This is a genomic window from Microbacterium sp. Au-Mic1, from assembly GCF_021341785.1.
GTDB lineage: Bacteria > Actinomycetota > Actinomycetes > Actinomycetales > Microbacteriaceae > Microbacterium.
In genome coordinates, this window is the sequence record NZ_JAJTTF010000016.1 from 1 (window position 1) to 57,671 (window position 57,671).

At 70.3% G+C, this 57,671-nt stretch carries 47 protein-coding genes, 1 tRNA gene and 1 other RNA gene (1 of these 49 running past the window's edge); 11 read left to right on the forward strand and 38 right to left on the reverse strand.

The features are described 5' to 3' along the window. On the reverse strand, positions 1 to 1,100 hold a 1,100-nt coding region (locus tag LXM50_RS17335), incomplete at its 3' end, for a DNA polymerase III subunit gamma and tau (protein WP_233312732.1). Positions 1,101 to 1,244: 144 nt separating this feature from the next. Between LXM50_RS17335 and LXM50_RS17340 the strand changes: the two genes are divergently transcribed. Beyond that, the gene (locus LXM50_RS17340) at positions 1,245 to 1,421 is read left to right on the forward strand and encodes a DUF1918 domain-containing protein (protein ID WP_233312733.1); all 177 of its coding nucleotides are present in this window, start codon (positions 1,245 to 1,247) and stop codon (positions 1,419 to 1,421) included. A 72-nt stretch (positions 1,422 to 1,493) separates the two neighbouring features. On the opposite strand, the gene LXM50_RS17345 is transcribed toward LXM50_RS17340, so the two are convergent. From LXM50_RS17345 to ffs, 4 genes are all read right to left on the reverse strand, one after another. After that, the gene (locus tag LXM50_RS17345; RefSeq protein WP_233312734.1) at positions 1,494 to 3,998 is read right to left on the reverse strand and encodes a glycoside hydrolase family 65 protein; all 2,505 of its coding nucleotides are present in this window, start codon (positions 3,996 to 3,998) and stop codon (positions 1,494 to 1,496) included. Positions 3,999 to 4,024: 26 nt separating this feature from the next. Beyond that, positions 4,025 to 4,762: a beta-phosphoglucomutase family hydrolase gene (locus tag LXM50_RS17350; protein ID WP_233312735.1), complete on the reverse strand. Its 738-nt coding sequence runs from the start codon at positions 4,760 to 4,762 to the stop codon at positions 4,025 to 4,027. Positions 4,763 to 4,876: 114 nt separating this feature from the next. Further along, positions 4,877 to 5,581 (reverse strand): hypothetical protein, encoded by a 705-nt coding sequence (locus LXM50_RS17355; RefSeq protein ID WP_233312736.1) that lies wholly within the window; start codon positions 5,579 to 5,581, stop codon positions 4,877 to 4,879. 90 nt (positions 5,582 to 5,671) lie between these two features. Further along, positions 5,672 to 5,768, reverse strand: an RNA gene (gene ffs / locus LXM50_RS17360) — signal recognition particle sRNA small type. A 115-nt stretch (positions 5,769 to 5,883) separates the two neighbouring features. On the opposite strand from ffs, the gene LXM50_RS17365 reads away from it, so the two are divergent. The 4 genes from LXM50_RS17365 to LXM50_RS17380 all read left to right on the forward strand — a co-directional run bounded on the left by LXM50_RS17365 (position 5,884) and on the right by LXM50_RS17380 (position 13,633). Next, positions 5,884 to 6,912, forward strand: coding sequence for a MoxR family ATPase (locus LXM50_RS17365; protein ID WP_233312737.1), 1,029 nt, complete (start codon positions 5,884 to 5,886; stop codon positions 6,910 to 6,912). 62 nt (positions 6,913 to 6,974) lie between these two features. Beyond that, positions 6,975 to 8,258 (forward strand): DUF58 domain-containing protein, encoded by a 1,284-nt coding sequence (locus LXM50_RS17370; protein WP_233312738.1) that lies wholly within the window; start codon positions 6,975 to 6,977, stop codon positions 8,256 to 8,258. Continuing rightward, positions 8,248 to 10,560 carry a DUF3488 and transglutaminase-like domain-containing protein gene (locus LXM50_RS17375; RefSeq protein ID WP_233312739.1) on the forward strand — a complete coding sequence of 771 codons (2,313 nt, stop codon included), beginning with the start codon at positions 8,248 to 8,250 and terminating at the stop codon, positions 10,558 to 10,560. Before LXM50_RS17370 ends, LXM50_RS17375 begins: the two co-directional genes overlap by 11 nt. 115 nt (positions 10,561 to 10,675) lie before the next feature. Next, positions 10,676 to 13,633: a DEAD/DEAH box helicase family protein gene (locus LXM50_RS17380; protein WP_233312740.1), complete on the forward strand. Its 2,958-nt coding sequence runs from the start codon at positions 10,676 to 10,678 to the stop codon at positions 13,631 to 13,633. Between the two features lie 90 nt (positions 13,634 to 13,723). Here LXM50_RS17380 and LXM50_RS17385 read toward each other — a convergent pair whose 3' ends face one another. From LXM50_RS17385 to LXM50_RS17395, 3 genes are all read right to left on the reverse strand, one after another. Then, positions 13,724 to 14,440, reverse strand: a complete 717-nt coding sequence (locus LXM50_RS17385; protein ID WP_233312741.1) for a DedA family protein — start codon at positions 14,438 to 14,440, stop codon at positions 13,724 to 13,726. 186 nt (positions 14,441 to 14,626) lie between these two features. Continuing rightward, positions 14,627 to 15,523 carry a rhodanese-related sulfurtransferase gene (locus LXM50_RS17390; RefSeq protein WP_233312742.1) on the reverse strand — a complete coding sequence of 299 codons (897 nt, stop codon included), beginning with the start codon at positions 15,521 to 15,523 and terminating at the stop codon, positions 14,627 to 14,629. 103 nt (positions 15,524 to 15,626) lie between these two features. Continuing rightward, entirely contained in the window at positions 15,627 to 17,009 is a 1,383-nt protein-coding gene (locus LXM50_RS17395) for an LssY C-terminal domain-containing protein (RefSeq protein WP_233312743.1), read from the reverse strand. A 114-nt stretch (positions 17,010 to 17,123) separates the two neighbouring features. Here LXM50_RS17395 and LXM50_RS17400 point away from each other — a divergent pair. Beyond that, positions 17,124 to 17,211: transfer RNA gene (locus tag LXM50_RS17400), tRNA-Ser, on the forward strand. Between the two features lie 44 nt (positions 17,212 to 17,255). Here LXM50_RS17400 and LXM50_RS17405 read toward each other — a convergent pair. From LXM50_RS17405 to LXM50_RS17425, 5 genes are all read right to left on the reverse strand, one after another. Next, positions 17,256 to 17,870, reverse strand: a complete 615-nt coding sequence (locus tag LXM50_RS17405; RefSeq protein ID WP_233312744.1) for a GNAT family N-acetyltransferase — start codon at positions 17,868 to 17,870, stop codon at positions 17,256 to 17,258. 125 nt (positions 17,871 to 17,995) lie between these two features. Next, positions 17,996 to 18,649, reverse strand: a complete 654-nt coding sequence (locus LXM50_RS17410) for a phosphatase PAP2 family protein (protein WP_233312745.1) — start codon at positions 18,647 to 18,649, stop codon at positions 17,996 to 17,998. A 110-nt stretch (positions 18,650 to 18,759) separates the two neighbouring features. Further along, complete coding sequence (locus LXM50_RS17415; protein ID WP_233312746.1) at positions 18,760 to 19,728, reverse strand: carbohydrate ABC transporter permease; 969 nt, start codon at positions 19,726 to 19,728, stop codon at positions 18,760 to 18,762. Next, positions 19,728 to 21,071 carry a carbohydrate ABC transporter permease gene (locus tag LXM50_RS17420; RefSeq protein ID WP_233312747.1) on the reverse strand — a complete coding sequence of 448 codons (1,344 nt, stop codon included), beginning with the start codon at positions 21,069 to 21,071 and terminating at the stop codon, positions 19,728 to 19,730. Before LXM50_RS17420 ends, LXM50_RS17415 begins: the two co-directional genes overlap by 1 nt. 114 nt (positions 21,072 to 21,185) lie before the next feature. Continuing rightward, complete coding sequence (locus LXM50_RS17425; protein ID WP_233312748.1) at positions 21,186 to 22,517, reverse strand: ABC transporter substrate-binding protein; 1,332 nt, start codon at positions 22,515 to 22,517, stop codon at positions 21,186 to 21,188. Between the two features lie 236 nt (positions 22,518 to 22,753). Between LXM50_RS17425 and LXM50_RS17430 the strand changes: the two genes are divergently transcribed. Next, entirely contained in the window at positions 22,754 to 23,773 is a 1,020-nt protein-coding gene (locus LXM50_RS17430) for a LacI family DNA-binding transcriptional regulator (RefSeq protein ID WP_233312749.1), read from the forward strand. A 134-nt stretch (positions 23,774 to 23,907) separates the two neighbouring features. Here the strand turns inward: LXM50_RS17430 and rplL are convergent, their stop codons facing one another. The 3 genes from rplL to LXM50_RS17445 all read right to left on the reverse strand — a co-directional run bounded on the left by rplL (position 23,908) and on the right by LXM50_RS17445 (position 26,156). Beyond that, complete coding sequence (gene rplL, locus LXM50_RS17435; protein ID WP_233312750.1) at positions 23,908 to 24,291, reverse strand: 50S ribosomal protein L7/L12; 384 nt, start codon at positions 24,289 to 24,291, stop codon at positions 23,908 to 23,910. Positions 24,292 to 24,340: 49 nt separating this feature from the next. Further along, complete coding sequence (gene rplJ, locus LXM50_RS17440; RefSeq protein WP_045273388.1) at positions 24,341 to 24,829, reverse strand: 50S ribosomal protein L10; 489 nt, start codon at positions 24,827 to 24,829, stop codon at positions 24,341 to 24,343. Between the two features lie 400 nt (positions 24,830 to 25,229). Continuing rightward, positions 25,230 to 26,156 carry a hypothetical protein gene (locus tag LXM50_RS17445; RefSeq protein WP_233312751.1) on the reverse strand — a complete coding sequence of 309 codons (927 nt, stop codon included), beginning with the start codon at positions 26,154 to 26,156 and terminating at the stop codon, positions 25,230 to 25,232. 452 nt (positions 26,157 to 26,608) lie between these two features. On the opposite strand from LXM50_RS17445, the gene LXM50_RS17450 reads away from it, so the two are divergent. Then, entirely contained in the window at positions 26,609 to 27,286 is a 678-nt protein-coding gene (locus LXM50_RS17450) for a YqaJ viral recombinase family protein (RefSeq protein WP_233312752.1), read from the forward strand. Positions 27,287 to 27,356: 70 nt separating this feature from the next. Here the strand turns inward: LXM50_RS17450 and LXM50_RS17455 are convergent, their stop codons facing one another. From LXM50_RS17455 to LXM50_RS17500, 10 genes are all read right to left on the reverse strand, one after another. Then, entirely contained in the window at positions 27,357 to 27,899 is a 543-nt protein-coding gene (locus LXM50_RS17455) for a hypothetical protein (protein ID WP_233312753.1), read from the reverse strand. Beyond that, entirely contained in the window at positions 27,899 to 28,540 is a 642-nt protein-coding gene (locus LXM50_RS17460) for an LPXTG cell wall anchor domain-containing protein (RefSeq protein ID WP_233312754.1), read from the reverse strand. Before LXM50_RS17460 ends, LXM50_RS17455 begins: the two co-directional genes overlap by 1 nt. Beyond that, positions 28,537 to 29,055: a signal peptidase I gene (locus tag LXM50_RS17465; RefSeq protein WP_233312755.1), complete on the reverse strand. Its 519-nt coding sequence runs from the start codon at positions 29,053 to 29,055 to the stop codon at positions 28,537 to 28,539. The genes LXM50_RS17460 and LXM50_RS17465 overlap by 4 nt, the downstream gene beginning before the upstream one ends. Before the next feature lie 123 nt (positions 29,056 to 29,178). Then, entirely contained in the window at positions 29,179 to 29,841 is a 663-nt protein-coding gene (locus LXM50_RS17470; protein ID WP_233312756.1) for a SipW-dependent-type signal peptide-containing protein, read from the reverse strand. Between the two features lie 4 nt (positions 29,842 to 29,845). Continuing rightward, positions 29,846 to 30,469, reverse strand: a complete 624-nt coding sequence (locus LXM50_RS17475) for a SipW-dependent-type signal peptide-containing protein (protein WP_233312757.1) — start codon at positions 30,467 to 30,469, stop codon at positions 29,846 to 29,848. A gap of 160 nt (positions 30,470 to 30,629) precedes the next feature. Further along, a complete protein-coding gene (locus LXM50_RS17480; protein ID WP_233312758.1) occupies positions 30,630 to 31,772 on the reverse strand; it encodes an SseB family protein in 1,143 nt (380 codons plus the stop codon). A 65-nt stretch (positions 31,773 to 31,837) separates the two neighbouring features. Next, complete coding sequence (locus LXM50_RS17485; protein WP_233312759.1) at positions 31,838 to 34,336, reverse strand: ATP-dependent helicase; 2,499 nt, start codon at positions 34,334 to 34,336, stop codon at positions 31,838 to 31,840. A 153-nt stretch (positions 34,337 to 34,489) separates the two neighbouring features. Further along, complete coding sequence (locus tag LXM50_RS17490) at positions 34,490 to 35,515, reverse strand: ABC transporter permease (RefSeq protein WP_233312760.1); 1,026 nt, start codon at positions 35,513 to 35,515, stop codon at positions 34,490 to 34,492. Then, entirely contained in the window at positions 35,512 to 36,495 is a 984-nt protein-coding gene (locus LXM50_RS17495) for an ABC transporter ATP-binding protein (protein ID WP_233312761.1), read from the reverse strand. Before LXM50_RS17495 ends, LXM50_RS17490 begins: the two co-directional genes overlap by 4 nt. A gap of 47 nt (positions 36,496 to 36,542) precedes the next feature. Further along, positions 36,543 to 37,571, reverse strand: coding sequence for a glycerophosphodiester phosphodiesterase family protein (locus LXM50_RS17500; protein WP_233312762.1), 1,029 nt, complete (start codon positions 37,569 to 37,571; stop codon positions 36,543 to 36,545). Between the two features lie 87 nt (positions 37,572 to 37,658). Here LXM50_RS17500 and LXM50_RS17505 point away from each other — a divergent pair, with 87 nt between their 5' ends. Further along, complete coding sequence (locus LXM50_RS17505) at positions 37,659 to 38,618, forward strand: Bax inhibitor-1/YccA family protein (RefSeq protein WP_233312763.1); 960 nt, start codon at positions 37,659 to 37,661, stop codon at positions 38,616 to 38,618. 232 nt (positions 38,619 to 38,850) lie between these two features. On the opposite strand, the gene LXM50_RS17510 is transcribed toward LXM50_RS17505, so the two are convergent. After that, the gene (locus LXM50_RS17510) at positions 38,851 to 40,125 is read right to left on the reverse strand and encodes an RNA polymerase sigma factor (RefSeq protein WP_233312764.1); all 1,275 of its coding nucleotides are present in this window, start codon (positions 40,123 to 40,125) and stop codon (positions 38,851 to 38,853) included. A gap of 5 nt (positions 40,126 to 40,130) precedes the next feature. Then, positions 40,131 to 40,556, reverse strand: a complete 426-nt coding sequence (locus tag LXM50_RS17515) for a YciI family protein (RefSeq protein WP_233312765.1) — start codon at positions 40,554 to 40,556, stop codon at positions 40,131 to 40,133. 117 nt (positions 40,557 to 40,673) lie between these two features. Here LXM50_RS17515 and LXM50_RS17520 point away from each other — a divergent pair, with 117 nt between their 5' ends. After that, positions 40,674 to 41,348: a DNA alkylation repair protein gene (locus LXM50_RS17520; protein WP_233312766.1), complete on the forward strand. Its 675-nt coding sequence runs from the start codon at positions 40,674 to 40,676 to the stop codon at positions 41,346 to 41,348. A 214-nt stretch (positions 41,349 to 41,562) separates the two neighbouring features. Here the strand turns inward: LXM50_RS17520 and guaA are convergent, their stop codons facing one another. The 8 genes from guaA to LXM50_RS17560 form a co-directional block, all read right to left on the reverse strand. Continuing rightward, positions 41,563 to 43,149, reverse strand: a complete 1,587-nt coding sequence (guaA, locus tag LXM50_RS17525; protein WP_233312767.1) for a glutamine-hydrolyzing GMP synthase — start codon at positions 43,147 to 43,149, stop codon at positions 41,563 to 41,565. Beyond that, entirely contained in the window at positions 43,146 to 43,631 is a 486-nt protein-coding gene (locus tag LXM50_RS17530) for a DUF3817 domain-containing protein (RefSeq protein ID WP_233312768.1), read from the reverse strand. The genes guaA and LXM50_RS17530 overlap by 4 nt, the downstream gene beginning before the upstream one ends. Positions 43,632 to 43,757: 126 nt before the next feature. After that, complete coding sequence (locus LXM50_RS17535; RefSeq protein WP_233312769.1) at positions 43,758 to 48,779, reverse strand: ExeM/NucH family extracellular endonuclease; 5,022 nt, start codon at positions 48,777 to 48,779, stop codon at positions 43,758 to 43,760. A gap of 263 nt (positions 48,780 to 49,042) precedes the next feature. Beyond that, a complete protein-coding gene (locus tag LXM50_RS17540) occupies positions 49,043 to 49,807 on the reverse strand; it encodes an SURF1 family protein (protein ID WP_233312813.1) in 765 nt (254 codons plus the stop codon). An 88-nt stretch (positions 49,808 to 49,895) separates the two neighbouring features. Continuing rightward, positions 49,896 to 51,017: a GuaB3 family IMP dehydrogenase-related protein gene (locus LXM50_RS17545; RefSeq protein ID WP_233312770.1), complete on the reverse strand. Its 1,122-nt coding sequence runs from the start codon at positions 51,015 to 51,017 to the stop codon at positions 49,896 to 49,898. Positions 51,018 to 51,048: 31 nt separating this feature from the next. After that, positions 51,049 to 52,737 carry an ABC-F family ATP-binding cassette domain-containing protein gene (locus tag LXM50_RS17550; RefSeq protein WP_233312771.1) on the reverse strand — a complete coding sequence of 563 codons (1,689 nt, stop codon included), beginning with the start codon at positions 52,735 to 52,737 and terminating at the stop codon, positions 51,049 to 51,051. Between the two features lie 54 nt (positions 52,738 to 52,791). Beyond that, entirely contained in the window at positions 52,792 to 53,346 is a 555-nt protein-coding gene (locus LXM50_RS17555; protein ID WP_233312772.1) for an OsmC family protein, read from the reverse strand. A 134-nt stretch (positions 53,347 to 53,480) separates the two neighbouring features. Beyond that, positions 53,481 to 54,125 carry a TetR/AcrR family transcriptional regulator gene (locus LXM50_RS17560; RefSeq protein ID WP_233312773.1) on the reverse strand — a complete coding sequence of 215 codons (645 nt, stop codon included), beginning with the start codon at positions 54,123 to 54,125 and terminating at the stop codon, positions 53,481 to 53,483. Positions 54,126 to 54,222: 97 nt separating this feature from the next. Between LXM50_RS17560 and LXM50_RS17565 the strand changes: the two genes are divergently transcribed. Beyond that, positions 54,223 to 55,710, forward strand: coding sequence for a DHA2 family efflux MFS transporter permease subunit (locus LXM50_RS17565; RefSeq protein WP_233312774.1), 1,488 nt, complete (start codon positions 54,223 to 54,225; stop codon positions 55,708 to 55,710). A 232-nt stretch (positions 55,711 to 55,942) separates the two neighbouring features. On the opposite strand, the gene guaB is transcribed toward LXM50_RS17565, so the two are convergent. Both guaB and LXM50_RS17575 read right to left on the reverse strand, forming a co-directional pair. Beyond that, positions 55,943 to 57,445 carry an IMP dehydrogenase gene (guaB, locus tag LXM50_RS17570; protein WP_233312775.1) on the reverse strand — a complete coding sequence of 501 codons (1,503 nt, stop codon included), beginning with the start codon at positions 57,443 to 57,445 and terminating at the stop codon, positions 55,943 to 55,945. Positions 57,446 to 57,619: 174 nt separating this feature from the next. Beyond that, positions 57,620 to 57,671 carry the end of a hypothetical protein gene (locus LXM50_RS17575; protein WP_233312776.1) on the reverse strand. Its footprint extends 428 nt past the window's final position, so 52 of the gene's 480 nt are visible here — the last part of the coding sequence; the start codon falls outside the window, past its right edge; its stop codon occupies positions 57,620 to 57,622.

The window sequence follows — 57,671 nt, forward strand, 5'->3', positions numbered from 1 at the left end:
GCGAGCGCGGTCAGCACCCGAGCCACGAGCAGCTCGAGGTGCAGGCGCGGCGACGTCGCGCCCGACATGTCGTCGAGGGCGGAGCTCACGAGGTCCGCCGCGCGGGACAGACGCGGGCCGCCGAATGCAGCGGCCTGATCCCGCATGCGGGTCAGCTCGTCCTCCGGGACGCCGCGCAGCACCGCGGAGGCGGCGTCGCCGACGGCGGCGATCACGATGAGGTCCCGCAGGCGCTCCAGCAGGTCGTCGACGAAGCGCCGCGGATCCTGTCCGGTCTGCACCACCCGGTCGATCGCGGGGAAGGCCACGGCTGCGTCGCCCGCGGCAAGAGCGTCCACGATCTCGTCGAGCAGCGCGGAGTGCGTGTAGCCGAGCAGCGCCACCGCGCGCTCGTAGGTGACATCGCCGTTCTCGGAGCCGGCGATGAGCTGGTCGAGCAGCGACAGCGTGTCTCGTGGGGAGCCTCCCCCGGCGCGCACGACGAGCGGCAGCACGCCCTGGGCGACGGTCACGCCCTCTTCCTTGCACAGCTTCTCGACGTACTCGAGCATCGCCGCGGGCGGCACCAGCCGGAACGGGTAGTGGTGCGTGCGGGAGCGGATCGTGCCGAGCACCTTCTCGGGCTCGGTCGTCGCGAAGATGAACTTGATGTGCGGCGGCGGCTCCTCGACGAGCTTCAGCAGGGCGTTGAAGCCCTGCGGCGTCACCATGTGCGCCTCGTCGAGGATGAAGATCTTGAATCGGTCGCGGCTGGGCGCGAAGGTCGCGCGCTCGCGCAGGTCCCTCGCGTCGTCGACGCCGTTGTGGCTGGCCGCATCGATCTCGACGACGTCGAGGGATCCGCCGCCGTTGCGCGAGAGCTCGACGCAGCTCGGGCACACGCCGCAGGGGGTGTCGGTGGGGCCCTCCGCACAGTTCAGGCAGCGCGCCAGGATGCGCGCAGAGGTGGTCTTGCCGCAGCCTCGCGGGCCCGAGAACAGATAGGCGTGGCCCACCCGGTCGCCGCGCAGTGCGGTCATGAGCGGATCGGTCACCTGCGACTGCCCGATCATCTCCCCGAAGTTCTCGGGCCGGTAACGGCGGTACAGGGCTGTGCTCACCCGTCAAGACTACGGTGTGCGTCGGACATCGGCGCGGGCCTTCCGGCGCCGGACTCGACACCGCGGCCGACGATGCCGGAGAAGCCCGCGAGAACCCCTGCCGCGCGTCCTCGAACGGACGTACCCTGAAGGAGGAGGTGGACGATGACGCAGGTGGCGGCAGGCGACCGGATCCGCATCCACGGCCGGGTGGTGGGCGGCGCAGAACGATCCGGCGTGGTCCTCGAGGTACGCGGCGAGCTCCTCGTCGTGCAGTACGACGACGGGCACGAGGCGGTGCTCGCACCGGGCAGCGACTGCGAGATCAGGCACAGCGAGTAGGCCCGGCGAAGCCGCGGTCCGCACCGGGCGCCGGTCCCTCGAGACTCTCGGGGACCAGCGCCACGGCGGGGACTACTCCCCCGATTCCCCGGCGTATCCGACGATCGGGATCGCGGAGGTCGTCGGCACGGTCGGCGACAGGATCGTGCCGTCTTCACGGCGGGCCTGCGAGCCGAACTCCGGGCGCCCGCGGAGGACGGGGCCCTGATCCGCGAGATGCACGGCGGCGGCGGCATCGATCGACGCCGTGTGCGCCGTCCCGCGCACCGAGAACGAGACCGGGTCCCCGGCGCGGACCTCGACCAGCAGCCGGTCCGCGGTCAGCGTGATCTGCAGCTGGGATCCGTGCCACTGCAGCGGGTACGACAGCTCGGGCCAGTCGGTGGGCAGCCGGGGGTCGAAGCTGAGCTCGCCGTCGTGGTCGCGCATGCCGCCGAAGCCGCAGACGAGCGCGGTCCACACGCCGCCCGCCGATGCCACGTGCACGCCGTCCGAGGCGTTGCGGTGCAGGTCACCCAGATCGACGTAGATCGCGTGCTCGAAGTACTCGTGCGCGAGGTCCTGGTAGCCGACCTCGGCGGCCAGGATCGACTGCACCACGGCCGACAGCGTCGAGTCGCCCGTGGTGAGCGGGTCGTAGTACTCGAAGTCGGCGAGCTTCTCGGCTTCGGTGAAGTGGTTGCCCTGCAGGAACAGCGCGAGCACGACGTCGGCCTGCTTCAGCACCTGGAACCGGTAGATCACAAGGGGGTGGAAGTGCAGCAGCAGCGGGCGCTGCTCGGCCGGGGTGTTCGGCAGATCCCACACCTCGCGCTCGAGGAAGAGCGAGTCCTGGGGGTGGATCCCCAGAGCCGGGCTGAACGGGATGTGCATCGCTTCGGCGGCGCGCTCCCACTGCTCGACCTCGGCGGGCTCGATGCCGAGCCGCTCCACGGCGGCGTCGTACGCCTCGGGCGCGTCGGCGGCCATCTCCCGTACCACGCGCGCCGCGAAGCGCAGGTTGTACCGCGCCATCACGTTCGTGAAGAGGTTGTCGTTGACGACCGTCGTGTACTCGTCGGGGCCGGTCACGCCGTGTATGTGGAACGTGTCCATGCCGGCGGCGGAGCGCCAGAACCCGAGCGTCGCCCACATCCGCGCCGTCTCCACCGCGATGTCCACGCCCTCGCGGTAGAGGAATTCGTCGTCGCCGGTGGCGCGCACGTACTTGCCGAGGGCATAGCTGACGTCGGCGTTGATGTGGTACTGCGCGGTGCCGGCGGCGTAGTAGGCGCTGGCTTCCTCGCCGTTGATCGTGCGCCAGGGAAACAGCGCTCCGCCCTCGTTCAGCTGGCCGGCCCGGCGGCGGGCAGCGGGCAGCATGTGCACCCGGCAGCGCAGCGCGTTGCGCGCGAACTGCGGCGACGTGTATGTGAGGAACGGCAGCACGTACACCTCGGTGTCCCAGAAGTAGTGCCCGCCGTAGCCGGATCCGCTCACGCCCTTCGCCGAGACGCCGGCGCCGTCGGCGCGCGCCGAGGCCTGTGCGATCTGGAAGAGGCACCAGCGCGTCGCCTGCTGCAGATCGTCGTGCCCGGCGATGCGCACGTCGCTGCGCTCCCAGAACGCGGTGAGCCACTCGGACTGCTTGGCGAACTGCGCCTCGACACCCTCCACCGCGGCGCGGTCGAGGGTGCGCCGGCAGCGGTCGATGAGTTCGCGCGCGGGCACGCCGCGGGAGGTGTGGTAGCTGACGAGCTTGGTCACGCGCGTGGGGACGCCCGCCTTCGCCTGCACCCGGAACACGTTCTTCGCGATGTCGGGCTCCACGAGCTGACGCGCCGTGTAGTCGTTCTCGGTCTCGACCAGGTGGTCGGCCACCACGGCGAGAGTCATGCCCGAGTTCGCGACGCGGTACGCGAGCGCTGAGCGCCCGCCGTCCTGCCAGTACTCCGCGGGCTGCAGCACCCGGTCGCCGAACCGCTCCGCCTTGCGCGGGTCGAAGCCTGCCTTCTCCCCCGGGGATCCGGCGGCCATCGACGGCACCCCGCCGTACACGTCCTCGCCGTCCTGCCGGTTCAGCAGCTGACACGAGATCGTCACGGGCGCGTCGGAGTTCTCCACGGTGACCTCGAGGCGCAGCACGGCGAGATGCCGTTCCACGAACGACACGATGCGTTCGTCGCGGATGCGCACGCGCTTGCCCGAGGGCGTCTCCCACAGCACCTCGCGCTCGAGGACGCCGGTGCGGAAGTCGAGCGCGCGCCGGTACTCGCGCACGTCCGCCTCGTCGAAGCTCAGCGGCTCGTCGTCGACGTAGACCCGCATGACCTTGGCGTCGGGGGCGTTCACGATCGTCTGGCCGACCTCGGCGAAACCGAACGCCTGCTCGGCATGGCGGATCTTCCAGGTCTCGTGCAGGCCGTTGATGAAGGTGCCGTGCTCGAGCGCGTTGCGGCCCTCGATGTGGTTGCCGCGCAGGCCGAGGTACCCGTTGCCGAGCCCCAGGAGGGTCTCGGACACGCCGGGATTCGCGTGCGGATAGGACGTCTCGACCAGACGCCACGGGTCGACGGGGAAGAGGTCGCGATCGATCATGCAGTGCTCTCCGTGAGGGGATCGGGTCAGGACAGGAAGCGGGCGAGGTCGTCCACGACGACGGTCGCGCCGTGGGCGAGAAGGGAATCGGACCCGGCTCCGCGATCGACGCCGACGACCGTGCCGTAGCCGGCCGCGGCCGCCGAGGCGACGCCGCTGGTCGCGTCCTCGACGGCGACCGCGGATGCCGCGTCCACGCCGATGCGCTCGGCGCCCACGCGGAACACGTCGGGGGCGGGCTTGGAGGCGAGGTGCTCGCGCTCGGCGACGACGCCGTCGACGACCACCGTGAAGAAGTCGCGGATACCGGCCGTGGCCAGCACCTCCTCCGCGTTCTTGGAGCTGGACACGACCGCCATCGGCACGTCCGCGGCGCGCAGTTCCTGCAGCAGGGCGAGCGATCCGGGATAGGGCGCGATGCCGTCGCGGCGCAGCGCCTCCGAGAAGGCGACGTTCTTGCGGTTGCCGATCCCGCACACGGTGTCGGCCTCGGGGTCGTCGTCGACCGACCCCCAGGGGATCTCGACATTGCGGCTGCGCAGCAGACTCGCGACGCCGTCGTAGCGCTTCTTGCCGTCGACGTAGGCGAAGTAGTCCTCGTCGGTGTAGGCGGGTGTGATGTCCCAGAGCAGGAAGACCTCGTCGAACACCGCCTGCCAGGCGCGCATGTGCACCTCGGCGGTCGGCGTCAGCACGCCGTCGAGATCGAAGAGCACGGCGGCCGAGCGATGCAGGTCGGGGAGCGCTGCGGGAGTGTCGGGCACGGCAGAAGCCTCCGGGTGGCTGAGAACGGGATCTTTCGGACCGGCACGTCTGGGTGCCACCCTGTCCAGGGTAGTGCGCAGGGGGTGCCGCGGGAAGGCGTGCGGACGACGGACTCAGGGCAGTGTCGCGACCTTCTCGGCCGTGACGACCCGCAGTTCGGGGATGCCCGTGCCGTTGTAGACCGTGGTCCGCCCAGCCGCCGAGGGCACCGCGAAAGCGATCCGCAGCACGTCGCCACTCACGACGGCGTCGAGGACGCCTGGATCCGCCGTCAGTGCGACCGGATTCGCGGCGTCCTGCAGTGCACGCGCCGGCTGCGTCGCCCCGATGAAGCCGATCAGCCCCGTGGTGTCGCGCAGGCTCTCCGGGATGGTCTCGGTCCCGACCTGGATCTCGACGTAGGCCGTGTGCTGCTCTCCCTCGTGACCGGCGGTGTCGTGCAGGAGAGCCGCCAGCTGCGCCGGATCCAGCGCGGGATAGGCCGGGTCGGCCGGAGGCACGGCGGGCGCTGCCGACGCGGTGGGCACCGCCGTCTCGACGACCGGCTGGGCGTCCTCGGGCGCGGAGCCGCCGGAAGAGGACTGCTCCGTCATACCGGCGACGACCCCGAGCGCGGCCGGGATCAGGATGAGCGCCGCGATGCCGATGAAGATGAGGGGCGTCCACGACCGTCGCTGCGGCGGGGTCTCGGATGGACCGGCCCCGGCAGGGCGCGGACGGCCGTCCCGATCGTGTTCGAGCGGCGGGATCACGTACGGCGCGCTGAGGTTCTTCGGCACGGCCGAGTAGACGGTCGGCCTGCGCTCGTCACGTCCCATGCTCGGACACTAGCGCGTGCGCGTTCCCGGGAGGTGAGGCACTCCCCCGGTGGCGCAGTGGAATCGCGTCGGGAACCGGGTCGGGGCAAAAGAAAAGACCCTCCGCGCACCCGACAGAGCCTGGTTACCCTTGCTGCGTTTCCGCCCTGGGGGAGTTGGCCTGGGTGCCGCCACGCGGAGAGCCGTCGTCAAGTCTACCCGAGGTCGCGGGCGGGTCCGACCGGATCCCCCGCCCGGCGGTCCCCGCCCCGGGTTACGATCAGAGACGCGGGCGCACCGCGGCGCCCGGTGAGAGGGACGCCATGCACGCCACGAACACCGCCGACGTCACCACGAGCACCGCCCAGGACACGACATCCCGCGACGACGCCGGGATCGATGCGACCGAATTCGCGCGTCAGACCGCCGCGATCCTGGACTCCATCACCGAGGTGATCGACGGCAAGGACGACGCCATCCGCAGTGCCCTCGTCTGCCTGCTCGCCGAGGGGCACCTGCTCGTGGAGGATGTGCCCGGCGTCGGCAAGACGATGCTCGCCCGCGCCCTCGCCGCCAGCATCGACGCCACCGTGCGCCGCATCCAGTTCACGCCGGATCTGCTTCCGGGCGATGTGACCGGCGTGAGCGTCTACAACCCGGTCGCGCAGGAGTTCGAGTTCAAGCCCGGAGCCGTGTTCGCGCACATCGTGATCGCCGACGAGATCAACCGCTCCTCCCCCAAGACCCAGTCGGCGCTGCTGGAGGCGATGGAGGAGCATCAGGTCACGGTGGACGGGAACTCGCGGCCTCTGCCCGATCCGTTCCTCGTGGTCGCCACGCAGAACCCGCTCGAGATGGAGGGCACCTACGCCCTGCCGGAGGCGCAGCGCGACAGGTTCATGATGCGGATCTCGATGGGCTACCCGGACGCGGCGGCCGAGACCCTCATGCTGCGCCAGCGCGACGTGCGCAACCCGCTCGACGGCATCCGCCCGGTGCTGGCCGCGTCCGACGTGCGCGCGCTGATCGCGTGGGCTCGCGCGGTGCACGTCGCACCGGCGCTCGAGGAGTACGCCGTGGCGCTGTCGCAGGCCACCCGCAGCGACCCCAACCTGCATCTCGGGGCGAGCCCCCGGGCGACGCTGCAGCTCGTGCGGGCGGCGAAGGTGCAGGCCGCGCTGGACGGGCGCGACTACGTCGTGCCGGACGACCTCACCTCGCTCCTGCCGGCCGTGTTCGCGCATCGGCTCATCCCCGCGCGCGGCTTGCACCGGGCCGGAGCGCGCCCGATCGAGGCCGCTCTCGAGGGCATCGTGCGGCGCATACCCGTGCCGGTGGGCCTTCCGCGGTGAACCGCCGGGAGCGCGCGCGGCGCGAAGCGGATCCGCCCGGGCGGAGGATGACCGGGCGCGGCGTGAGCGCGCTCCTGATCGGGATCCTCCTGGTGATCGGCGCGAACGTGCTGGCCACGCCGGCGCTGCTTTACGTGGCCGCGCTGCTGTTCGCGCTGCTGATCCTGGCTGCGCTGTTCGTCTTCGTCCCGGGCCGGCGGGTGCGGGTGAGCCGGACGGTCGCGGCGGATCTGCTCACGGTCGGCGACGACACCTCGGTGCGGGTGCGGGTGGATCTGCGCACCCTGGTGCGCGCGCCGTCGGGGCGCTGGCGGGACGGGCTGCCCGCCGCCGTGCGCGGCTCCGCCACCGGCGCGTTCCCGCCCGAGGACGCGGAGGCGATCCCCGGCGGGACCACCATGACCATGACGTATCCGATCTCGGGGGTGCGCCGCGGGCTCGCCTCGCTCGGGCCGCTGCGGCTCAGCACCGCGGATCCGTTCGGGCTGTTCGTCCGCACCGACGAGCTCGGCGACGTGACCCCGATCACGATCGTGCCGCAGGTCGTGCCGCTGCCGCGCCTGACCGACCGCACCGGGCGCGCCGGCGGGACCGCGCAGACCTCGTCGCACCGGCTCGGTCAGGGTGCGGACAACCTCTCCCCCCGCCGGTACGTGCCCGGCGACTCGATGCGGCGGATCCATTGGCGTGCGACCGCGCACCGCGGCGACCTGATGGTGCGCCAGGAGGAGCAGGAGTCGAGCCCGGACGCGCTGGTGGTGCTCGACCGTGCGGGCGCGCGCTGGATCGGAGCCGACCGGGAGACGGACTTCGAAGGCTTCGACCGCGCCGTCACCGCCTGCGCCTCGATCGCGATGCACCTGGTGGACAACGGATTCGCCGTGGACGTGGTCGATGCGACCGGCGTGCTGATCGGCCGCCTGCGTGGCGCCGAGGACGAGCGCGACGGCCTGCTGGTGAGCCTTGCCGGCACCGCTCCGCGCTCCGGCGAGCGCGACCACGGGCTGCCGGCGGCGAGCGAGGGGCATACGGTCGGTCCGCTGGTCATGATCACCGGAGCGATCGACACCGCCGACGCCGGTGCGCTCCCGCACGGCGGCGCCGGCACCCCGATCCTCATCGCCGCCGCCCCCGACGCGGACGCCCTGCCGGCCGCGGAGATGCAGGGCTGGCGCACGGCGCTGCTCGGCGACGACCCTGCCGATGCCTGGGGCGACGTCGGCGCCGGCGAGCCCGGATCCGCATCCGCCGACGCCGGCACCGCACTCGGCCGGTCGCCGCTGTCCCGCGACGCCACCGGGGCCTCCTCCCCCGCCGGTACGGAGGAGGGGGCGCATGTCCGCTGAGCTGAGCGCGTACGGGGGCCCGACGCAGCACCGCACGCGCGACGGCGGGCCCGTGGCGGCGGCGCTGCTCACGGCGCTGGGCGTTCTCGTGGCGGTGTGGCCGCTCAGCGCGGTGGTGCAGCCGGGCAGCTGGAGTGCGGGTGCCGCCACCGCTGCCGGATCCGTGATCGTCGCGGGCGCGGTCGCGCGGTTCCTCACCCGTCGCTCCCCGGTCTGGCTCGCGATCCCCGCCGTGCCCGTCGTGCAGCTCGGCGCCGGGCTGATCGCGCTCACGGTGTTCGTCGCACGGCAGGCCGGGCGTGGATGGCTGCTGCCGACGCCCGAGGTGTGGCGCGCGATCGACGCCTTCCTCTCCGCCGCGCTCGGCGAGATCCGCGGCGGTGTCGCTCCGCTCGCGTCGTCCCCCGCGATCGCCGTGGGCGTGGCCGTCGCGACCGGCCTCATCGCCGTCGTCCTGGATCTCGTGCTCGTGACGCTGCGGGCGCCGCTCGTGGGAGCCGTACTGGTCACCGCGCTCGGCGCGGTGCCGGGGGCGATCGTGCACCAGGGCGCGAACCCGGTGTGGTTCATCGGGCTCGCTCTCGCGATCCTGCTCTTCCTGCATGTCCAGTTCGCGCCGCCGGGATCCGCACGCCCCGTGTCCGCAGGGGGTGCGTCCGCGTCCCGTCACGCGCGCACCGACGCCCCCCTGCGCACGCGACGACTGCCTGCGTTCGCCCTCGGCTTCCTCGCCGTGCTCGCGGCGCTCATCGTGTCGCCGCTGCTGCCCCTTTCCGCCTCGGGACTCAACATCGGCGGGGGCAGCTCCACCCTGAGCGCCACCCTCAACCTCGGGCAGGATCTGCGCCGCCCCTCCCCCGTCACCGCGCTCACCCTGATCTCCCAGGACGGCACGCCGCCCTACCTGCGGATCGCCACGCTCACCCGGTTCGACGGTTCCGCCTGGCAGCCGGATCGGCCCGCCACGGTGCCCCTCGCACAGGGCTTCGGGGATGTCGCCGCCCCGGAGGGCGTCGCGCTGCACAAGACGAGGATCACCGTCCGCACCGCGGGGATCTCCGGGTCCTGGCTGCCCGTGCCGTATCAGGCCACGGCCGTGCGCGGCGAGAACGGCAGCTGGAACGCCGCCGTCGACAACCGCACCGTGATCGCGGCGAACGGCGATGCGGCCGAGCAGAACTACACGATCGACACGGCCACGCTCGAGCCCACGCTCGACCAGATCCGCGCATCCACCGCCACGGGTTCCGACGCCCCGCAGGACCTGCGCGCCCTCCCCGCGAACATGCCCGCGATCATCGCCGACAGTGCGCGGGAGGTGGTCGGCGGATCCGCCACCGACTACGACAAGCTGATCGCGCTGCAGACCTGGTTCCGCGCCGGGTTCCGCTATTCGCTGCAGACGCCGGTCGATGACGGCTTCGACGGCACCAACGTCGATGCCGTGGCGAAGTTCCTCACCGTGCGCGAGGGCTACTGCGTGCACTTCGCCGGGGCGTTCGCGCTCATGGCGCGTTCGCTGGGCATGCCGGCGCGGATCGTCGTCGGCTATCTCCCGGGTACGGCCACCGACCGCCGCTCCGACGACGGGCGGGTCGTGTTCGAAGTCTCCACCGACCAACTGCACTCCTGGCCCGAGGTGTACTTCGCCGGCATCGGCTGGGTGCCGTTCGAGCCGACCGCGACTCGCGGCGTCCCGACCGCCTTCACCGAGAGCAGCTCCGGATCCGACAACGGCACGCTGCCCTCCGCCGGGGCGACGCCGCAGCCCACGACGAGCGGGATCGCGAAGGATCCGAAGAACCTCGACGTGCCGAACGCGGGGGCCACAGGAGCGTCGACGCCGACGGCGCTGCAGGCGATGCCCGTGGTATGGACGGTTCTGGCCGTGCTCTTCGTGCTGCTGATCCCGGCCTTGATCCGGCGCGTACAGGCCGCGCGCCGACGGGCCTCGGCGGGCCGGGGCGACGCGGTGGCGGCGTGGTCCGAGCTGCGCGCGACGATGCAGGATCTGGGTCTGCCCGCGTCGTCCGCGGAATCGCCGCGCGCACGCGGCGCGCGTCTCGTGCGGGATCGCGGCGCGGATCCCGCCGACATGGACGTTCTCGTGCGAGCGATCGAGCGCGCCAGCTATGCCCGCTCGGGATCCGGCTCCGCGCTGGACGATGTGGATCTGCGTCCTCCGCTGGACGCGATCCGGAGGCGGCTGCGCGAGCACGCATCCCGCCGGGACCGGATGGCGGCCGTCCTGGCCCCGCGTTCGCTGCTCGGTGCCCGACTGCTGGCGGCCTCGACGTCCTGAGCGCTCGGGGCGTGGCGTCTCCCGAACGTCCGGGCGCACCGGCACTACGCTCGGAATCCGGTGCCCGATCCCGGACACCGGACGGCGTCGACGGCGCCTGCACGGAGGGGGATGCATGGACGAGCCCGCCGCGCCCCTGGCGCACTGGCGTTTCACCGGCACCCTGCGCACGTATCAGGCTCAGGTGCTGGCGAAGCTTCCCCCCGGATCCGGGGATCAGCTGCACATCGTGGCTCCCCCCGGCTCCGGCAAGACCCTGCTGGGCCTGCTGCTCGCCGCCCGTGAGGGCGGGCGCGCGCTCGTGCTCGCACCGAGCACGACGATCCGCGAGCAGTGGGCGCAGACCGCCACCGCGCTCGCTCCGGACTCCGCCGCAGTGTCGACGGATCCGCTGCGCATCGCCGACCTCACCGCCCTCACCTACCAGGCGCTGAGCGTCACGGGCGACGGATCCCCGTTCGACGCGCTCGCCCGCGGGCGATGGGTGGACGAGCTCGTGGACGCCGGTCGCACGCAGGCCGCGGCGGAGACCTGGCTCGCCGAGCTCGCGGTGGACAATCCGGGCCAGTACCGCTCGGGCCTGCGCCGACGCGTGAAGCGCATCCGTCGCCGGTTCACGCGCGAGCGCCCCGAGACGATCGCCCGTGTGCTGCACCCCAACGCGGTCGCGCTGCTGGAGCGGATCGTGGCGGCCGGCGTCGACACGGTCGTGCTGGACGAGTGCCATCATCTGCTGGACCACTGGGCGCTCGTCGTCGCGTACCTCGTCGCCGCGATCCGCGAGCGCGGAGGTCGCGGTCTGGTGATCGGACTCACCGCGACACTGCCGGACGCGGCGGACGGCACGGAGTTCGACAACTACACCCAGCTGCTCGGCGAGGTCGATTTCGAGGTGCCGACGCCGGCGGTCGTGAAGGAGGGGCATCTCGCGCCGTACCGCGACCACGTCTGGTTCACCGAGCCGGTCCCGGCCGAGGCCGCCTTCATCCGGCGGCACGGCGCGCAGCTGGACGAGCTGCTCGGCCAGGTGCTGTCCACCCCCGATGGCATCCGCTACCTCGAGGAGCGCCTGCAGCCCGCGGATCCGGATCCTCCGCAGCTCGCCGAACCGGAGACCGCACCGGCCGGGGAAGCGGCTGAAGCGATCCCCGTCCCGCCGTCGCCGTCTCCCGCGGCCCTCGAGCGCGCCCTCGCCGACGATCTCCCGCTCACGCGGTCCTGCGGCGTGGTGCTGCGGGCGCTCGCCCCGCAGCACCCGCTCTGCGCGATCCTGCCGCCGGTGCTGTTCGAGCGGTGCACGACCGACGACCTGCTGACCGTGCTCGCACGATTCGCACTCACCCGGCTGCTGCCCGATCCGGGTGCGAAACGGCAGTGGCGCTACGTCAAGAGGGCTCTGGCCGACTTCGGCCTGCTGCTCACCGATCGGGGGCTCCGCCGTGGCAGGGATCCGGTGGAGACCACCCTGGCCTTCTCGGAGGCGAAGGACCGCGCCGCGGTGGACATCCTCCGCCTCGAGCTGGGCGGAGCGGACGGGCCGCGGGTCAAAGCCGTCATCGTGACCGACTTCGTGGATCACGGCAACAGCCGCGGGCTCGTCGGCGAGAGCGCGGCCGGCGCCCTGCGCGCCTACGACTTCGTCGTGAACGATCCGCTCACCGCGACCCTGAACCCGGTGCTGCTGACGGCCGACCGGATCCGCGTGCCGGCGCCCCGCGCCGTGGAGTTCGCCGCCGCGCTCACGGAACGGGTGGGATCGGGCGTCCAGGTGCGCCCCGACGGCGTCGGCCCGTGGCGCGAGCTCGACGCTCCCGGTGTCGGCGCCGGGCGCATCGTCGCCGCGGTCTCGGCTCTGATGTCGGCGGGGTCCGTGCGCCTCATCGTCGGCACCCGCGGCCTGCTCGGCGAGGGCTGGGACTGCCCCGCCGTGAACACCCTGATCGACCTCACCACCGTGACCACCTCGACGGGTGCCCCGCAGCTGCGGGGCCGCACCCTGCGGCTGGATCCGGGATGGCCGGGGAAGGTCGCGCACAACTGGTCCGTGAGCTGTCTGATCCCGGCCGACGTCGCGCTGGACGACGCCACGGAGCCGCGCCGCCTCACCCGCCGACACGGACATCTGCTCGGGCTCAGCGCCGACGACGACGGCCGGATCGTCCGCGGCCTCGGCAATGCGCTGTCCCACGAGGCCCGTGCGCTGCTGCACCGCGTGCTCGGCAAGGAACCCGCGGCATCCGTCGACGACCTCGGCGACCTGGTGCGGACCGAGGTGCTGCCGCGCGCCGCGACCCGCGCCGCCTGGCGGATCGGCGAACCCTACGTCGCGCAGGAGCGCGAGACACTCGCGGTGAGATCCTCGTCGGCGACGGCGCTGATCCCCACCACGCGCGTGGTCCGCTCGGCGATGCCGTGGGCCGTGCTGGTCGGCATGACGGGGAGCGCCGGCATCACCGCCGTCGTCGCGAACGCCATCCCGATCACGCCTGCTGCGGGCGTCGGCATCGCGCTGGCCGTGGGCGCTGCGCTCTCACTGGGCGGTGCGATCGGACCGCTCGTTCGCGACCGCCGTCGCCGCCGCGATCCCGCGGCCTCGTTCCGCGGTGCCGCGGTGGCGCTCACCCGCACGCTGACCGAGGCGGGACGGATCCGCCCGCTGGACGAGACCGGGATCGTCGTGCGCGAGGAGGGCGACCGGATGCGGATCGAGCTCGCCGGCCCCGATCAGCGCATCGTCGCGGACGCCGTGCAGGAGCTGTTCGCCCCGCCGTCGGCGCCGCGGTTCCTGCTGCGCACCGACCGCGACGACGTCGGCGGCCGGGTCTCGCTCATCGGCCTGGTGGCCGCCACGCAGCACCGGGATCTGCGCGGCGCGGCCTTCCTCGCGGTCCCTCGCATCGTGGCTCGCCGACGCGTCGACGCCGAGGCGTTCCTCCGGCACTGGCAGGAGCAGGTCGGCGCGGCCGAGCTCGTCGAACTGCAGGGCGAGCAGGGCCTCGCGCTGCTCGCCCTCGCGCGCCGCGCACCGCGCGTGCTCGACGCCGCGGAGCCGCGCACCACTCTCTGGGGCTGAGGTCAGCACGATCCGTGCAGGATCCGCGCCCACGACGGCGGCGCAACGGTGCCTGGCCTCGGCGGTGCAACGGTGCCGGGCCTCGGCGGCTCAGGCGCCCTCGACGCTCCCCGCCTGCAACGGCCTCTGCGCGGACCGCGCCGGATCCGGCTCGGCGTCGGGTTCGGGCGCGACGGCCTCGGCCGCACCGGGACGCGCCGGCTCGGCATCTCCCCTGCGACGGTGCCACCAGCGCAGCGCGTGGTCGATGCCGAACCCGAGGATGACGGCGAACACCACCGCGACGCCGACGCCCAGCAGCGGGTTGTCGTGCACCCATTGGCCGGCGAGCAGTCCGATGCCCAGCGCGTAGGCGACCCACGTGATGCACGCGAAGAGGTCGTAGAGGAAGAACCTGCGGTGTGGGAAGCCGGTCTGGCCCGTCATGTAGTTCACCGCGACGCGACCCCACGGGATGTATCGCGCGGTGAAGATCAGCGCCGCGCCGCGCTTGTCGAGCTCGTACCGGGCCCACTCGAACATCTTGTGCACCCGCGGCCGGCGCATCCACGCCCAGCGCTCGGTACCGATCGTGCGGCCGAGCAGGTAGGCCATGTTGTCGCCTGCGACCGCGCCGACCAGGGCGACCAGCCCGAGCACGACGAGGTTCGGCTCACCGCTCTGCAGTGACAACGCGGCGAGCGCGACGAGTGCGGTCTCGCTGGGCAGGATCGTGGCGAACCCGTCGATGAAGAAGAACACCAGCAGCACCGGGAACAGCCAGAGCTGCCCCGCAGCGTGCAGCAGCCAGGCGTTCAGCAGATCCATGCCATCCACGCTACGGCGCGCGGGAACCGCCGTCGTCATACCTGAGAGTGATGTTCCGAACTGTTCACGGCGGCGGTATCGCATGGGGTCGTTGAGCGAGCACCGGCCCTTCGACGCGCTTCGCTCGCTCAGTGCGGGTCTCCGCGAGGCGCGAGACGAGACGCCGTGACCTCGCAGGGTCCCCGCTCAGCGCGCGATCGCGTGCTCCGCGCACGGCACCGCCACGCACGTCGCGCAGACCACCGCCTGCTGCCGGCACGACGGATCGGGGCAGTTCGCGGTGCGGTTCGTCGCGGCGCCGCAGCCGGCGCACACCCCGATGACCGCCGCGTGATCGGAGAAGTCGACGGATCCGCGCCCGTCGAACACGTACAGGGACCCGTCCCACAGGCCGTCGTCGCCGTATCGCTCGCCGTATCGGACGATCCCGCCTTCGAGCTGGTACACCTCGCCGAAGCCGCGCGCCGTCATAAGACTGGACAGCACCTCGCAGCGGATCCCGCCGGTGCAGTAGGTGACGACCGGCCTGCCCTTGAGGTCGTCGTATACGCCGGAGTCGAGCAGACCCACGAAGTCGCGTGTGGTCTCCACCTCGGGCACGATCGCCCCGCGGAAGCGACCGATCCCGGCTTCCAGGGCGTTGCGCCCGTCGAAGAACACCACGTCCTCACCGCGTTCCGCGACGAGCTCGTGCAATGCCTCCGGGGTGAGCCGTGCACCGCCGCCGACCACTCCCCGTCCGTCGACCTGCAGCTCGCCAGGCGCTCCGAAGGAGACGATCTCGTCGCGCACCTTCACGCTGAGCTTCGGGAAGTCGACGCTGAGCCCGTCGGCGTCGACCGCCGTGCCCTCGCTCCATTTCACGTCCGCATCACGGAACGGCGCATAGGAGCGGAACGAGCGCAGCCACTTCTTCATCGCGGGCAGGTCGCCGCCGAGGGTGCCGTTGATGCCGTGCTTCGAGATCAGGATGCGTCCGCGCAGGTGCAGCGCCTCGCACAGGTCGCGCTGCCAGAGACGGATCGCCTCCGGATCCGACAGGGGCGCGAAGGCGTAGAACAGCACGATCTTCGGGGTGGGCACCCAGCGATCCTAGTTCGACCGGACGGCCGTCGCTGCGCCGGACGTCGCCGCACCGCCGCACGGATCCGGGTGCCCCAGCCGCAGGGAACCCCCGGGGTTCATGTCAGACCTCCGCGTCCGCCCGCGAGCGTCGGCGCGACCACGCTCCCGCCGACTCGCTGGACAGCGCGAGCAGCGCGAGGCACTGCAGCGACGCGGCGAGGAGCGTGCCGTTGAGGCCGAGCGTCGCCGTGCCGTCGAGGTAGTCGATCGCCGTGGAGAGCACGCCGATCGCCAGCAGCACCATCAGGATCGCCCGGGAGCGCCGCCCGCGCCGCAGCACGAACCAGGCCATGAGCAGTTGCGCGAGCGAGATGAGCACTCCGAACCCGAGGAACCCGATCAGCACGGCCGTCTCCAGCGTCCGCCCGGACGAGAGCACAGCCTGCACGCCCGGATCGGCCGCGGCCCCGACGGTCAGACCGAGCACGTCCAGGACCGCTCCGATCACGACGACGCCCACGGCGAAGAACGTCGACAGCGGCGCCCGCCGCATAGACCGTTCGGCCGTGGTGCGCAGGGATTCACCGCGCCCTTCGACCGGGGCGCCGGCGGCGTCCGCGCCGAAGAACTCGTCCGCGCCTTCGTCCGCTTCGCCCTGGGTCATGCGCACGCGGGTCACATCGATGATCGGCAGGTCGCCGTCGGTGATGAACCGATCGCCGCCTCCGTTGCGGGAGTGGTACCCGGTGGTGAAGTCGTGAAGGAGGCGGACCTGCACCGCGGCGTCCGCGTCCCGTGCGCTCTGCACCACGAAGTCGCGTTCGACGTCGGTGTTCTCATCGATCCGGTGGGTCACCTGCAGGGTGAACAGGCTGAGCCCCACATCGGTGTCGTAGGTGCCGGCGCCGAGCCAGTCCGTCTTGGCCCCGCCTGGCAGCAGCCAGCCGGGCGGGCAGTGCCAGAACCGCACGTGGTGACGCTGTTTGGGGTTGCCCGCCACCTCCTGCTGGTACGCGACGTCGTGCCGACGGCCGAACAGCATGAGCGGCGACACGGGCGCTGTCGGATAGCTGCGCCGGGTGAGCGTGGATGCGATGATCCCCCAGGTCGAGGCGGCCGTGATCTCATCGGCACGGTGCCACCCGGCCCTGGTCATCACCTCGTCGAGCTGCGCCGCCGTGCCGTCGACGCCGAGATTGACCGGATCCCCGAGGAGGCCGTCCCCCGTGCGCGTGCGCCCGAAGAAGTAGTCCGGCACGTAGAGGTCGCTGAGCAGGCGGTGCAGCCGAGGCAGCACGAGGTACGCCATGATCGCCCACACCGGGATGAACAGCAGCAGCGCCCAGGGCGACCGGACGCCCTCGATCGAGATGATGATCGCGAGCCAGACCGCCGAGGCGGTCCCGATCAGGAACGCGACCCGGTCGAACACCGTGGAGGACGGCAGCGGCTGCTGCATCTGCAGCGCCCAGCGGCGCCTCGACGGGTGCTGCGCGTCGCTCACGGCTGCCCTCTCCTTCGCGGTCGTCTCTCATCCTGGCACGGAGGCCGAGTGGTCGCCCGGCTGCCGGTCAGGACCATCCCGTCGCATCGGATAGGATGGTCAGGTTGTATTCCTGGTGACGTGTCCGAGCGGCCGAAGGAGCACGCTTGGAAAGCGTGTGTTGTGCAAGCAACCGCGGGTTCGAATCCCGCCGTCACCGCCAGATGCGAAGCGCCGCCCCGATGATCGGGGCGGCGCTTCGTTCGTCTACTGCTCGTTCGCCGGGATCCGGATCCCGTACGTGGTGCTGCCGTCGCCCGAGGCGAGCTTCGCGAAGCCGAGCCGCTCGTAGAACGCGCCCGCGGAGAGGTTGTCGGCATTCATGCCGAGATGCAGGGCCGGCACACCGCGGCGACTCAGCTCGGCGAGCAGCGTGTCGATGAGGCGTCGGCCGAGGCCCTGTCCCTGGGTCTCGGGCAGCAGGTCGATGTGCAGGTGCGCGGGATACTCGCGCACGACCGGGTCGTCACCGGGCTTCTGCCGGGCGCCGTAGGCGATGAAGCGATCCTGCGCCGTCGGCTCGGCCGCACCCGACGCCCGGTAGCGGTCCCGTCGGGACGGCCACCACTCGTCGCGGAACCACGCGGCGAACGCGTTGGTGTCGTCGGTGGCGACGACGTATCCGATCACGCGTGCGTCGTCCGCCTCGACCACCCAGCACAGTCCCGGGTCGCGCCGCGCGTACGGCACCGCGAACAGGTCGCCCCAGAGAGCGTCGTCCTCGAGCATGCCGGTCGCGTCGGCGCCGACGTCGGCGGTCTTCACGCACACGTCGTAGAGGCCGTCGACGTCTTCGGAACGGAACGGTCGGATGCGTGCCACGGAGTGCCCTTCGATCGGCGCCATCGGTCTCGACACGGTCCTGAGCGAGAGCGTCCGCCGTCTCGCTGCGCTCGCTCGGGAGCCACGGGACGAAGGATGCTCAGGGACCGGCGGATCCCTTCAGCCTAGCGAGCCGGATCCGCCCAGGATCCCCGGTGTTCCGCCTCCTCGATCACGCGCGGCAGCCGAACCCAGCGCCACAGGACGGCCGCCACCAGGAAGGCCGCCCCCGCGCCGATCAGCGCACCGCCGACCGTGTCGCTGAACCAGTGCACGCTGAGGACCGTGCGGGAGAAGCCCATCGCCACCGTCCACACCGCTGAACCGATCGCCACCCACAGCGTCGGGAACAGGAACCACAGCACCACCGCGAGGGTCGCGGCGTTCGCGGTGTGGCCGGAGGGGAAGGATCCGAAATCTGAAGCGATCAGCAGATCCTGCGGGCGAGCACGGCCCAGCGCCTTCTTCACGAGCTGCACGACGCCCGCGCTCACGACGAAGGCGATGAGCGCGAACAGGGCGCCGCGCCAGCCCCGCACGAGCCAGGCGAGCGCGGCGATCACCAGGGGCGTGAGGATCGTCGCGACCCATCCCCCGCCGAGCACGTTCATGACCAGCGCCCAGCCGACGAGCACGGGACCGCGCCACTCGACCATCTCCAGGTTCCACGCGTCGTCGAGCGACACGATCGCACCGGGCGCCGCAGCCAGCACCACGGCGGCGGCGAGAGCGGCGGTCACCCCGATGATGCCGAGGACGAGGGCGAGCCGACGTGTCATCCGGCCATTCTCCCCCGGGCGCACCGAAGCAGCCCGCATCCGGTGCCGGTGGCGCCACGAAGGCCGGGTCCCGCGAGGTGCGGGGCCCGGCCTCCGAGGCATCGGAGAGCTCAGCCCTTCGTCGCGCCGGCCAGGAGACCGCGCACGAAGAACCGCTGCAGGGCGAAGAACACGATCAGCGGAACGATGATCGAGATGAACGTTCCGGCCGACTGCAGATACCACTGGTTGCCCCATGTGCCGGACAGCGAGTTCAGCGTCTGGGTCAGCGGCAGCGATGACTCCGGCGCGAAGATCGTCGCCACCAGCAGGTCGTTCCACACCCACAGGAACTGGAAGATCGCGAACGACGCGATGGCCGGCATCGCCAGCGGCAGGATGATGCGGAAGAAGATCTGCCCGTGTCCCGCCCCGTCCACGCGGGCGGCCTCGACGACCTCCCCCGGGATCTCCGCGATGAAGTTGTGCAGCATGAAGATCGCCAGCGGCATCGCGAAGATCGCGTGCGCGATCCACACCGTGGCGAAGCTGTGGTCCACATCGCGGAGGGTGAAGCCGGGGAAGATCTGCGTGCCGAACAGCGTCAGTCCGCGCGAGAACAGCGACAGCAGCGGCACCAGGGCCATCTGGATCGGCACGATCTGCAGCGCGAAGACGAACACGAAGACGAGGTTCTTGCCCTTGAAGTTCATCCACGCGAAGCCGTAGGCGGCGAGCGACGCGATGAAGATCGGGATCACCGTGGCCGGGATCGTGATCGCCAGCGAGTTCACGAACGAGGCGCCGAGCGTCAGAGCCGTGCCACCGGAGTTCAGGGCGTCGGCGTAGTTGCTGAGCGTGAACGACGGGTTCACGAACGCGGTCCACCAGCCCGTGCTGTTCGAGTCGGCTCCGGGGCGGAACGACGTGACGAACAGTCCGAGCGTGGGGATCGTCCAGAAGATCGCGATGATCACTGCGGCGAACGTGGCGCCTTTCGACGTGAGCCGCTTCTGCGCGGTCGCCTCGTTGCGTCGGGTGTCGCGCTCGACCTGGCGCTTGCTGCGATTGTCGGTGACGATCGCCTGTGTCGCACTCATCAGCGGATCTCCCTCTGCTTGGCCATCTGCCGGGCGTTGTAGATGATGAGCGGCAGCACGAACAGGAACAGCACCACGGCCAGCGCCGACGAATGCCCGTAGCTCTGGAACCGCTGCTGCTGGTTGACCATCTCGAAGCCGAGCACCGTGCTGTTCGCCCGGCCGCCGGTCATCACGGCGACGATGTCGTAGACCTTGAGCGACGCGATCGTGATCGTGGTCAGCACGACGATGAGCGAGGACCGGATCCCCGGTACCGTGACGTTGCGGAACCTCTCCCAGGCGTTCGCCCCGTCCAGCGACGCGGCCTCGATCTGTTCGGTCGGAACCGCCTTGATCGCCGCGGACAGGATCACCATCGCGAACCCGGTCTGGGTCCAGATGAACACGATGAGCAGGCAGATCGTGTTGACGAGCGGCGTCGTGTCTAGCCAGGAGACGGGCTTGCCGCCGAACAGCGTCACGATGGCGTTCAGCAGGCCGATCTGGTCGCCCTGGCGGAAGTCGTAGATGAACTTCCAGATGATGCCGGCGCCGACGAACGAGATCGCGACCGGCATGAACACGAAGACCTTGAGGATCTTCTCGCCGCGGGCGCGGTCGATGAACACGGCGTAGGCGAGTCCGAAGATCGTCGACACGATCGGGGCGATGAGCGCCCAGATCAGCGTGTTGATCACGGACCAGAACCCCTCGGGGTTCGTGAACACCCACTGGTAGTTCTCCAGCGCGACGAAGTCCTTGCCGGTCTTGTCGAAGAACGACTGGATGATCGTCGACACGGCCGGGTAGATGAGGCCGATGATCAGCAGCAAGGTGGCCGGCGCCATGAACAGCGTGAGCTGGAACAGGTAGCCGGATCCCTCACGCGCGCGGTAGTCGGCGAAGAACAGCAGCCCGCCGGCGACCAGGGCGATGATCATGACGTACACGACCGCGTTCTGGTACGGACGCAGCATCATGAACGCCAGCACCGGGATCGCGAAGCAGGCCACCAGACGGAGCCAGAAGTAGCCCTTCCCGTGCCGAGGTGCATACTCGATGAGCACGAGCAGGACCCCAGCCACGATGCCGAACACCAGCAGCACGAGAGGGATCTGCAGCAGCGGGTTCAGCCCGCCGAGCCAGGTGAAGAAGCTGTTCAGGGAGAAGCCGAGCGAGGTCGGCCTCGGGCTCTCCGCCGGACCTCCGGCGATGAGGGCGATGAAGACGCCGAGGATCACGATCGCACCCACGATGTAGGCGCCGATCGTGACGGATCGAGAAGCGGTCGTGCGGCCGGAACTCACGGACTCGGTCTTGCGACCGGATCGCGTCGTCTCGGTCGCTGTGGTTTGCGACATGTGGACCCCCTTCGGGTTCGACGGTGAACTCTGTCAGGATCTGCCCCGTGACGACTGCGGGGCCGTCCGCCGATGATGCGGACGAGCCCCGCAGCCCACAGGGTGATGCTCAGACTAGTTCTTGTAACCGGCCTGGATGTCGCTCAGAACCTGGTCCGTCGGCTTTCCGTCGACCCAGCTGACCATGCCCTTCCAGAACGACCCCGAGCCGACGGTGGCCGGCATCAGGTCGCTCGCGTCGAAACGCAGCGTGGTCTTCGGATCCTGCAGCGTCTTCATCGCGTCCTGCAGGAACTGGCTGGAAGCCAGCGAGGCGTCCGCGTTCTTGTTGGCCGAGATGACGCCGCCGAGCTTGACGCGGGCGTTCGCGAACTCCGGCGAGGACATGAACTCCAGGACCTTCTTGGTCGCGGCGGAGTCGGTGAAGCCTGCGACGAACTCGCCGCCGCCCTCGATAGTGTTCTCACCCTCCTTGATGCCGGGGAGCACGAACGCGTACACGTCGCCGTCGGGGGCGACCTTCGGCGCGGCCCCCGCCTTGGTCTTCACGTCGAGGAAGTTCGACGAGAGGAACGAGGCCTGGTGCGTCATGAGGCAGGTGCCGTCGGCGACCTTGGCGGCGACGTCGGCGAAGGCGGTGGAGTTGATGCTCTTCACGTCACCGAATCCGGCGTTGACGTACTTCGGGTCGAGCAGGATCGTGCCCACGGCGTCGAAGGCCTGCTTGATCTGCGGGTCGGTGAACTTCACATCGCCCGCGACCCACTTGTCGTAGACGTCGGTGCCGCTCTGGCGCAGCACGAGGTCCTCGATCCAGTCGGTGCCCGGCCAGCCGGAGGCGTCACCCGAGGCGAAGCCCGCGCACCACGGTGCGGCGCCGGTCTTCTCCTGGAGCGTCTTGGTGAGCGTCAGCAGGTCGTCCCAGGTCTTCGGGACCTCGACGCCGAGCTCCTTGAACTTCGCCGGGGAGTACCAGACGTAGCCCTTGACGTTCGCGAGCATCGGGGCGGCGTAGAACTTGCCGTCGATGGTTCCGTACGTCTTCCAGTCCTTGGACCAGTTCTTGTCGACGTTCGCCGAGACCTCCGAAGGAGCCTCCTTGACCTGTCCCGTGCCGACGAGGCTCTTCAGCAGACCCGGCTGCGGCACGATCGCGATGTCGGGTGCGCTGCCGCCGGACACCTTGGTGACGATGTTGCCCTCGAAGCCCTTGTCGCCGGTGTAGACGACCTTGATGCCGGTGTCCTTGGTGAACTGGTCGAAGGACTTGTTCAGCAGATCGGCCTCGGATCCCGTGATGCCGCCGGAGATCTTGACGGTCTCACCCTTGCCGGACGAGTCTCCGCCACCGGACGAGCTTCCCTCGGCGCACCCTGCGAGTGCCAGGCCCGAGACCGCGAGCAGTGCCAGGGGCACGACCAGGCGACGTCGCTGAGACATTCCCATACGTTTTCTCCTTCGAATTCGCGGGGGCGATTTCCCCAGCGCTGGGGGCTCCTCTCAGGAACCGCTTCCAGGCGACACTAGTGACCCATCCGCCCGTTGCGCAACGGCTTTGGATCACAACTGCATAACCGGGCGCGTCCGGCGGCGGAATGTATGGGACCGCTCTCAAGGAACCGGTTCCATCCTCTCTGAGATATCGCTATGGTGAGGGAATCCGTTTTCGAGGAGGGGTCGCCGTGACCGGGATCATCGATGTGGCGTTGCGTGCCGGCGTGGCGAAGTCGACGGCCAGTCGCGCCCTCAGCGGAAACGGCTATGTCTCGGCCGAGACCAGGGAGCGCGTCGAGCGCGCCGCGCGGGATCTCGCCTATTCGGCGCACTCGAGTGCGTCGAGTCTCGCGACCGGGCGCACCTCCACGATCGGCGTGATCATGCCGATGGCCGACCGCTGGTACTTCGCCGAACTGCTCGGGGGGCTCCAGCAGGCCCTCATCGACGACGGTCTCGACCTCGCGCTCTACGGCGCCGCAGAAGGCAGCGACGAACGCGCCCGCATGCTGGATCACGCGCTGGCCGGTCGCCGGTTCGACGGCATCATCGCGGTGTGTCTGCAGCCGGGGGCGCACGAGCTGGAGCGCTTGGCCGGCACCGGGTTGCCACTCGTGTCGGTGGGCCCGTTCGCCGACCACGCCGACACCGTCACGATCGACGACGTCGCCGCCGCGCGCGTGGCCACGGAGCATCTGATCGACCTCGGCCACGAGGACATCGCGTTCCTCGGGGACGCGGCGGACGGGGACCGTTTCAGCTTCGGCGAGCACAAGCGCCTGGACGGCTACCGCCAGGCGATGACCGCGGCGGGCCTGGAGAAGCGCATCCGCGCCGTTACCACGCAGTCGACGATCCCCGAGGCGTTCGCCACCGCGGCGGCACTGCTCGCGGACCGGCGGAAGCGCCCCACCGCGATCGCGGCCGTTTGCGACGAGGCCGCCGTGGGGGCGATCATCGCCGCGCAGCGCCTCGGGATCGGCGTACCCAGCGAGCTGAGCGTGACCGGGATCGACGACCACCGCTACGCCGAGATGTTCAGCCTCACCACCATCCGGCAGAACCCGCGTGAGCAGGGCGCCGAGGCCGTGCGCCTGCTGCGCGCTCGGATGCAGGATCCCGAAGCCCCGCTCGAGCACGTGATCTCCCCGGCGACGCTCGTCGCACGCCAGTCGACCGCGGTCCCGCGCCTCGAGACCGCCCGCTGACCGCTCGGGACGCTCGACGAGCCGCGTCGGATCGCCCGACGACTCGGGTCCAGGTCGCTCGACGAGCCGGATCCGCCGCAGACGCACGAAGGCCCCGGGAGAACCCGGGGCCTTCGCAGCGTCGAAACGCGAGATTACTTGAGGGTGACCGTCGCGCCGGCCTCCTCCAGGGAAGCCTTGGCCTTCTCGGCGGCCTCCTTGTTGGCGCCCTCGAGGACGGCCTTCGGAGCACCGTCGACGACAGCCTTGGCCTCGCCGAGGCCCAGCGAGGTGAGCTCGCGGACGACCTTGATGACCTGGATCTTCTTGTCGCCAGCGGCCTCGAGGATGACGTCGAACGAGTCCTTCTCCTCCTCGGCCTCGGCGCCACCCGCGCCACCCGCAGCGCCGGCGACGGCGACGGGAGCAGCAGCGGTGACCTCGAACTTCTCCTCGAACGCCTTCACGAACTCGCTGAGCTCGACAAGGGTCAGACCAGCGAACTGGTCGAGCAGCTCCTCAGTGGTGAGCTTCGCCATGATGTTTCTCCTAGATAGATGGGGGTTTGTGGGATGAAGACCTCGAGGCTCAGGCAGCCTCGGCGGTCTCCAGCTTCTCGCGAAGAGCGTCGATGGTGGCCGCGGCCTTGCCCATCGTCGCCTTCATCATGCCCGCGGCCTTCGCCAGCAGAACCTCACGGCTCTCCAGCGAGGCGTACTTGTTGACCTCGTCGGCACTCAGGGCGTTGCCCTCGAAGATGCCGCCCTTGATCACGAGAAGCGGGTTCGCCTTGGCGAAGTCACGCAGAGCCTTGGCGGTGGCGACGAAGTCGCCGTGCACGAAAGCGACGGCCGACGGACCCTTGAGGTCGTCGTCCAGCGCCGTGATCCCCGCGTTGTTCGCGGCGATCTTGGTCAGCGTGTTCTTCACCACGGCGTAGCTCGCGTCCTGACGGATGTTGTTGCGCAGCTGCTTGAGCTGGGCAACCGTCAGACCGCGGTACTCGGTCAGCAGGACGGCGTTCGAGTCCTCGAAATTCTTCGTGAGCTCGGCGACCGATGCATCCTTCTGCGCCATGGTCACTCCTTGATGAGTACGGGATGCTCCACGGCGGTGGAGCACCGACCTCGACCGCCGCGCTCTGCAGGCAAACAAAAACGCTCCGGCGCAAGCGCACGGAGCGTGATCCAGGATCTGGAGGTCGTTCGTGTCACCTGCGCGGGCCTCTGCTGATCGGATCCAGGATCCGGCAGTGCTTCGATCGCCTCATGCTCGCGCACACGACGATGACCAGCGGTCTTCGGTTGCCTCAAGACTACGGCATCCCGCCCCCTCCCCCAAATCGACGCCCCGGGCTCGCGGGCCCAACCTCGCGCCGAGCCACCCTCTTCCGCTCGAGCCACCCTTTTGCGCACCGCGCGGAAGAGGGCCGTTCGGCAGCAAAGGGGTCGCTCGCGATGTCGAAGTGACCCGCGGGTCAAAGCCAGATCCGGCGCGTGCCGCGCGGAGTGATCGCGAAGGCGCGCAAGAAGGCGGCGAATCCTCCGACCGAGCTGACCTCGTCGGAGCCCACTCGAGCCACACCCCATCCGGTACTGCCGCGCACCCAGTCCTCCCGCTTCTTCTCCTCGAGGATGACCTGGCCAGGAGCCAGGTCCCCGGCCAGCTCCGGATCGAGATACTTGCCGATGCCGTCGCACTCCAAGAACGTCCGCTGCACATCGAGGCCGATGTCCATCCAGTAGGTCTTGAGGTTCGGACCAGGAACGGGCACCTGCACGCGTGGCCGGGCGAACCCGAGTTCATGCAGCCGGTAGCGCGTCACGCTCTCGAGCGGTCCTTGCGCGCGGCCTTCGGCGATCGCGATCAGTTCGCGAGCTTGACGGATCCCGCGCGCCCCCGGCCTGCGGGCACGCTCCTCCAGTTGCCCGCGCATCGCATCCTCAGCCGCTGCATCGAAGTCCCAGGGAACGCCCGCGACCTGCGCCAGCGCTGCGTCCACGACGGCGAGTGCGGCGGGAGGCGGCAGCGATCGGGCCAGATCGTACGCAGTGCGGAGGAGGCTCGTGCAGCGGATCCCCTCCACGACGACGATGTCGGACTCCGCGAGCTCTCCCTCGTGACGGAAGAGGTCTCGGGCACTGTGCCGGTCGACCGAACCCAGGATGACGTGCGCCGACCGCGGCGTCCACCGGTAGAGCGGAAGACGCAGAAGCGCCGCGGCGGACTCGTGCGAATACACAGGATCCGATCCCGATGCGGCCATCCACGTCGCCACCACCAGCGCCTTGTGACGGGACTCAGGCCACAGCCCGTGCCAGAACGTGGTGGGAAGGTACCAGCCTCGACGGACCCGGTGCAGTTCCCCGGTGGACAGCGCACGTTCGATCGCACGTCCGCTCACCCCGCGTTCCAGATCCTTCCTGGAGAGCAGATTCTGCCGGAGCTCATCGACCGAACAATGGCGCATGGATCCACCGTGCCTTTTGCGCAGGTATCGCAGACCTCTCCTCACGGATCCGGTGCACTTGCTCGTTCCGGCGCCGGATGTGGAGGACCACTGCATCGCGCGTCCGCTCATCGGCGCACGGGCCCCGAGCCACCCTCTTCCTACCGAACCTCCCCCGTATACGCAGAGCGAAACGGGGTGGCTCGAGGCAAAAGGGGTGGCTCGGCATCATCGGCGGCGTCGTTGGCCGCGACCCGAGTGCGCGAGGCGGTGCGCTCGGCGCCGGCGTGCCCGCGTGCCCGCGTGGCCGTCCCGGAGCCCGCCCGAGGCGCGCGGCGCCGGCCTCGAGCTCGGTCCCTGCGGCGTGCCAGGGCGCCGGCGTCGGCGGGCGGAGGTAGCCTCGATGAGTGACCCCGGAACTCGAAGCGCGCATCATCGCGGACTCCCGCGATCGGGTGGCGTGGCTGCGGGCCAGGGCGCGCGGGATCACCGCCACGGACGTCGCCGGACTCACGAGCGACACGTCGATCGCCCGCGCGGCGGATGCCAAACTCGGCGCGGGACCGCGCTTCGGCGGCAATGCCTACACCGACCACGGTCGGCGTCGCGAGCCGGAGATCGCCGCTTGGGTCGCCGCCACGCACGGGATCATGCCCTCGTCCGCACTGTTCTGCGCCGAGGTCGAGAAGCGCCACCTGGCCACCCCGGACGGCATCGTGCAGGAGTCGGACGGTCGAGTGCTGCTCGCGGAGATCAAGACCACCAACAAGTCGTGGCGGTCCATCCCCCGCACCTACCTGCGCCAGGTGTGGTGGCAGCAGCATGTGCTCGGCGCCGAGCGGACGCTGTTCGTGTGGGAGGAGCATGACGAATTCCGCCCGATCCACGACGAACCCAAGTCGGTGTGGATCGACCGCGACGATCGCGAGATCGGCCGCCTGGTCGGACTCGCCACGCGCCTGATCGACGAGCTCTACCACCGCACGACGGGTCAGACGCCTCCCCGGCCGGCACCGGCCGCGCCCAGCAGCCGGGATGCGCTGCGCGAACGCGACATGTTCCGGGCCCTCGCCCTGGCGGAGTGAATCGAGGGGCGCAGGATCCGCAGCGGATCCCGCTCCGTCCACGGCGTCGAGCGCTCCGCGGCGAACATGGTCAGCTCCCGTTCGCGAACCCGCACGTGGGGCTGTTCAGGATGGGCTTGGTGTAGGAGAGCGTCGACACCGTCGGCGATGCCCAGCCGGTCCACGCCTTGGTGCGCACGTTGGAGCTGAACGACTCGCCCAGCAGGCCGCCCAGCAGGCCCGACAGCAGGCTGCTGGTGAACGTGGTCGTGTAGACGCCGTTCGCGTCCGGCCCGGTGGTGGGCACCGCCTGCCAGGCCGTGCCCGCGATCTGCCACTCGGTGTTGGCGGCAGCCGTGAAGCCGGAGTACGGCGCGGTCTGCGCCGACCACTTCCACGTGACCACCATGATGTTGCCGCCGAGCAGCGCGCTTCGGCACGTCGTCACCGCGGTGATCTGCGGCGGCACCAGCCGCACCGCGCTGACGCCGGTTCCTCCCGCGAATTCGGGATCGGTGTAGGACGCGTCGGTCTGCGGCAGCGGCGGGGCGAACAGGATCAGCCCCAGGACGAGGACACCGAGGGCCGCGAGCACTCCGTGGATCGCCTTGTGCCGCCCGCCCGCCCGCGACATCAGTCGTCGCCTTCCCGCCGACGGCGCGCAGCGACGACGAGCATCCCGGCAGCGGCGATGACGAGCACGCCTCCCACCACGAGAAGAGGCACCGGGATCGAGCCGCCCGTCGCAGGAAGGGAGCCGGCCGAACCGGCACCGACCTGCACGCTGTCCCCGAATCCGTCTGCGAGCACCCTGACCCGCGTGGAGGCGCCGCCTTGTGCGTCCCGTCCGACCTTCACGTCGAGACGCAGGTGAGCGACGGTGTCCGACGACATCGCGTCGATCGGCACCGCGCTGCCGTCTCGGGGCACACTCCAGTCCGTGCGCAGGACGCGCGCTCCGGACGCGCAGGTCCCGCCCTGCCACGGCTCCTCGCACATGCGCACATCTGCGACGATCGGCGCCGTACCAGCGGCACTGACCGCGAGCCGCACCGTTCCGGGATCCGGAGCGTGCGCGCTGACCACCAGATCCCAACGGACCGCCTCTCCCTCCCCCATCGCTGCAGCCGTCGACCAGTCCGCACTCGACACGATCCGCAGGTACTGCCCCTGCACGGTCTCGGTCACAACCGCGGCATGCGCCGGTGCCACGGGGAGTACCCCGAGGCATCCTGCCAGCAGGGCTGTCGCGACGAGCCGGATCCGTTTCGTCATGAACCCTGGTCGTCCCCGGTCGCCGCGGGAGCATTCCGAACCCGGCGGCTCGTCCGGGGCCAGAACGCCCAGATCACCAGCGCGGTGGCGCCGAGGGTGAGTCCGCCCAGCACGAACGGGTTCCCGAAGGCGACGATGACGGGCGCCAGGCCCGGGATCGCGAAGCGCACGATCCGCACCGTGCTGACCGGGTAGGGAGCGGGATCGTCCTGCGCATTGGCGTCACCGCGCAGCGTGATGAGCCGCTCGGTCGACGATGCACCGTCCTCGACAGCGCGCACCCGGTGTGTGACGGGCAGCTGGCCGGGACGGTCCACCGTCACCACGTCGCCGACGTGCACCTGACCGGCCGGGATCTGCTGCACGATCGCGACCGACCCCGCAGGGATCGTCGGAGACATGGATCCGGTCCGGAACATGATGAGCGTGATGTGCGCAGTGAAGGCCAGCACAACCAGCACGATGCAGATCAGGCCGGCGAGCGCGGCGATCCACAGCAGCACTTCGCTCAGCACGCCCCGCGCCTTCGGCCTGGGCCGCGGTGCGCCGGTGTCCGACTCTCGCCGTGCGCGGCGGGTCAGAGGTGCCGGGGTCGTCGCCTGGGTCACGATCCTTCTCCTTCTCGTGCTTCCGCGAGATCAGCTCGACGTCGCGGCGAACTGCCATGTCTGGGTCAGCGCCAGCCCCTGCGCCGCATTGCCGACCGTCGAGGGCATGGCGATCGCGAAGCAGTAGTTCACCTGATTCCCTCCGTTGGCGGAGAGGGTCTGCGATCCGGCCGCCGACGTGCTCAGCGCCGCGCCGTCAGCGATGACGACGGTGGATCCGGCGGCGGCGTAGTCGGTGGCCGAGGCGCACTGGGCGGCTGTCACGGTCTTCACTCCGTAGGTGAGGTAGTCGGCGAGCGTACCGGCGGCGTAGGTGCTCGCGGTGAGCTTGACCGTGCCTGCCACCGACGGGTTCGCGGTCTTCACACTGAACAGCGCGTAGACCGTCTTCCCCGGCGCGAGCGCGGCCGCATCCGCCGCGGCGGCGAAGGTCATCGCGATCGCGGTCCCGGCCGTCGAGTGACTCGCGAAGCTCGTGCCGTTGATGCTGCCGACGACGTCGAACCTCCCGGCCGTGAACGAGCCTGTCGCGTACTCGCCGTCGTTCCAGCTCGCGAGCGTAACGGTGGCGCCGACGCCCAGCACCAGCCCGCCGGCGAGGACCGCCCTGATCCGCCTCAGGACGAGCCCACGCCGGCGCGGGCGGAGGCGGCGACGCGTCGTCACGACGGTCGTGGTCTCCCCGGGACGCATGGGATCAGCTCGACGTGGCCGTGAATGACCAGGTCCCGGTCGCAGCCCCTCCCTGGGTGAGGGAGGACTTGGCGGTGGCGACGAAGCACAGCTGCGCGGCGGCACCCGCGGTTCCTGCCGTCGCGCCCTTGGCGAGGGCGACACTGGATCCGGCGGTGAAGGTCGTGAGGTCGGTGCCCGACGCGACGAGGGTTCCGGTCGTCGCGGTCGCATCGCAGGTCGCGGCGGGGGCGATCGAGTAGACCGAGTAGGAGACGTTCGCCGCGTTGGCGCCCGTCCCGGTTCCGGTCGACGCCACGAGCGTCGCATTGTTGGTCGTCGTGCTGTCCAGGCGCACCCAGAACGGCGCGTAGACGACGTCGCCCGGCGAGAGGTTGCTGAACGGCGCGGTGAAGCTCAGGGCGGCGGCCGTGTCGCCCTTCGTCACGTTGTGGTTCGTGAAACCGGCCGTCGCGGACGTCGTGGATCCCTCGAGGTTGAACGAACCGGCGGTGAACGTGCCGGTCGCGAACTCGGAGTCGTTCCAGGCCGCGAGGGTGATGGCCGCGCCGACGCCGAGGACGAGGCCACCGGCGAGCACGGCGAGGACCTTCCGGCGGTTGCGGGTGGTGGGTGTCACGGTGTCCATGAGAATCCTTTGCATCGTGTGGGACCTGATGTCTCCCATACTGGATTCCGGAATACCGGTTGACAAGACCACTGAACAGGTCTTCAGGCTTCCTTGACACAACCTTGAGGAGCTGGCCGAGGAACCCTGCGCTGAGGATGGAACGTCTCCGCGGCGGCCGCTACTCCGCAGGTGCGAGCGCGATCACGGGCGCGAGGGCGTCCCGGCCCACGGCGATCGCGGGGCCCGCTGCATCGACCAGCACACCGCTCATCTCCGGCTGCTGCACGAGCACGGCGCCGATCTGCTCGGCGGTGAACGGCAGGGGCTGGTCGCCACGGCCGAGCGCGATGACTTCGAGCGGGTGGCTGAACAACTGCAGGTAGCGCGCGCCGTCGGCGGTGTGCGCCTCGGCCACACCGTACTGTCCGTCGCCGTCGACATCGCTGACCGCCACCCAGAGCCGGGCCGTGGTCAGCGCCTCGGCCACGCGCGCCTCGGAGTCCGCCTCGCGGGGCGCCGCGAGCAGGGCCTTGACCGCGAACGTCGGATCCGCCTCCTCCAGCGCCTTCTGCAGGATCTCCGACGGGAACACCACCCGGTGCGGCTCGGACGCGTTGTCGATGATGAGGCCGGCGAACGGACCGTCGATGACGTTCTGGTACACCGCCTGCACGGGCTGCACGACGGCCGAGGTCTCGGTCGGATCCTCGTCGCCCTGCTGCACGGAGTCGCGGACGGCGGCGGCCGAGCTGAACGCCAGCATGAAGGAGTTCTCGCCGTCGTTGACGACGGCGATGGCCAGGGGCTTGCCCTCCTTGATCTGCTCGCCGGCATCTCCGCTCACGCGCAGGAACAGGTTGCCCTGGAGCGACTGACGCAGCACACCGAGCAGCTCGGCCTGGCTCGCGTCCTCGCCGAGCATGGCGAGGGCCTCGCGCAGCAGCACGTTGTCGGGCATGCCCGGGATCGACTCGGTCGGCTCGGGCGGATCCACCGGGGCCAGTGGAAGCGGCGGACGCCCCGGCAGCGTCGGCGGCGCGGCCGGCGCCACAGGCGTCTCGTCCACGACGGGGTCGATCAGGTCGTGGCCGGCCTCCGGCGTCTCAACGGGCGGGGCGACGGCAGGACCGGAGGGAGAGCCCAGGCCGCGGAAGGCCTGCACCGAGACGTTGACGACGGGAGCGACCGCATCGGCGGACTCCCCCGGGCCGGCCTCGGCCGTGCTCGAAGAGCCGTCCTCGGCGACATCCTCCGCGGCGGCGGGAGCGGACTCCGGCGTGACGTCGTCGTCCTGCTTCTTACGGCGCGAGAAAAGGCCCATTGCCCCAGCCTAAACCGGGACCGGCTCGCCTCTCGCGCCGCGCCGCGCAGAGCGGTCCGACCGGATCAGATCTTCTCGATCGGGGCGATCTTGACGAGCAGCTTCTTCCGGCCCGCGGCATCGAAGCGCACGTGCGCGATCCGCTTCGCCCCTTCACCGGTGATCGCCTCGACCTTGCCCTCTCCGAAGTCGTCGTGCCGGATGCGATCTCCCGCGGCGAGTTCAAGGTCGCCGTTGTCGCGCACCTTCGCCGTGACCCGGTTCGGGAACTTGTCCATCGCGGTCGACAGCGGCTTGAGCCCGTCCCGCTTCGGCAGCGCCCGCGGAGCGAACCGGTCCCCCGAGCCGGATCCGCCGCCGAAGCCGCCCGATCCGGATCCGCCCGGGCGACGGGCGTTCAGCGCGCGGGACTGCATCCCGCCGCGCGAGTTCACGTCCCCCGGAGACTGCCGCCAGTCGATGAGCTCCGACGGGATCTCCTGCAGGAACCGGCTCGGCATCGCCACGGACACCTCGCCGAACTGGGCGCGGGTCATCGCGAGCGACAGGTGCAGGCGCTTGCGGGCACGGGTGATGCCGACGTAGAAGAGGCGGCGCTCCTCCTGCGGACCGCCCGGCTCGTTCGCGGAGATCCGATGCGGGATGAGGTCCTCCTCCACACCCGTCACGAACACGGCGTCGAACTCGAGCCCCTTCGCGGTGTGCATCGTCATGAGCGACACCACGCCCGACTCGTCCTCGAGGTCGTCGGCGTCGGAGACGAGGGCGACCTCGGTGAGGAAGTCGGCGATCGTGCCCTCGGGGTTGTTGCGGGCGAAATCGCGGGTCACGGCGATGAGCTCGTCGAGGTTCTCCAGACGCGCCTCGTCCTGCGGGTCGCGGCTCGCGCGCAGCGCGTCCATGTAGCCGCTCTGCTGCAGCAGCAGGGTCAGCCCCTCCGCGACGGCGGTGGGCGGCGCCACCTCGCCGGAGGCGGGAAGCATGATCTCCGTGGCGTCGCGCAGCACGGCGTCCAGCTGCGCGATGCCCGCCTGGATCTTCGGACCCACGCCGAGCTGAGTCGGGTGCGCGAGCGCGTCGCGGAAGCTCAGGCCGTGCTCCTCCGCGAAGCGCGCGATCGAGGTCTCGGTGACATCGCCGATGCCACGGCGCGGCTTGTTCAGGATCCGGCGCACGGCCATCTCGTCCGCCGGATTCGCGACGGCGACGAGGTAGGCGAGCGCGTCCTTGATCTCGGCGCGCTCGTAGAACTTGGTCCCGCCCATGATCTTGTACGGCACGGCGGAGCGGATGAAGATCTCCTCCAGTGCGCGGGACTGCGAGTTCGTCCGGTAGAACACAGCCATCTCGCCGTACGGCATGCCGGCACGCCGCAGCGCCTCGACCTCGTCGGCGACGAACTGCGCCTCGTCATGCTGCGAGTAGCCGGTGAAGCCGACGATCGAGTCGCCCGATCCCTTATCGCTCCAGAGCTTCTTGTCCTTGCGGTCGAAGTTGTTGCTGATCACGGCGTTGGCCGCCGACAGGATGTTCTGCGTCGAGCGGTAGTTCTGCTCCAGCAGAACGACCTTCGCGCCGGGGAAGTCGCGCTCGAACTCGCTGATGTTGCGGATGTCGGCGCCACGGAAGGCGTAGATCGACTGATCGGAGTCTCCGACGACCGTGAGCGACGCGCCAGGCTCTCCGCCGCCCGCTTCGTGCGGGTCGGGCTCGAAGATCATCATGCCGTTCGAGGCATACGGTTCCGGCGTGTTGCCCTGCACGGGCCGGGTGAGCTCGTGGATCAGCGCGTACTGGGCAGCGTTGGTGTCCTGGTACTCGTCGACGAGGATGTGCCGGAAGCGGCGCCGGTAGGTGTCGGCGACCTGCGGGAAGGCCCGGAACAGGTAGACGGTCTGTCCGATCAGGTCGTCGAAGTCGAAGGCGTTGGCCTTCTGCAGCTGGCGCTGGTAGTCGGCGAACACCTCGACGAAGACGCGCTCGGCCGGATCCGACATGTTCGCCTGTCGGGCGTAGGACTCGGCGTCCTGCAGCTCGTTCTTGAGCTTCGAGATCCGCGACTGCATCGCGGCGGGGGTGAAGCCGAACGCGTCGGCCTCATGGTCCTTCACGAGCCGCTTGATGAGCGCACGCGAGTCGCCGGAGTCGTAGATCGTGAAGGACTTGGTGAAACCGAACTGCTCGGCCTCGCGGCGCAGGATGCGCACGCACGCGGAGTGGAAGGTCGAGATCCACATGCCGCGCGCGGAATCCCCCACCAGCTGCTCCACGCGCTCGCGCATCTCTCCTGCGGCCTTGTTGGTGAAGGTGATCGCGAGGATCTGGCTCGGCCAGGCCTCGCGCTGGCGCAGCAGCAGAGCGATGCGGCGGGTGAGCACGCTGGTCTTGCCCGACCCCGCCCCGGCGACGATCAGCAGCGCCTGGCCCCGGTAGGTGACGGCGTCGAGCTGCTGCGGGTTGAGCCCCGAGAGCAGGTCGTCGGCCGCGGCGCCGGAGGTCGCTCCGTGCACCCCTCCGAAGGAGGATCCGGGCGGGAGGATGACGGGGGAAGGGGCTTCGCTCATGACCCCACAAGTCTAGATCCGACCGCCGACACTCCGACGTGCTGCGCGGCTCCTGAGCGCGGCGCGCGGCGTCCTTCGTCTCGCTGCGCTCGCTCAGGAACCGGTGTGTAGGCGCCGGGTTCGGGACAGACGTCGGTGCGGCGTGGTCGGGGCTCAGGCGATCCGGGTTCCGGGCGGCAGCCGCCGCGCCGGTGTGCGCGTGCGCGCCCATGCTCCTGCGAAGAGACCGGCGGCGATCACGATCTGGATCGCGAGTCCGACGAACCAGCTCGGCGTGGTGGATCCGATGATCTCCTTGGCCGTCGGGCGCCCGCTGTCGGGGCTCTCCAGGCAGGGGTCGTAGGTGTTCAGCGTCTGCGGAGGAAGCTGCGCGGAGCGCACCGAGAGCTTGATCCCGCCGAACACGTCGTCCGGGGAGCCGTATGCCGAATAGGTCGTCGGTGTGGCGTCGGCGAGCACCACGAACGGGTTCGCCGCGAGGAACCCCCACACGTAGTCGAAGCGCGGCTGCTGCATCGTGTGGGTCTCCCAGCGGTTGCAGTCCGGCCCGTCCTGCGAATCCCAGACGCGGCTGCGCACCTCGACATCGGTGCGGATCACGGATCCCGCCAGCCCGAAGGCCAGCAGAGTGCCGACGCACAGCGCGGCGACCACGAGATAGGTGTTCGCGACGGAGAACAGCGGCCGTGCGACCAGGCCGCTCCAGCCGACGCCGATCGCCGCGACGATCACGATCTCGGCCGCGAGCACGAGCAGCGAGACCAGCAGGACGTCGGGGCGCACGCTCCCCACCAGCATGGAGACCACGAGGAACGGGACGGCGACGACCAGGAACGCCGAGCCGGTGATGATCGCCGCCAGCAGCTTCCCCACCATGATGTCGCCGGTGCTGGCGAGCGTGATCTGCAGGCTCGCCAGTGTCGCCGCGTCTCGGTCCCCGTTGATGGACGATCCGCTGAGCGTCGGCGAGATCAGCATCACGAGCAGCAGCACCAGCAGGACGATCACGGAATAGGCGCCGGATCCGGCGGTCGGAGTGAACGAGAACGCCATGAGCGCGAGCACCGTGACGATGAGCAGGACGAGCGCGAACACGCCGAGCAGGATGTACCAGCCGGGACTGCGCAGTCTTTGCGTGAGCTCGAGACGAGCGATGGTCCAGATGCGCGAGGCGTTCATCGGGTGCTCCCCCCGTTGTCCGGCGCGTCCCCGAGGGAGAGAAACGCCTGCTCCAGTTCGCTCTGCGCCGGCGCGAACGCGCTCACGGCGAGTCCGTGCCCGACCAGACGGGCGAGCCCGGCCGCGGCGTCCCGGTCGTCCGTGAAGACGGCGAGCACATCGCCTCGATCGATGCCGAGCGACTCGGGTGCCACGCCCAGCGCCGCCGCCGTGGTCTGGCGCGGATCGGCGCCCGCGGGCGGCAGGCCCGTCGTTCCGCCCTCATCGACGGGTCCGGAGGAGAGGATGCGGATCCGCCACGCCCGCGCCTGCACCGCGGGGGCATCCACGACCGTGCCTGCGACGAGGAAGACCGTGTCGTCGACGACCTCCTCGAGCTCCGACAGCACGTGGCTGGAGATGAGGACGGCCCGTCCTTCCGCGGCGAGCCGGCGCAGCAGCACGCGCAGCTGCACGCGCGCCTCGGGGTCGAGGCCCGAGGCCGGTTCGTCGAGCAGCAGCACCTGCGGATCGTGCACGAGAGCGCGCGCGAGACCGAGCTTCTGCTTCTGACCGCGGGAGAGCACCTTGGCCGGGGTCGCCGCGAGATCGCGCAGGCCGACGAGCTCGAGCAGCTCCTCGGCGCGCGTCGCGGCCCGGTCCCGGTCGAAGTCGTGCAGACGCGCCGTCGTGACGATGCTCTCGCGCACCGTGAGCGCCGGCCAGGCACCGAGGGCGTCCGGCATCCATCCGAGCACGCGGCGGGCACCGGTCGGATCCGCGACGGGATCGACCCCGCCGATCCGGATGCTGCCGCGATCGGGCGCCAGCAACGACGCCAGCATCAGCAGCAGCGTGGTCTTGCCCGCGCCGTTCGGCCCGACCAGGCCGGTGACGCGCCCGCGCGCCGCGGTGAAGCTCGCACCGCGCACGGCCTGCACCGAGCCGAAAGACCGTGCCAGATCGGCGACGTGGATCCCACCCTCCGAAAGCGCATCCATAGGGTCAGCATGCCAGACGGCGTGCCGACGGCCGGTGCCTCACGCGGTCAGTCCCGGAATGCCCCGGTCCCGAGATCCGGATGATCCAGGAACACGCCGTCGAGTCCGGTCGCGGCGATCCGCGCCCACTCCGCCCGGTAGTCGCCGAAGGCGGCTCTGCCGACGCCGGTGCGGAATCGTCGGTCCAGAAAGGCGTTCTCGGGGCGGCACGTCCAGGTGAACACGACGAGTCCGCGCGCGTGCGCCTCCGCGACCAGCGCTGCTCCCGCCGCGGGATCACGGGGATCGAGCAGGATCCGCTTGTCCACGCTGATACCGTCGACCGCTCCATCTCCCCCGGCGCGGGCGAGGCGATCGAGACCCGCCGACGTGAGCGCGTCGGCGTACGTCGATGCGGCCTCGCCATCACGGGCGACGAGATCCGCCGGCGCCCCGCTCGCCTCCAGAAGGTAGATGTAGGTCCCCTGCACGCCCCGACCGCGGAGCTCGGCGAGGACGCCCTGCTCGAACGACTCGATCCAGAGGGGATGCTCCCCCGAGGCCCACCCGGCGTGCCTCAGGTCGCGCTCGACCAGCGCCGCCAGATCGTGCCCGATCCCGGCGAAGTACGTCGCGTGCTTGATCTCCAGTACGACGCCGAACTCCCGCCCGTGCTCGGCCGAGGACTCGGCGACGAGCACCAGCAGATCGGACAGCCGCAGGATCGGCTCGATGTCGTCGAAGCCCGCGGCTCCGGGGCGCAGCTCGGGGATCCGCTCCCGGCAGCGCAGCGTGGCCAGCTCCGCCCAGGAGAAGTCCTCGGTGAACCAGCCCGTGAGCGGCACGCCGTCGATGAGCTTCGTGGTGCGCCGGTCCGCGAACTCCGGATGATCGGCGACGTCGGTGGTGCCGGAGATCTCGTTCTCGTGCCGGATCACCAGCACGCCGTCACGCGTGGCGACGACGTCGGGCTCGACCGCGTCCGCGCCCATGGCGAATGCGAGGCGGTAAGAGGAGGCGGTGTGCTCGGGGCGATAGCCGGGAGCACCGCGATGGCCGATGAGCAGGGGGACGTCGAGCGGGATCCGTCGGGTCACGCTCTCAGCGTACGGCAGTGCCTCTCGCAGGATCCGCCGCTATCGTAGAGGGAAGATGACCACCACTTCTGAGGAGTGAGGCCGACCATGAGCAACTTCGTGTTCAACAACCCGGCGTTCAAGGAGAAGGATCCGCGCGCAGTCGCGACCTATCCGGGAGGCCCCCAGGCCGGTGCGCAGAACGGGCAGTACGCCCCGCCGCCGCCCGCCGGCCAGTTCGCCGCGGCCCAGCAGGCCGCCGTCAATGCGAACCTGGAGGGGATGTACACGGCCCCGTCCGCGGGCGCGATCGAGACCGACCGGATGACCGTCGAGGACACCGTGTGGAAGACCGCGGGCCTGTTCGGCATCCTGCTCGTCTTCGCCGTGGTCGGCTGGTTCTTCACGCTCGGCGGCGCGGCGGTGCCCGACACCACCGACCCGTACGTGAAGGCAGCCGCGATGAGCAAGATCGCGCTGTGGCCGTGGCTCGTCGGCGCGCTCGGCGGCTTCGTGCTCGCGATGATCGTCAGCTTCACCTCGCGCAAGAAGGTCCGCCCCGCGCTGATCTTCGCCTACGCGGCGTTCGAGGGTCTGTTCGTCGGTGGCATCTCCGCGTTCTTCGAGGTGATGTGGCCCGGCATCGTGCTGCAGGCCAGCCTCGCGACCGTCGCCGTCGTCGCGGTCACCCTGGCTCTGTTCGCGAGCGGCAAGGTGCGCGCCTCGAAGAAGATGACCAAGATCGTGATGATCGCGATGCTCGGCTACCTCGTCTTCTCGCTGCTGAACGTCGGCCTCATGCTCTTCAAGGTGCTTCCGCAGGACATGATGTTCGGCCTCTACAGCGCCAAGATCGCCGGCATCCCGCTCGGCCTCATCATCGGCGTGCTCGTCGTTTTCCTCGCCGCGTACTCGCTGGTGATGGACTTCGACCAGATCCAGCAGGGCGTGCGCAACGGCGCCCCTCGCGTCTACGGCTGGCTCGGCGGCTTCGGCATCATGGTCACCGTGGTCTGGCTGTACGTCGAGATCCTGCGCATGATCGCGATCGCTCGCGGCAACAATTGAGTCGGCTCGTGGCAATGCTGCGCAGCAGCGTTGACACGAGATCGACTCAAGGTTGAGCGAGCACCGGCGAAGCCGGAGCGAGACGAAACCCATCACGAAGGCCGCTCTCCTCGGAGGGCGGCCTTCGTCGTTCCCGCGGGGCCGCGTTTCGTCTCGGTCTGCGTTTCGTCTCGGTCGCTGCACGTCCTCGCTCAACGACCGTTCGGCGTCCTCGCGCAACGTCCCCCTGGCGTCAGCCGCGCGCCTTCTGCTCGAGCAGGGCGCGTTCCCGGTCATTGCCCGCGAGGGCGGCGGCGACCGCGAACTCCGACCGCGCCTCCGCCTCGCGCCCGAGCCGCAGCAGCAGCTCGCCGCGGGTGGCCGGCAGCAGGTGGTAGCCGCGCAGCGCGCCGTCCGCGGCCAGCGCGTCGATGATGCGCAGCGCCGAGGCGGGGCCCGTGGCCATCGCGACGGCGGCGGCGCGGTTGAGCTCCACGACGGGCGACGGCGCGATCCGTCCGAGCGCCTCGTACAGCAGCACGATGGTGGCCCAGTCCGTCTCCTCGACCGAGGGAGCGACGGCGTGGCATTCCGCGATGGCAGCCTGCAGCGCGTACGCGCCGCGCCCCCTGCCGAAGGCGTCCGCACGGGCCAGGGCGGCCCGTCCTCGGGCGATCCTTCCGCGATCCCAGAGGCGCCGGTCCTGATCCGCGAGGAGGATCGGATCCCCGTGCGCGTCGACCCGCGCGGGGAAGCGCGCGGCGGTGAGCTCCATGAGCGCGAGCAGTGCGTGCACGTCGGGCTCGCGGGGCAGGAGCGCGACGAGCACGCGGGCCAGCCGGATCGCCTCGCGCCCCAGGTCGGGGCGGAGCAGGTCCTCCCCCGCCGTCGCGGCGTGGGCCTCGTTGAAGACCAGGTAGAGCACGCCGAGCACAGCGCCGAGCCGCGCCGGAAGCTCATCCCGCGACGGCACCTCGAACGGGGCCTTCGCCGCGGCGAGCGTCTTCTTGGCACGTACGATGCGCTGCTGCACGGTGGCGACCGGCACCAGGAACGCCCGGGCGATCTGCTCGGTGGTGAGGCCGCCGACCACGCGCAGCGTGAGCGCCACACGTGCTTCGCGCGCCAGCACGGGGTGACAGGCGATGAAGACCAGGCGCAGCACGTCGTCGTCGATCGCGTCCGGATCCCAGGGCGGCGCGTCCAGCGCGGAGTCCTGCTCCCGTTCGAGATCGTGCGCGATCACGGCGAGCCGGTCGTCGTAGCGCTCGCGACGCCGCCACCCGTCGATCGCGCGGCGCTTGGCGACAGCCGTCAGCCAGGCGGCGGGGTTGGCGGGCACGCCGTCCCGGGGCCACTGAGCGAGCGCCTCCAGCATCGCATCCTGGGCGAGGTCCTCCGCGAGGCCGAAGTCGCCGGTGAAGCGGGTCAGGGTCGCGACGATGCGCGCGGACTCGATGCGCCACACCGCCGCGACGGCGCGCTCCGTCGAGGAGCCCGCCGTCGCCGGGGAGTCGGTTCCTGGCATCGGCCTCACTCGGCCGCGCGGGCGGCCGCCTCCTCGCGCCAGCCGGCCTCCTTCTGGATCCACTCGTTGTCGGCCGGGAAGTCCTCCAACTCGGTGACGCGGCGGACCTCGAGGTACGCACCGGGGCTGAGCGGAGCACGCTTGGCCCACTCCGCCGCTTCCTCGCGCGTGGACACCTCGATGATCCAGAAGCCGTTGAACAGCTCCTTCGTCTCGCCGTAGGGGCCGTCCGTCACCAGGGGCGCCTCGGCCGAGAAGTCGACGACGAAACCCTCCGCGGCGTCCGTGAGCCCCTCGCCGGCGAGCAGCACACCCGCCTTGATCATCGACTCGTTGTACCGCCCCATCGCCGCGATGACCTCTTCGAACGGCATGTCCTCGTACGCCCGCACACCCTGGTCGTCCGCGCGCATGATCAGCATGAACTTCATGATCTCTGTCTCCTCATCGGGGGTCGTGTCTCGACCCTCTCATTCAAGACGTCGAACGAGAAGACACCGGATCGACACCTCATCGAAGATTCTCCGAAGTTTTTCTAGACTCCCCAGATGACGTTCTCCTCTGCGCTCGCGACGGAGATCCGCGAGGCCCTGCGCACGGCCGCGGATCCCGCTCTCGCACCGGGCCAGCAGGCCTACATGAAGTCGACCATGCCGTTCCTCGGCGTGCGGGTGCCCGAAGCGCGCCGGCTCACTCGCGAGGCCGCGCGCGGGATCACGGACGTCGACGAGTTGCGCGAGGCGGCCCTCGACCTGTGGCGTGCGGCCGAGCACCGTGAGGAGCGCTATGCGGCGCAGGCGCTGATGGCGCTGAAGCCGCTGCGTGGACGGCTGGATCTGCTCGACGTGCACGAGGAGATGATCCGCTCCGGCGCGTGGTGGGACCATGTCGACGAGGTCGCGCACCGTCTCGCCGACCTGCTGGACGCCCATCCCGAGGAGCTGTCCGTGGAGCTGCGCGTGTGGGCGGATGACGAGGACCTCTGGATCCGGCGCGCGGCGATCATCGCGCAACTCGGCCGCGCGCAGCGCGTGGATCGGGCACTGCTCACCGACGCGATCGAGCCGAACATCGCAGATCCGGAGTTCTTCATCCGCAAGGCGATCGGCTGGGCACTGCGGGAAGTCGCACGTCACGATCCCGACTGGGTGCGCGAATTCATCGACGCGCACCCCGGCCTCTCGCCCCTGAGCCGCCGCGAGGCGCTCAAGCACCTCGGCTGAGACCCGGATCCCGATCGCCATCTTCGGAGATGTCCAGGATCGTCGGATCCGATCCGGAAATCAGTCCGAGAATCGAGTACGTCTCCGAAGACAGTGGAAGGGCGCGAGCCGAAGCCCGCGCCCTCCCGAACGTCACTATCGGGAGATCACTCCCACTCGACCGCTGGCGCGGCCGAGTGCCACCGGTGCCATTCGTCGAGCGGGAGCTCCTTCGTCACTCCCACTCGATGGTTGCCGGCGGCTTCGACGTCACGTCGAGCACGACCCGGTTGACCTCGGACACCTCGTTCGTGATCCGGTTCGAGATCTTCGCCAGCACGTCGTAGGGCAGACGGGTCCAGTCGGCGGTCATCGCGTCCTCGGATGACACCGGGCGCAGCACGACGGGGTGGCCGTAGGTGCGGCCGTCACCCTGCACGCCCACGGAGCGCACGTCGGCGAGCAGCACGACCGGGCACTGCCAGATGGTCTGGTCGAGCCCGGCGAGCGTGAGCTCCTCGCGAGCGATCGCGTCGGCCTCGCGCAGGATGTCGAGACGCTCGCGGTTGACCTCGCCGATGATGCGGATGCCGAGACCCGGCCCGGGGAACGGCTGGCGGCCGACGATCGCGTCGGGGATCCCGAGCTCGCGACCGATCGCGCGCACCTCGTCCTTGAACAGGGTGCGCAGCGGCTCGATCAGGTCGAAGTCGAGGTCGTCGGGAAGGCCTCCGACGTTGTGGTGCGACTTGATGTTCGCGGTGCCGGCACCGCCGCCGGACTCGACGACATCGGGGTACAGGGTCCCCTGCACGAGGAACTTGACCTTCTCCCCCGAGGCCTTGGCCTCTTCGACGAGGTCGCGCTGCACCTGCTCGAAGGCGCGGATGAACTCGCGGCCGATGATCTTGCGCTTGGTCTCCGGATCCGTCACGCCGGCCAGGTGGCCGAGGAACGTGTCGGCCGCGTCGACGGTGATGAGACGCACGCCCGTCGCCGCGACGAAGTCGCGCTCGACCTGCTCGCGCTCGCCCTTGCGCAGTAGACCGTGATCCACGAAGACCGCGGTGAGCTGGTCGCCGATCGCCTTGTGCACGAGCGCGGTCGAGACGGCGGAGTCGACGCCGCCCGACATCGCGGAGATCACGCGGGCGTCGCCGACCTGGGCGCGGATCCGCTCGACCTGCTCGGCGATGACGTTGTCGCTGTTCCAGTCGGCGGGCAGGCCCGCCCCCTTGTGCAGGAAGTTCTCGATGATCTCCTGACCGTGGTCGGAGTGCTTCACCTCGGGGTGCCACTGCACGCCGTAGAGCTTGCGCTCCTCGTCCGCGAACGCGGCGACCTTGGTGGAACCGGTCGAGGCGAGAACCTCGAAGCCCTCGGGGGCGCGGGCGACCTGGTCGCCATGGCTCATCCACACGTTCTGCTCTGCGGGCTGACCGCCGAGCAGCGTGGAGTCGTTCACCGGGATCATCGCGTCGGTGGCGCCGTACTCGCGCAGGCCCGTGTTGGCGACCTCGCCGCCGAGCGTGCGCGCCATGTACTGGAAGCCGTAGCAGATGCCCAGCGTCGGGACCCCGAGCTCGAACACGGCCGGGTCCAGTTGCGGCGCGCCCTCCTCGTAGACCGACGACGGACCGCCGGAGAGGATCAGGGCGACCGGGTTCTTGGCCGCGATCTCGGCGGCGGTCGCCGTGTGCGGCACGATCTCGCTGTAGACACCGGCCTCGCGGACGCGGCGGGCGATCAGCTGCGCGTACTGCGCACCGAAGTCGACGACGAGGGCGGGGCGCTGCTCGGTGTCGGGAGTGTTGTCGGTCAACGGGCACCTTCCGTGGCGGGAGTGGTCGAGGAGGTCTGGTCGGCGGAGGCTTCCCGCGTGGCGAGGTACGCCTTCACCTCGCGGGCGACGCGGGTCTCCATGATGAAGGAGAGGAACGGCACGACGCCGCCGAGGGCGAGCAGGATGAAGCGCAGGAACGGCCAGCGCATCAGACTCCACACCCGGAAGCACGCGAAGAGGTACACGACGTAGAACCAGCCGTGCGCGACCAGGATCCCCATCGAGAGGTTCAGACCGTTGCCGGTGGATTCGAGGCCCCCGTGCAGGCCCTCGACGACCGGGGCGAACCAGAGGAAGCCGCCGGATCCGCCGGCGAAGAGCTCGAGATGGATCGGGGTGTACTTGAGGACCATCTCCGTGACCAGGAGCAGGAGCATGACGCCGGTGATCACGGAAGCGATCTGGTAGAACTTCAGCGCCCCGCGGATGGCCGGGAAGCTCGCGGCTTTCGGTTCGGGCATGGGTCTATTCTAAGCGGCCGACCTGTGCGCGCTTTCCGGGCACCTGAAGTGCGACCGAAGGCCCCGGGAACGGCGAAGGCCGCCGGATCCGAGGATCCGACGGCCTTCGCGGTCAGCGCGGGAGGATCACTCCGCGCGCAGGCGACGACGGGCCACGATCAGGCCCAGGCCGAGTGCGAGCAGCACCGCGGCGAGGAGCAGGAACGAGCCCGAGTCCGCACCGGTCAGCGCGAGACCGCCGCCGGCCGCGGATCCCGCCGCGGCGACGGTGATCGCCGCGGTGATCTGGGTGCCGTCCGCCAGGATCGCCACCACGTGGTGCTCTCCGGGTGTGGTGCCCGCGGGGATCGTGATGGTCGCCGAGAACGCGCCGTCCGCGTCGGTCGTCACAGATCCCAGGGAGACCGGGGTGGAGTGCAGTTCGAGCGCGACGGCCTGGTTCTCATCGAGACCCGAGCCCGCGATCGTGATGCTGCCGCCCGCGGCGACCGAGGAGGAGCCGAGCTTGAGCTGGCCCTTCCCGCGCACCACGGTGACGGCGGCGGTCGCCTCGTCGCCGTCGGCCTGGGTCGCGGCGACGAGGTAGTCGCCGCCCTTGGTCGAGCGCGGCACCACCGGCGACACGGAGAACGAGCCGTCACCGCCGACCTTGACGGTGCCGAGGTCGATGACCGTGCCCTTCTTGCCCTGCTCGCGCAGCTGCAGCGTCAGCGTCTCGCCGGGCTCGAAGGCCTGGCCGGTCAGCGTCAGCTTCTCGCCCGCGAGGACCTTGGCCGCGCCGACCGAGACGGTGCCGTTGAAGGATCCGGTGTCGGATCCGGCGACCGTGATCGGCAGCTGCACCGCGGTGCCGGTGCCGGCGACCGAGACGTGCAGCGCCTGCGCACCGGTCACGCCCTCGGGGATCGTGAACGTCAGCGTGGCCGTGCCCGCCTCGTCGTAGGCGTCCAGAGACATGGCCGGGTTCACCGGCGCGGTGGCCAGGTCCTTGCCGCCGAGCGAGACCGTGACGTCACCGGGCGCCTTCTCCCCCGCGGTGAACGCGAGCGAGCTGAGGTTCAGCGTGACGCTCTCCCCTGCCTTGTAACCGGCCGCGTCGGCGGGAGCGGAGAGCACCGTGCCGACCGCGCGCTGGGCGAGGTCAGGGGATGCTGTCTTGTTCGCCGCGAACCAGTCGACCATCGACTGCAGGTCCACCTTGCCGGTGTCCTTCTTGTCGGTGCCCTTCTGGAACGCGGTGAACGCGTCACCGCCCGCCGCGAGGAAGGCGTTCGCGCCCACGGTGTAGGTCGCGGCCGGATCGATCGGAGCGCCGTTCACCAGGATGCGCGTGATGTGCGAACCCGCCGCGGCGGCCGGGTCGTACGTGTAGGTCAGCTCCTTGGAGACGCCCAGCTTGAGGAACGGACGCGCCGAACCGGCGGGCTGCCACTGCTGCTCGAGCACCTGCTTCACCTGCGCTCCGGTGAGCTTCACCGTCATGAGCGTATTGGCGAAGGGCTGCACGGTCGCAGCCTCCTTGTAGCTGACGCTGCCGTCCGCGTCCCCCGCGCCGCTCGACGCGTAGGTGAGGTTGGCACGCAGACCGCCCGGGTTCATGACCGCGAAGTCCGCGCCGGTCGACCACTTCTGCACGTCGGCGACGAAGTTGCCCAAGGTGGACTCGCCGCCGCGATTCTCCGTCTTGCCGTCGCTCTGACGGGCCCGGTTGAAGTCGGCGGTGATGTCGCCGAGCTTGACCGAACCCAGCTCCGCGGCCTTCGCCTTGGCGGCGTCGACGATCGCCTGCACCTTCGGGTCGGCCGGGAAGGCGGGCTTGCCGCCCACCGTGAGCGGCTTGATCTCGTTGGTGATCGAGAGGAGCTTCTTGCTCGTCGGGTCGACCTTGATGTCCATCAGGCCCAGGTTTTCGCCGTACTGCCCGGCCGAGACCACCGGACGCCCGTCGATCACGTGGTTGTACGCGAGGTGCGTGTGCGCAGAGACGATCGCGTTGACGTCCTTCGAGACGCCGTTCACGATCTCGCCCAGACGCGACTCGGGGGTGATGCTGGCCACGTCGGTCGTGGTCGCCCCCTCGTGCACGAGCAGGATGATCACGTCGGCCTCGCCGTTGGAGGCGTCGCCGTCGCGCAGTTGCTTCGCGACCTTGTTCACCGACTCGGGGATGCTGCGGACCTCGAGGCCCTTCATCCCGTCCGGCGAGACGAGGGTCGGCAGGTCCTCGGTGACGGCTCCGATGAAGCCCACCTTGACGCCCTTGATGTCCTTGACCCAGGCCGGGGTGAGCGCGGGCTCGCCGGTGGCGGTCAGGAACACGTTCGAGCTGAGGTAGGTCCAGTCGGCGCGCTTCTCCACACGGTCGCGGAGGTCGGCGTAACCCTGGTCGAACTCGTGGTTGCCTGCCGCGCTCACATCGAGACCGGCCGCGTTGAGCGCGTCGATCGTCGGGTTGTCCTGCTGGATGAAGGATGTGAACGTGGAGGCGCCGATGAGGTCGCCCGCGGCCGCGAAGATCGTGTTCGGGTTCTGGGCCCGGATCTGCTCGACCGCTCCGGCCAGCACCGCGGCTCCGGCGGCGGCGCCGTCGGCCTCGATGCGACCGTGGAAGTCGTTGATCGTCGCGACGTTGATGTCGATCGGATCCGCCGCGCCCTTGACGCCGACGAGGATCGGGTCGTGGTCGCTGGAGCGGTACGGAGTGCCCGCCTCGGTGGCCGCGAACGCGTAGCCGCGGTCGCTCCACTCGGGCGAGTTGATGTTCCACACTCCGGCGCCGGTGATGGCCTTCGCCGCGGAGGGCGACGCGATCACGTGGTCCAGGGATCCGAGCTCGCCGTCGAAGGAGTAGGTGTACTGGCCCGCGGCGTGCGTCGGCTCGACATCGGTCCACCCTGCCTGGGTGAAGACGTCGATCGGGTCCTCCTTGCCGTAGGCATTGAAGTCGCCGACGAGGAAGACGTCATCGCTGCCCGAGTCCTTCTGCACCTTCTGCGCGAACGCGAGCTCGGCCTTGGCCTGGGCGACGCGGTCGGCGTTGAAGAAGCCCTGCCCGTCGGCCGGCTCGGGGCCCGCGTTCTGCGGCGGGGACTTCGACTTCAGGTGCGTCGTGACAACGGAGAGGATGCGGCCCTGAGCGGTCTGGAACGTCTGCGCGATCGGCTCGCGGGCGTTGCCGAAGACGGTCTCGTCGACGATGGTCGACGCGTCGCCCTTGAGCGTGACGGACGCCTTCTTGTAGATGATCGCGGTCGTGATCGCGTCGGTGATCGACGGGTCGTTCAGCGCCGCGGGCGTGCGGACGTAATCCCACACCTCGGATCCGGCCGCGTCGTTGAGCCCCTGCACGAGGTTCTTGAGCGGCGCGTCGAGGGCGAGACCGAACTTCGGTCCGTTCTCGACCTCCATGAGACCGACGACGTCGGCGCCCAGCCCGTTGATCGCCGAAACGATCTTGGAGCGCTGGATCTGGAACTGCGCGTCGGTCTTGGCGCCGCGGGCGTTCGCGTCCTGGCTCGAGAGCGTCGTGAAGAAGTTGTAGACGTTGAACGACGCCACCTTCACGTCTCCCCCGACGGCCGGAGGTGCGGCCGGGCGCGGGTTCTCGCTGCCGAAGGTCGGCTTGTGCGACGCATCGCTGGTGCCGGAGATCGGCACCACCGGCTGCAGGCGCCAGTCGTCGAAGCCGTACTGCAGGATCTCGCCCTCGGCGGGGAAGTTCACGGTGTCGCCGTTGCGAACGACCGTGTCCTTGGTGAAGTACGGCTGGCCGCCGGTGTGGCCGCCCTTGCCGATCTGCGAGGACCAGCCGTCGTCGAGCAGGATCCGGTTCGCTCGGTTCGCGGCGGTGATCGCGTCGGCGTCGGCGCCGGGGCGAGCGAGCTCGGTGGCCTTGACGTTGAGCTTGTCACCCGCGTTGAGCCACAGCGCGCCGTAGTTGTAGAGCTGGTGGCTGGAGGCGAGCTTGTAGGTGCCGGTGGGCGCGACGAGCATGTTCTCGTACGCCTCACGGTCGGCGCCGCGCACGCTGTCGGGCAGCGCGACCGGCTGCGGCACGCCGACGCCGGCCTTAACGACGGAGACGTCTCCGACCGCGGCCGGGTTGATCTGGGTCTGGCCGAAGTACTCGGAGACCTTGCCGGTCACGGTGACGAGGTCGCCGCGGGCGATGGACGGGGCCAGCGCGTTGAGGTAGACGAAGATGCCGTCCGAGGCGCCGTCGGTCTTGACGTCGCCGCCCGTGCCTTCGGTCTGGATGCTGATGCCCTTGTACCCGCCGGTGCGGTAGTCGCCCGTCACGATGCCCTGCACCGTGACGGTCTGGTCGACGAACGGCGAGGTGTCGGTCGTGCCCTGGACCTCGGCGATGGTCTTGGTCTCGCCCGGGGCCTGGGTATCGGTCGGCGTCGGGGTGGGGGTCGGCTCGGGGCCCGTGCCGGGGTCGGTCGGGAACTCGGCCGCCGCGGACGTGTTCTTCGGGGTGAGCGTGGCGGACAGCGTGAAGTCGGCGCTGTTCGAATCCGAGTCGGCCCCGTTCGTCCGGTTGAGGGACTTGACGTCGGTGTTGCCTGCGGGGGCCGTGGCCGCCGCACCTTCGAAGGTGTTGGACGCGCCGTAGCCGAGCAGGTCGATCACGTCGGCGTTACCGGCGACGGATCCGGTCGGGAGGCTGATCGCCGTTGCGCCCTTGACCAGGGCGATCGTGCCGGAAGCGCCGCTCGGGTTCAGGGTGCTGGTCGCGTCGGGCGTGGGCAGGGCCGCGCCGTTCGATCCGTTGCTGCTGCCCTGGATGAGGTAGTAGCTGCCGGCCGCGATCGTACCGGAGAGCGCGACGGTACCGTTCGAGTTCCCGGTTCCGGCCGCCGAGCGGTACTGCAGGGACAGCCCGTCGAGCGTGACGGCCGTGTGCGTCGGGTTGTAGAGCTCCACGAACTTGTTCGTGTAGGCCGCGCCGGCGCTGCCGCCGGAGAGGTAGGCCTCGTTGATCACGACACCGGTGCCGGTCGTGTCGGCGAACGCCGGGACGGCTGCCAGGCAGCCGAAGCTCAGCGCGGCGACGGTGGTCGCGGCGAGGGCGCCGAGTCGCGCCCCTCTTCTGCGGAACGACGAGGGGACCATGCGGTTCCCATCATCGGGGACGGACTTCATCAGCGCTGCCTCCACGGAACGGATGCGACGGCTCCCGGTCGGGACCGTCGGTGCGCGGCGCATTCGGGCAGCCGCACACCTCACCGACGATAGGCGAGCCTATGGACCCTCTTCAAGGAAGATATGCACTGGCTGAAAGCTGTTCATCGGCTCGTCACCAACGGAGCACTGGGGTCGCGTCCCTCGGCCCGCGCGAACGCGCATCGGCGTAACCTCCCGCGCTCAGACGCGCACTCCGGCGCGCGCAGACGAGCGGGGGCGACTCAGTCGGCGGTGCCGCGCCGCTCGTCGAAGTCCTCGACCTCTCGCTCCCAGGCGTCCTTCGCGAGGCGGTACCAGAGGTAGAACGCGAAGCCGGCGAAGATCGCCCACTCCACGGCGTAGAAGATGTTCAGCCAGTTGACCGAGGAGTGCTCCTCCGGCGCCGGCGAGGAGATCGTGTCGAGACCGCCGAGCGGGGTGCCGGAGGCGAGGTACGGCCGGTACACGTTCAACTCCGCGGTGTCATGCCAGAAGCCGAGCAGCGCCGCCGGCGACATGCGGTCCATGCGGGCAGGCTGATCCTGCGGGGGCGCGACGGGCCCCTCGTCGGAGATGAGGCGACCGGTGGCGGTGAGAACGGATCCGTCTGCGGTCTTCTCCAGCCTCTGCACCGCGGCCTGGGCGGCTTTCTCGTCAGGCGCCCAGCCGATCGCGACGGCGAGGGAGGTAGGCTTCGCGGTGCCGGCGATGCGCAGCTGCCCGGTCACCCAGTAGCCCTCGACGCCGTCGTTGAAACGCGACGAGACGATGAGGAAGTCACCCGGGATCCAGGATCCGCTGGTCCGGGTCCGCTGGCCGACCAGCGGCGCGTCCAGATAGGCGCCCGGCTTCACGACCTGGTCGATCGGCAGCACCTTCTCGGTCGCCCCGGGCGGCGGCGGGTTGGTGTCGATGGCGCGGCCGAGCTGCCACTGGCCGAGCCAGGCGAACACGCCGGCCACCACGAGGCACAGCAGCAGCATGCCGATCCAGCGGCCACGCAGCATGACCTCGCGCAGGGTCGGCGGAAACTCCTGAGCCGGAACGGCGGGGTGCTGCGAAGACGACACGGGGCGGTTCAAGAACGGCGGACGTTCAGGACTCGTACGGCGAGAGCACGACCTCGACGCGCTGGAATTCCTTGAGGTCGGAGTATCCCGTGGTCGCCATGGACTTGCGCAGTGCGCCGATGAGGTTGGCGGTGCCGTCGGCCACCGGGGCCGGGCCGTAGAGGATCTCCTCGAGCGTCGCGACGCCGTCGACCGCCACGCGCCGACCGCGCGGAAGCTTCGGGTGGTGCGCCTCGGGTCCCCAGTGGAAGCCCTGGCCCGGGGCGTCGGTGGCACGCGCGAGCGCGACACCGAGCATGACCGCATCCGCGCCCATCGCGAGAGCCTTGACGATGTCGCCCGAGGTGCCGACGCCGCCGTCGGCGATCACGTGCACGTAGCGGCCGCCCGACTCGTCGAGGTAGTCGCGGCGCGCGGCGGCGACGTCGGAGACCGCGGTCGCCATCGGCGCGTGGATGCCCAGCGTGGCGCGCGTGGTCGAGGCCGCTCCCCCGCCGAAGCCGACGAGCACGCCCGCCGCGCCCGTGCGCATGAGATGCAGAGCCGCGGTGTAGGTGGCGGCGCCGCCGACGATCACCGGGACGTCGAGGTCGTAGATGAACTTCTTCAGGTTGAGCGGCTCGGCGACGCTCGACACGTGCTCGGCGGAGACGGTCGTACCGCGGATGACGAAGAGGTCGACGCCCGCCTCGACGACGGTCTGGTAGAGCTCCTGGGTGCGCTGCGGCGTGAGGGATCCGGCGACCGTGACACCGGCGTCGCGGATCTCGGCCAGGCGCGCCTTGATCAGCTCCGGCTTGATCGGCTCGGCGTACAGCTCCTGCATGCGCGAGGTCGCCGTCGCCTCGTCGAGGCCGGCGATCTCGGCGAGCAGCGGCTGCGGATCCTCGTACCGGGTCCACAGGCCCTCGAGGTCGAGCACACCGAGGCCGCCGAGCTGACCCAGCATGATCGCCGTGCGGGGGCTGATCACCGAGTCCATCGGGGCGCCGAGCACCGGGATCTCGAACGGGAACGCGTCGATCGTCCACGCGGTGGAGACGTCCTCCGGGTTGCGGGTGCGCCGCGAGGGCACCACCGCGATGTCGTCGAACGTGTATGCGCGACGCGCGCGCTTGCCTCGGCCGAGCTCGATCTCCTGAGTCACGACCCCAGCCTACCCGGGTTGCCTCTGCCGCTCAGCGGGTGCGCGCGACCCGGCGCTCGTCCCACACCGGAGCGTCCGACTCGTAGACCCCGCCGTCCTCGCCGAACACCAGGAAGCGGTCGAACGAGCGCGCGAACCAGCGGTCGTGGGTGACCGCGACGACCGTGCCCTCGAACCGCGCGATCGCATCCTCGAGGGCCTCGGCCGACTCGAGGTCGAGGTTGTCCGTGGGCTCGTCGAGCAGCAGCAGCGTCGCACCGGAGAGCTCGAGCAGCAGCACCTGGAACCGGGCCTGCTGCCCGCCGGAGAGCTGCGCGAACTCCTGCTGCGCCTGCCGCACCAGCCCGTAACGGTCCAGCGCCGAGCTCGCGGCGTCGCGGGGCATGCCCGTCCTGCGGTCGTCACCCCGGTGCAGGATCTCCAGCAGGGTGCGCCCGGCGAACTCCGGATGCGCGTGCGTCTGGGCGAACAGGCCGGGCACGACGCGGGCGCCGAGCACCGCCGCACCGGTGTGGGCGACCTCGTCCAGCCGCTCCCCCGCGCCGGTGAGGTGTCCGAGAGTCGGATCCGGGTCGCTGCCGCCGCGGGCCAGCAGCCGCAGGAAGTGCGACTTGCCGGATCCGTTCGACCCCAGCACGGCGACACGATCGCCGAACCAGAGCTCGGCGTCGAAGGGGCGCATGAGGCCGGTCAGCTCGAGGCCTGTGCAGACGATCGCGCGCTTGCCCGTGCGCGCACCCCGCAGCCGCATGTCGAAGTCCTGCGCGGGCGGGCGCTCCTCGGGCGGTCCCGCCTCCTCGAACTTGCGCAGCCTCGTCTGCGCCGCCTGGTAGCGCGAGGCGAAGCCGTCGTTCGCGGCGGCCTTGACCTTGAGGTTCGCGACCAGGGTCTTCAGCTTCTCGTGCTGCTCATCCCAGCGTCGGCGCAGCTCGTCGAGCCGGTCCATCCGGTCGGTCCGCGCCTGATGGTAGGTCGCGAACCCGCCGCCGTGCACCCACGCGGTCGCGCCCGCGCCGCCCGGCTCGAGCGTCACGATGCGGTCGGCCGCCCTGGCGAGCAGTTCGCGGTCGTGCGAGACGAGCAGCACCGTCTTCTGGGTCTCCCGCAGCCGTTCCTCGAGCCAGCGCTTGCCCGGTACATCGAGGTAGTTGTCGGGCTCGTCGAGCAGCAGCACGTCGTCAGGACCGCGCAGCAGCGCCTCGAGGGCGAGCCGCTTCTGCTCGCCGCCGGACAGGGTCGCGAGATCGCGGAATCGCGCCCGCTCGAACGGGACGCCGAGAGCGGCGACCGCGCACTGGTCCCACACCGTCTCGTGCTCGTACCCGCCGGCATCCGCGTACTCCGCGATCGCGGTCGCGTACCGCATCTGCGTGGGCTCGGCGTCGTCCTCGATGAGGGCGTTCTCGGCGGCCTCGAGCGCCTCGGCCGCCGCCCTGATGCGCGCGGGCGCGACCGCGATGAGCAGCTCGTGCACGGTCTGCCCCTCGTGGCCGTGACCCACGAACTGATCCATCACACCGAGGGATCCGTCGATCGTCACGACCCCGGCGTCCGGCGCCTGTTCGCCACGGATGATCCGCAGGATCGTGGACTTGCCGGCCCCGTTCGGTCCGATCAGGGCGCTGGTGGATCCGGCGCCGACGCGGAACGAGGCCTCGTCGAGCAGGGGGCGGCCGTCGGGCAGGGTGAGCGAGACGCCGGCGACATCGATGTATCCCACGGTGGTGGTCCTTCCGCCCGCGCGCGTGTGCGCAATGGCGAGCCGACCAGGCTATCAGGCGAGAAGGGCGCCCGAGGTCGGCACCGGGTTCGCGAACAGGTCGAGCACCGGGCAGTGCTCCTCGACGACGGCGCGGAGCCGCTCGTAGTCCAGGGCGGAGTTCGGACCGGTGATGTCGACCCGCACGCGGACGTCGTGGAACCCGGCGCGTCCGGACTCATCGATGCCGAAGAGCTTGCGCACGTCGAGGTCGCCCTCGGCCGTGATCTCGATCTCGTCGATCGTGAGGCCGAGAGCCTGGGCGTAGAGCCGGAACACGACGACCTGACACGAGACGAGGGCACCCAACGCGTACTCGACGGGGCTGGCGGCGGCGTCATCGCCGGCGAGCCCGGCCGGCTCGTCCACGAGGAACGTGTGCTTACCCGCACGGATCTCGGTGCCCACGGATCCGATGCCCCGTCCCACGACCTTGTATGTCAGCTGCGCGTTCGCGGGGTCGGCGGCGATGCGCTCGTTCCATGCGGAGCCGGCGTCGTTCAGACGCTCCGCGCGCTGCTCGGGCGTGACGTCGGCGATAGGGGCGGTGGTGTCCTGGAGGAGAGTCATGGCGTGACCATATTCGGCTCCCGCACCCCGGCGCCGCAGGTCCGTCATCGACGGACATCCGCCGTCATGCGGCGTCGCGAGACCTCCTGCGGCGCCGCGGCGCCGACGCCCCGGCTCCGAGCCTGATGCGGCTACTAGAGCCGGTGCTCGTTGCGCGGCAGCACCTCGAGCACATGCGGCAGCTTGTTCGGGAAGCACGCCCGGAACAGCTCGGTGATCTGCGGATCGGATCCGTAGTCGTCCACGATCCGGAGTCCGATCATGGTGCTGATCAGCATGCCCTCGGCGAGGAAGGTGCGGGCCTCGTCTGCGTCGAGGCCCATGTCATCGCGGAAGAAGCGCCACACCTTCGCGAATCCCTGGCGCGCGGCGGCGCCGATGGCCGGGTTGCTGCCGAGGAGGTAGGCGTGCGCGAGCGTCTGATGCAGGCCGCGCACCTCAATGAGGTCGACGTACGCCTCGCCGATGCGCTTGCCCAGCGGGCGCTCGCCCCCCTCGTCGGACGCCACGAGCGCCTCGCGGAAGACAGTGAGAAGGCGGTCGAGGGCGAACTCGATCGTCGCGAGGAAGAGGTTCTCCTTGGATCCGAACAGACGCACGACGTACGGCTGGCTGACGCCGGCGGCCTTGGCCACCTGGTCGGTGGTGGCGCCCTCGTAGCCGCGGGATCCGAAGACGGTGAGCGCCGCGAGGATGATCTGCGCGCGACGCTCCTGGGAGGAGAGGCGGCGACCGGAGTCCTCGCCGATGCCGGTGTCCGTGGGCGCTGCGGAGGTCATGGCGAAAGGTTATCAGCGAATGACTTGACTTTGTAATCATACGATTACTACATTGACTCCAGCGCTAGTAATCATCCAATTACAACTGGAGCTTCCCATGACCGTTCCCTCACCCGCCCCGGCCGCTCGCCGGAGCCGCGCCGCTCTCGCTCCGCGGCGATCGCGCCCGGTCGCGCTCGTCATCGCCGCCGCCTCCCTGCCAATGTTCATGGCGACCCTCGACAACCTCGTCATGACCAACGCCCTGCCCGTGCTGCACCGCGAGATGGGCGCCACGATCGAGCAGCTGCAGTGGTTCGTGAACGCCTACACCCTGGCTTTCGCCGGGGCGATCCTCGTCGCCTCCGCGCTCGGCGACAGGTTCGGCCGCCGCACCGTGTTCGCCCTCGGCATCGCGCTGTTCGGGGCGGGCTCGCTGTTCGCGGCGCTCAGCACCGACCCTAGTCAGCTCATCGCCGCCCGCGCCGTGCAGGGGCTGGGCGCCGCCGCCGTCATGCCGCTGTCGCTCGCGCTGCTCACCGGCGCGGTGCCTGCCGCCCGCCGCCCGCTCGCGATCGGCATCTGGGGCGGTGTCTCCGGACTCGGCGTCGCCGTCGGCCCGCTCATCGGCGGCGCGATCATGGAGGGCTGGAACTGGCAGGCGATCTTCTGGATCAACGTGCCCGTCGCGGTGATCGCGATCCCGCTCGCCCTGCTCGTGCTGGGCAACGACTTCGGCGCCCGCGTGCGCATCGACGTGCCGGGCGCGGTGCTCGCGGCCGGTGGCGTGCTCGCGCTCGTGCATGCGATCGTGCGCGGCAACGACGACGGCTGGGACACGATCGGCGTGATCGCCGAGCTCGCCCTGGGCGGCGCGCTCGTGATCGCGTTCCTGGTCTGGCAGCTGCGTTCGGCCACGCCGCTGGTGCCGCTGCGACTGTTCCGGGACCGGTCGTTCTCGCTCACGAACGTCGTCGGCTTCGCCTTCAGCTTCGGCACGTTCGGATCCGTCTTCATCCTGATCCAATTCCTGCAGGTGGTGCAGGGGGCGACTCCACTCGAGGCCGCCGTGCAGACCACGCCCTGGACGCTCGCCCCGATGTTCGTGGCGCCGCTCGCAGGCCTGATCGCCCCGCGCGTCGGCACCAGGGTCCTGCTCGTGACGGGCCTGCTGCTGCAGGGCATCGCGCTGGGCTGGCTCGCCGCGCTGCTCGCCACGGACGTGCCGTACGCCGCCCTCGTCGCGCCCTTCATCCTCGCCGGCGTCGGCATGGGCCTCGTGTTCGCCCCCTCGGCGACGGCGCTGCTCGCCACGCTCGGCCTCGTCGACCACGCCAAGGCGTCGGGCGTCAACTCCACGCTCCGCGAGCTGGGCGTCGCCCTCGGCACCGCCGTGATGACCGCGATCTTCGTGGGCGCGGGCGGCCAGCTGCTGCCCGACCACTACGTCGACGCCGCCCGCCCCGCCGTGTTCACCGGCGCCGCGGTGCTGCTGGTCGCCACGGTCATCGCGCTCTGGCTGCCGGCCGGCAGGGGCGGGCACGTGGACGATGCGGCCGGCGTCGAGGCGGAGTCCGCTGCACCGGAGCCCGTCGCCGCTGGCTGATCCCCTCGGTGCCCGTCCCGCTCGCTCGCCTGGACTCCGACTCGGCCGTTCGGCTGAGGGATTCCCGGATGGCGGATGGATCCGCTCGGTTCCTTCAGCCATCCGGGAAATGTTCAGTCAGTTGAGTCGCGACCCTGGACTCGCCGATGGCCTGGATCCAAGCCGGTACGGACCATCAGGGGATAGACGAAGGGGCCCGGATCCGATCGGATCCGGGCCCCTTCTGGTCGTCTCAGCGCTTGTAGTTCGGCGCCTCGACCACGATCTGCACGTCGTGCGGGTGCGACTCCTTGAGACCTGCCGCCGTGATGCGGACGAACTTGCCGCGGGTCTTGAGCTCCTCGATCGTGCGCGCTCCGACGTAGAACATCGACTGACGCAGCCCGCCGACAAGCTGGTACGCGACGGCGGAGAGCGGACCGCGGTAGGGCACCTGGCCCTCGATGCCCTCGGGGATGAGCTTGTCGTCGCTGGGCACATCGGCCTGGAAGTAGCGGTCCTTCGAATAGGACGTCTGCTTGCCGCGGGTCTGCATCGCGCCGAGCGAGCCCATGCCGCGATACAGCTTGAACTGCTTGCCGCCCTGGAACACGATCTCGCCCGGGGACTCCTCGGTGCCCGCGAGCAGGGATCCGAGCATCACGGCGTCGGCACCGGCGACGACCGCCTTGGCGATGTCGCCGGAGTACTGCAGACCGCCGTCGGCGATGACCGGGATGCCGGCGGGACGCGCGGCGAGCGACGCCTCGTACACCGCGGTGACCTGCGGCACGCCGACACCGGCGACGATGCGGGTGGTGCAGATCGAGCCCGGGCCGACGCCGACCTTGACGGCGTCCACTCCGGCGTCGACAAGCGCCTGGGCACCCTCACGGGTCGCGACGTTGCCGCCGATGATGTCGATGTGCGCGAAGGATGGATCCGCCTTGAGTCGCTTGACCAGGTCGATCACGCCCTGCGACTGGCCGTTGGCCGTGTCGACGACGAGCACGTCCACGCCCTTGTCGCGCAGCGCCTCGGCTCGCTCCCAGGCGTCACCGAAGAAGCCGATCGCCGCGCCGACGCGGAGCCGGCCCTGGTCGTCCTTGGTGGCCAGCGGGTACTTCTCGCTCTTGTCGAAGTCCTTGATGGTGATCAGACCCGCGAGCTTGCCGTCCGCGTCGATGAGCGGCAGCTTCTCGACGCGGTGCTTTGCGAACAGCGCGATGACCTGCGCGGCCTCGACGCCGACGGGCGCGGTCACGAGGTTCTCGCTCGTCATCACATCACGCGCGAGCGTGGTCTGCTTGGCGGATCCGGAGACGAAGCGCATGTCGCGATTCGTGACGATGCCGACCAGACGGCCGTCGGGGTCGACGACGGGCAGGCCCGAGATGCGGTACTTGGCGCACATCGCGTCGACCTCGGCGATCGTCGCGTCGGGGGTCGTGGTGATCGGATCGGTGATCATGCCCGACTCGCTGCGCTTGACGCGGTCGACCTGCGCGGCCTGGTCGGCGATCGAGAGGTTGCGGTGCAGGATGCCCAGCCCGCCCTCGCGCGCCATGGCGATCGCCATGCGCGCCTCGGTCACGGTGTCCATCGCGCTGGAGAGCAACGGGGTGGCGACCGAGATGCGGCGCGTCACACGCGAGGAGGTGTCCGCCTCGCTGGGGATCACATCCGTGTGCCCGGGCAGGAGCAGGACGTCATCGTAGGTCAATCCGACAAAACCGAACGGGTCGTGCTGCTCCATGGGTTGCGGGGCTCCTCTTTCTCGCGCGCGTGTATCGATTCTAAGCGCCGCGCCGGGTGGGGTATTCCCAGGAACGGCGCTCTCGCGCGCGACGCGAACGGCCGCCGTCACAGGCACGACGGCGGCCGTTCCCTGAGCGGAGACGACACGGGTGCCGGATCCGCTCCTGACCGTTCAGGCGGTGATGGTCGCGGTGCCGGTTCCGCCCAGCACCTCGGCGGTGATG

Excerpts from the sequence above, each read along its gene's own strand:
- LXM50_RS17340 (WP_233312733.1), top strand. The coding sequence starts at position 1,245 with ATGACGCAGGTGGCGGCAGGCGACCGGATCCGCATCCACGGCCGGGTG.
- LXM50_RS17345 (WP_233312734.1), bottom strand. The coding sequence starts at position 3,998 with ATGATCGATCGCGACCTCTTCCCCGTCGACCCGTGGCGTCTGGTCGAG.
- LXM50_RS17355 (WP_233312736.1), bottom strand. The coding sequence starts at position 5,581 with ATGGGACGTGACGAGCGCAGGCCGACCGTCTACTCGGCCGTGCCGAAG.
- LXM50_RS17365 (WP_233312737.1), top strand. The coding sequence starts at position 5,884 with ATGCACGCCACGAACACCGCCGACGTCACCACGAGCACCGCCCAGGAC.
- LXM50_RS17375 (WP_233312739.1), top strand. The coding sequence starts at position 8,248 with ATGTCCGCTGAGCTGAGCGCGTACGGGGGCCCGACGCAGCACCGCACG.
- LXM50_RS17380 (WP_233312740.1), top strand. The coding sequence starts at position 10,676 with ATGGACGAGCCCGCCGCGCCCCTGGCGCACTGGCGTTTCACCGGCACC.
- LXM50_RS17385 (WP_233312741.1), bottom strand. The coding sequence starts at position 14,440 with ATGGATCTGCTGAACGCCTGGCTGCTGCACGCTGCGGGGCAGCTCTGG.
- LXM50_RS17410 (WP_233312745.1), bottom strand. The coding sequence starts at position 18,649 with ATGACACGTCGGCTCGCCCTCGTCCTCGGCATCATCGGGGTGACCGCC.
- LXM50_RS17415 (WP_233312746.1), bottom strand. The coding sequence starts at position 19,728 with ATGAGTGCGACACAGGCGATCGTCACCGACAATCGCAGCAAGCGCCAG.
- LXM50_RS17420 (WP_233312747.1), bottom strand. The coding sequence starts at position 21,071 with ATGTCGCAAACCACAGCGACCGAGACGACGCGATCCGGTCGCAAGACC.
- LXM50_RS17425 (WP_233312748.1), bottom strand. The coding sequence starts at position 22,517 with ATGGGAATGTCTCAGCGACGTCGCCTGGTCGTGCCCCTGGCACTGCTC.
- rplL (WP_233312750.1), bottom strand. The coding sequence starts at position 24,291 with ATGGCGAAGCTCACCACTGAGGAGCTGCTCGACCAGTTCGCTGGTCTG.
- rplJ (WP_045273388.1), bottom strand. The coding sequence starts at position 24,829 with ATGGCGCAGAAGGATGCATCGGTCGCCGAGCTCACGAAGAATTTCGAG.
- LXM50_RS17455 (WP_233312753.1), bottom strand. The coding sequence starts at position 27,899 with ATGTCGCGGGCGGGCGGGCGGCACAAGGCGATCCACGGAGTGCTCGCG.
- LXM50_RS17460 (WP_233312754.1), bottom strand. The coding sequence starts at position 28,540 with ATGACGAAACGGATCCGGCTCGTCGCGACAGCCCTGCTGGCAGGATGC.
- LXM50_RS17470 (WP_233312756.1), bottom strand. The coding sequence starts at position 29,841 with ATGCGTCCCGGGGAGACCACGACCGTCGTGACGACGCGTCGCCGCCTC.
- LXM50_RS17475 (WP_233312757.1), bottom strand. The coding sequence starts at position 30,469 with ATGGACACCGTGACACCCACCACCCGCAACCGCCGGAAGGTCCTCGCC.
- LXM50_RS17480 (WP_233312758.1), bottom strand. The coding sequence starts at position 31,772 with ATGGGCCTTTTCTCGCGCCGTAAGAAGCAGGACGACGACGTCACGCCG.
- LXM50_RS17485 (WP_233312759.1), bottom strand. The coding sequence starts at position 34,336 with ATGAGCGAAGCCCCTTCCCCCGTCATCCTCCCGCCCGGATCCTCCTTC.
- LXM50_RS17490 (WP_233312760.1), bottom strand. The coding sequence starts at position 35,515 with ATGAACGCCTCGCGCATCTGGACCATCGCTCGTCTCGAGCTCACGCAA.
- LXM50_RS17495 (WP_233312761.1), bottom strand. The coding sequence starts at position 36,495 with ATGGATGCGCTTTCGGAGGGTGGGATCCACGTCGCCGATCTGGCACGG.
- LXM50_RS17505 (WP_233312763.1), top strand. The coding sequence starts at position 37,659 with ATGAGCAACTTCGTGTTCAACAACCCGGCGTTCAAGGAGAAGGATCCG.
- LXM50_RS17510 (WP_233312764.1), bottom strand. The coding sequence starts at position 40,125 with ATGCCAGGAACCGACTCCCCGGCGACGGCGGGCTCCTCGACGGAGCGC.
- LXM50_RS17515 (WP_233312765.1), bottom strand. The coding sequence starts at position 40,556 with ATGAAGTTCATGCTGATCATGCGCGCGGACGACCAGGGTGTGCGGGCG.
- LXM50_RS17520 (WP_233312766.1), top strand. The coding sequence starts at position 40,674 with ATGACGTTCTCCTCTGCGCTCGCGACGGAGATCCGCGAGGCCCTGCGC.
- LXM50_RS17530 (WP_233312768.1), bottom strand. The coding sequence starts at position 43,631 with ATGCCCGAACCGAAAGCCGCGAGCTTCCCGGCCATCCGCGGGGCGCTG.
- LXM50_RS17535 (WP_233312769.1), bottom strand. The coding sequence starts at position 48,779 with ATGAAGTCCGTCCCCGATGATGGGAACCGCATGGTCCCCTCGTCGTTC.
- LXM50_RS17540 (WP_233312813.1), bottom strand. The coding sequence starts at position 49,807 with ATGCTGCGTGGCCGCTGGATCGGCATGCTGCTGCTGTGCCTCGTGGTG.
- LXM50_RS17555 (WP_233312772.1), bottom strand. The coding sequence starts at position 53,346 with ATGACTCTCCTCCAGGACACCACCGCCCCTATCGCCGACGTCACGCCC.
- LXM50_RS17560 (WP_233312773.1), bottom strand. The coding sequence starts at position 54,125 with ATGACCTCCGCAGCGCCCACGGACACCGGCATCGGCGAGGACTCCGGT.
- LXM50_RS17565 (WP_233312774.1), top strand. The coding sequence starts at position 54,223 with ATGACCGTTCCCTCACCCGCCCCGGCCGCTCGCCGGAGCCGCGCCGCT.
- guaB (WP_233312775.1), bottom strand. The coding sequence starts at position 57,445 with ATGGAGCAGCACGACCCGTTCGGTTTTGTCGGATTGACCTACGATGAC.